Below are 54,523 nucleotides of genomic sequence, written 5' to 3' on the forward strand. Positions count from 1 at the left end.
CCTATCAATAAAAAGCCCGCAGGGGGAGCCTGCGGGCTTCGGGTCATCCATCTTTACGCTGCATAGCGAGGAGGGGAGGCCAGGCTAGGCGGTGGGACTGATGTCTCTCGACATGGAGTAACTATACTCGTGAGTATATTAATAAAATGTAATGCCATGCGGCTACGGCCGCCCGCCTCGGCCCGATTGCCAAGGCAGCTAGGTTCGGGCATCTGGTTAACCGTGATGTATAGGGATGAATTTGGACCTATTGGAGGGTCAGCATGGCGGTCATTCCGCAATCGCTGTTTTTAGCTTTCCTTCCTGGCGATCGCCGTTAGCGCAACGCAGGCGCAAGACGTGAAGTCGCGCTCTTCGCAAGGCAAATTCATTTGGTCGACCTTGTTACAGTCACTCGGCACCAAATCAAACTGGCGCTCGATGGCTTTGCAAGGCCCGGATGTCCACTGAATATGTAACGATGAAACCGATACTCAGGAAGGTTCGGCCCTGCGTTACCGCAACAACGGGAGCATCGTGCTTCTTCGACTTGAATCACGTCTTGCGCTCATCCTGCCGTAGCGACGAGCATTCCGACTCGCGCTGTTTGACCGGACAAATCGTGCGTCCTCATGTCGTTCGGCGGATAGTTCTCTAAAAGCCGCAAATCTTCGGCGCAGCTGTTCACCCCCGCTGCACGTACCCGCTGCAACATTAAATCCGGTGATCCGTCAGGCCAAGGCGTTGGAAATATGACTCCGGGAGCGGGCTGAATCTTGCATCACTTGGACTGGCGTCATGGCCACGCTGATCCTCCTCGCATCAGTGAAAGTGTATACGCACCTGGGCACTGGCTCGTTTGTCGTGCCTTTCAACTTTCATCGTGATGTTTGCGGCTGGTTGTATCTACGCACAGTTTTGCCCATACGCAGGGCATTTATCCTCGCTCTGCGGGTAGGCGATGAGCTCGGAGTCGGCCGGCTCGCAGCATGAAGTCCGGAAGACGATAAACGTTATCCACGGCACCCAGGTGACTCGGCAAGCGGGCATCCCTGGTTCAAGGAGGCACGCCATGTTCGCAACGTTACGCTGCAAACCACTTGTTCTGTCCCTTGGCCTGCTGCTGGCCTGTACAAGCGCAAAGGCGTGGGCAGTGCAGCCGACACCGGCCATCGATGCCGGCATGGCGCCCACAAGTGAGCCTGTGAACGTTACGCTGTTCCTGAAATTGCGTAACGAAGTTGCGCTGGATAATTACGTCAGGCAAACCGTTACGCCAGGTAGTGCGCACTACCTGCAGTTCCTGACCACCCGCCATTTTGCGCAGCAATATGGCGCTAACGACAGCGATATCGCGCGCGTGCAAGCATATCTGCAGAAGCAGGGTCTGCGCGGTGAAGTACTGCCCAACCATGTGGCAATTCGCGTCAGCGGAACGTTGGGCCAGTTCGGGCAACTGTTTCGGACGTCCATACACGACTACGTCGCAAGCGGAAGCGGGCGGCGCTTCCACAAGCCAATCCTGCCGTTGCGAATGCCTTCGGCCATCGCCGATGTGGTCGATGTTGCAACCGGGCTGAGTACGGAGCATGTATATCGCCCGCATCGTCTTTCAACGCAGGCTCTGGTTGAAAATATCCAGGCGCTGTCGCTGAACAAGCTTTCCGGCGGAAATTCCACGGCAACCGGTATCCCCGGGCAGTACACCGTGGGCGATGTCGCCAATCTTTACGACATCAATCCGCTTTATGAGCGTGGTGTAGTCGGCAGGGGTGCGACCGTGGGCATCGTGACCTTGTCCAATTTCTATCCCGGCGATGCGACTACCTATTGGTCGGACATCGGTCTGGCCACCCGGCAAAACCGCATCCGGCAGGTGCACGTGGACGGTGGCGGGGCGATCGATAGTGGTAGTGGCGAAACGGCCATCGCTGTGGAACAAGCGGGCGGTATTGCCCCCTGGGCCGACATCATCGTCTATGACGCTCCCAACACGGCGGAAGGCTATCTGGATGCGTTTGCGCAAGCCGTGTCGGACAATATCGCCGACAGCCTTTCCACCAGTTGGGGCGCGCCTGAGTTCTTCAGCTTTGCCGCGTGGGCGGGAGGCAACGCCAGTGATACTACCGACGTGGGTGATCTGCGCGCCTTCCACAAGTTATTCCTGGAGGCAGCCGCCCAAGGTCAATCAGTCTTCGCGGCAGCCGGCGATTCCGGGGCGTACGACGTCAACGCATACTTCGCAGATGCGGTAGGTTACAGCGTGCCGCTCAGCGTGGATTCGCCTGCTTCCGATCCGTACATCACCGCGGCGGGAGGCACGACGGTGCCCTACAGCTACGCCTTCGGTAATGGCCCGGAGGAATCCATCACCCAGGAAAGCGTATGGGGCTGGGATTACATCCAGAATTATTACGCAACCTACCTCAACCAGGGCGTGTCCTTGTTTTCAGAGGGCGGCGGTGGTGGCGTGAGTGTGTACTGGCCCACACCGTTCTATCAGCGTGCCACGGCCGGCATTCAAACCAGCCAGCCGGAGCAGGCGGTGGTCTTCTGCGATCTGCTCGGAAATTGCACCACGATTTTGAATATGCCTAGCGGTTTTGCGGGCCGCAATCTGCCGGATATTTCTCTGGATGCCGATCCTGAAACGGGCTATGTCTACGTTTCGACCACCGACGGCGGCCTCAAGAGCGGAGAAGGCGGAACCAGTTTCGTATCGGCACAGCTCAATGGCATCAATGCACTGTTGAGGCAGAGCGTGGGACATCGCATTGGATGGTGGAATCCGCAGATCTATGCGCTCCAGAATATCCTCGGCTATGGGAGGTTCTCGCCTTTTCGTAGTGTTCGTGCCGGAGACAATTGGTTTTACCAAGGGGCGACTCGGTACAACCCCGGGGCGGGTATCGGTTCGTTGGATGTGGCGAAGCTGGCAGCGTTCTTGCGCGTGGGGTTCAGCATGTCATATTAATTTCCGCAGCCGTCGTGGGTGGGCCGAAAGAAACGCCAATATCCAGTATTCGCTATGGGACGCGGACACCGCGTGGCTTGTATCTGTGCCATTCGCGTCGATGGTATTAAGCCCCGCCTATTCATCACCTTCCAGCTTAAGGCAACACTGATCAAGTATCGCCGTCGTCATGATGTCTGGAAGGCTCGCAGGGTGTGTTGCGTGGCGCCGGGAAGACTGGCCGTCTTGCCAAGCCGCGCGACGCAGCATGCGGGCCTTCCAGACATCACCCCCTCATTCAAATTCAACCTGTGGGGCCAGCCCTGTCTGTCCACATGCCGCAGGTACCCGTCTCGACAGACGGCCGTCTGCCTTCGCCGACGGCCCTGTGGCCTGCGAACAGACAGGGCTGGTGACGACGGCGATACTTGATCAGTGTTGCCTTAATAGTATGCAATGGCCGGCACCGGCCCGCGTCGCAACCGATGTAGACGCCATTCGAACCACAGGGTGCGATATATCCGGATTCGCCATGGGCTTTGACTGCGCCACATCCCATCTGAGTGGCAATGTTTTGCGCCAACGACAACATGGGCTGCTCCGTCACTACAGTGGTGGAGGTTGGCGGCACTGCGGTTGCAGTTGCGGGTGCGGCTACGGGAATCGGTGAGGCTGGCGTGGGTATGGTCGTGCCTTCAACGGCTGTACTCGCGCCAGGCGCTGTCGCGGCCGCCTGTGTGGCAGGTGCAGCCGATGTGGGCTGCACGGAAGCAATGACAACGCATGTTGGCGCAACCGCACCGCAGCGGTCCGGTTGAATGATTGATCGGGCTCCTTCCGCGTCACCACACGGCTTCGATGAGCCGGAACCTATGTCGATCAACAAGACCGTCAACTATTGGAAATCGGGCGGCATGTCGCTGCGCTAAGCCCAGGTCGATGGCGTTCCGTGCGGCAAGTCGCTGTTGCCGTGCCGTACGGCACCAACCAGTCACCCTATCGCACTTTGATAGAGGCGACAGGAAAGCCTCGCGGCACTGACCAGCAGGCAAAACCATCACGCCTGCCCGGGAAATTGCTGCTGCGCAGCTTCAATTTTCGCAAGCGTCTCTTGTGTTCTTCGCAATGCCGCAACCAGCGGCGAACGATAGAGTGCTGCAGCAGGAGCAACGCAGTAGCCAGATTCGCGATGCCTGACCGTTTTGCTCGTCATTCCGGCGAAGGCCGGCATCCAGTTCAAATAGTGCAGTGCGAAGCACTCAACATATGAATTGTTGTGTCCTTCGGATGCATATTTAGACTGGATGCCGGCCTTCGCCGGAATGACGACCCGCTTTGAAATAGCATTGACGTAACGACCTGAATTCGGGATTCGACGAGTCTGGGATCACCCATCACATTTCGGCCTACTATGAATAGCATTCGAGTTCTCGTCTATGTGCTGCTTCTATGGGCCCCGATCTGTGCCTGGGCGACCTCGCCAGACTCAGCAGTTACCCATACAAAAGACACCGCACAATCTTCGGCCAGCGCATCGGGAAACGCCCAAAGCGCCACTCTCCCGCCGCCTCCTTTCGGACTGGCCGAGGTGCGTAGAGGGCCTGATGCAGACCAGCGCGTCCATTGGTGGCGCGAAGCGCGATTCGGAATGTTTATCCATTTTGGGATCTATTCAGTGCTAGGCCACGGCGAATGGGCCATGTTCAACGAACGCATTCCTCATCGCCAATATGCAAAGCTCGCGGACGCATTCAAACCGGATCCCCATGCACCCGAAACGTGGGTGAAAGCGGCCCGGCGGGCCGGCATGAAGTACATGGTACTGACTGCGCGCCACCATGACGGTTTCTCATTGTTCGACTCGCATGCGAACGATTTCAATTCGATGCGTACGGCCGCGCATCAGGATATCGTCGGCGAGTACATGCGCGCAGCGCACGCGCAGGGGATGCGTGCAGGTCTGTATTACTCCCCCCTCGACTGGCGCTTTCCCGGGTATTTTTTCCCCGATCTTTACCTTGAATCCGCCGAGGCGATGCGCGAGCAGTATCACAAGGAAATCGAACAGCTGGCATCGGACTACGGCCAGCTTGATTTAATCTGGTTTGACGGCGGCGGTGAGCAATGGCTCGGCTTCGGCGGCATTGAATTCGACGGCTCAAGCTGGAAATCGCGTGCGCATGACAAACCCTATTCGGGGCAGTTCTCGTGGCAGGATGATCTTGTCAGCCGGCGTCTTCATCAGCTCCAGCCGCACATCCTGATCAATGATCGAACCTCGGCACCGGGAGACTGGCGAACACGGGAAGGTGCAGATCGACTCGGCGATTTTGACAATACACAGCCATGGGAGTTGTGCGTGACACTTGCCGGCACGTGGGGTTATCAACCCGGCGCAAAACCGCGATCGCTGCAAGAACTCGTGCTGCTGCTGACCAACACGGTGGTGCGCGACGGAAATCTTCTGCTGAACGTGGGGCCTGCACCGGACGGCCATATCCCGAACGATCAACTGCAACGCCTCGATGAGCTGGGCCGCTGGTTGCAAAGCCACGGCAAGGCCATCTACGGAACACGCGGCGGCCCGTTCCTGCCCTCCGCTACGGCTGGCTCCACGCGGTCAGGCAAGACGATTTTCTTGCACCTCTTACCGAGCAATGGCTCTGTGCCACCCACCAGCATGAGCATTCCTGCATTCACTGCAGGTCCAAGGCTATTACGCGCTCAAGTGTTAGGTGAAAAGACGGACCTGACGCTGCGTTCCGACCCAGGAGGCGGATTCAGCTTCTCACTTCCCAAAGCCTCCTCCGACTTACCGACCGTGATTGTGGAGCTTACTTACGACGGTTCAGTGATGGGGCTGCCGGTACAATCCCTTTGAGCAGATTCTGATTTATTTCGCGTGTCACGCAGGCTGGGGTGCAAACCGCGACACTGCCATGCATGCATAGATCGCGATGTTGGGGTTTGTACCCCAATCTACGCTCGCTTCGATCGGCGCATTCGAGTCTCGGCTCCACGCATGGCCGCGAAAACTGGGCGCATGTGGATTTACTCTCTATCTCCGCAATCGAGTGAAGCCGTCTGGGCTCCAGTCCTCGCTGCCGACCCCGTGATGCACGAAGAACAGGCCATCCGGGTCGTACTCGCGTTTCGCCGCGGCAAGACGGGGATAGTTGCTCCCCCAGAATCCCTGCTGCCAGTCACGCAGAAAGTAGTCGCTTTCCGAGACGTAGCAGCCCGCATTCGGCGCCACGGCACGCAACGCGGCCATCGTATGTTCGATGGCGGCCGCATCGCGCCGCGCCTTGGCCAGATCGGGCTTTGCGCCGGGCATGCCGGGAAAAGCAGGATCACCGCCGTTGGCGCTGATTGCGAGCGCAAAAGCGTCGAGCACCTGCGGATGCGTGGCAGTGTCGCGAGCCCGGTCGATCGAATCAACCGGTGCGCCGGCCAAGCCCTTGTTGAAATGCAACGAGACGCCCCAGTGCTGCGCGGCGGTGAACAGCGCATCGGCGAGTTTCGTTTGCTGATCTAGTTGCAACAAAGTGGCCGGAAGCCATGCCGATTGGTAGCCATGGATGAACGAGCCCGCCTGCTCCCGGTCGCCGGCCCACGCGAAGCGGTCGCGCGGCGCGTTTGGGCGGTCGTCCATGGCGATGGCGTCCGGCAGGTATTTGCGCAGGAATTCGGCGTCCCACAGGTGCTTGGCCAGCGCGGCTAGTGCCTCGAACGGCTTGGTGATTTGGCAGTCCTTGCGGGCCTGCACCCACTCGAGGAAGGGGGTCCAAATTTGTTCGGCCTGTTGCTTGGAGTGGCCCTGGAACATCATCGAGACCTCCAGAATGTTGCGGCCGTAGAGCTTCATCTGCTCACCCCAGTGCGGATTGAACAGCGCGCGCTGGTAGAAGCTCACCGCCTCGGCAATCAAGGCGCGATAGGCCGCGTCCGAGTCTGCCTTGATGGTGAAGTTCACCCCGCCGAAGAACTCGGGCAACTCGAAGGTGCGTAGGGTCAGTCGCGTGACCACGCCTAGGCTGCCACCACCGCCGCCCTTGAGACCCCAGAACAGTTCAGGGTTCGTGCGGGCATTGGCGATGCGCACTTGGCCGTCGGCGGTGACGACTTCCGCTTCCAGGAGGTTGGACGCTGCCGTGCCCCAGCGCTTCGAGAAGCTGCCGAAGCCACCACTCTGCACCAATCCGGCCACGCCCACCGTAGTGCAGCCACCGCCCTGCACGTAGCGAGCGCCGTGGGTGGTTACGGCGTTGTAGACGTCGATCCACATGGCTCCCGCCTCTACGTCCACTGCCGTCTGCGGCGCTATGTAGCCGGCGCAGCCTTGCGGCACGAAGGCGTCGTGCAGCCTCACTTGGTTCATGTGGCGCGTCCACACTAACAGTGAATCCGCCGAATCCGATGTGCCCTGGTAGCTGTGACCGCCGCCTTTCACCACCAATCGCAAATGGTGCTGGCGCGCGAAGTTGATGGCTGCGACCACGTCGGCGGCCCTTTTCGCCGCCACAGCGTAGGCGCTGGGCTGCGAGGTCCAGGCATCGGCCCACCCGCTGGTCTGGGTCAGTTCGGGGCTGTCGCCCACCGCGAACGGGTTGTCCAGCTGCTTGAGCATCTGTGCGCACGCGCTGTCCGTCTGCGACGCGCTGCAAGAGACGAATGGCGATTCCAGCTTCAGCAGCCGGCCGCCGACCCGCCGTTTCAGCCGGTCCCATTCCGTGGCTGCCGGCCAGCCCGGCTGGCCTGGACGTACCCGCGAGCGTAAGTTGATCGCCATCGTTCCGACGCCATGTGCCAAGGCCGTGCCGCTGCGCATCAGCAAGGGCGTTAGTGGAAGGGTGGCGGCAGCTTTCAGCAAGTCGCGTCTTTTCATCGTATCGCCTCGAACTGGAGTGACAGAGGCCAGCATGGACTTGCGTTACCGCCATTCCCAGTGCGTGGTGACGGATTGCGGGTGGTGAGGGATGAAACGACTACGGTGTGGGACGGGCCGCATGGGGATTGCGCCACGGCTACGTATAATCGTCGGGATGAACGAGCAGGCGGATGTTGGATACAGGGATTTTCAGCGTTGGCGCCCATCGATCGAGGCTGCCTTCTGGATCGCCTTGTATACCCTCAATACGCTGTTTAATGGCATCGTTGCGCGGATCGACCATGCACGCACGGCGGCCTGGGAGCCGTGGGTTTGGGAATCAAGCAGTTCGCTGCTGATTCTGCTGCTGATCCCATTCGTGAAGGCGGTGGAGCGGCGCTGGCCGTTCCGTTTCGATACGTGGCGCCACAGCCTGCCGCGGCATCTGCTGACAAGTGTGGCGTTCAGCCTGATGCACGTGATTGGGATGGTCGGACTGCGCAAGATGGTTTATGGGATGACTGGCGGGCACTACCGTTTTGGTGCTTGGTGGCCGAACTTCGGCTACGAGTATTTGAAGGACATCCGAAGCTACTTCGTCATCGTCGCAATGATTTGCCTGTCGCGGTTGTGGTTGCTGCGCCAGCAGGGCGAGGCAAAGCTGTTGGCCGAACCGGACGAAGGGCCGCCGGTAGAGCCGGTAGAGCGGCCGGAGCGTTTCCTGGTGCGTAAGTTGGGCAAAGATTTCCTGGTTAACGCCAGCGAGATCGAGTGGTTGCAGGCTGCGGGCAACTACGTGAACCTGCATGTGCGCGGACACGACTACCCATTGCGCAGTACGATGGCTGGCATTGAGGCGCGGCTGGACCCGGCACGCTTCCTGCGAGTGCATCGCGGCTATTTCGTCAACCTCGACTATCTTGTGGAGATCGAGCCGCTGGAAACCGGCGATGCGCGCCTGGGCATGCGCAATGGTGCCAGTGTGCCGTGTAGTCGCCGTTACCGAGGTCAGTTGCGCGAACGTCTTGGTGACATGCCGGCCGGCACGTAATCGAGAGCGAAAGACCGACGTCAGTTGTGTGGCGCTTCGACGCGCGAATACGATCACGGGCGAAGAATATGTATGGCCGAATGATTTGAGCTGATCGTATGTGCTGAAACTGTTGTAAGCCAGCACATACAAGCTCATTTCGGTGGCGACCTTTGGCAAGGTTCGCATGAGGAAATGCGCCGACCCCATCCATGCCTTGAGCATTCCAAAAACATGTTCAACAGTTTGGCGGCGCACCCGTATGGCTCGGCTACGCGCGCCGGGGAGCTGGTGACCACAAGGGGCTAGCGAGAGGTGGCTCGCGGCATGTAATTCAAATGGATTACAGCTTTGATGAGCGCGTGCCAACGCAGGACATATTTCAGGTCGATAGCGATAGCGACTTCAAACAGAAGCTAATTGCATTGCAATCACCGATCACAAAGAGTCCCCCTCCTTTATGGGTGCCATCAGATGAGGGTGCGGCGCATCGCGACTTCTCATATATGGAATCGCTCAACCATTGATCAGGCGCCCGCCGTCGACGACGAGTTCCGATCCAATCGTCCACTTCGATTCATCGGAGGCGAGGTACACCACTGCTTTGGCGATTTCGCCCGGCGTGCCGAAACGACCAAGCGGGATGCTTGCGGCAATGTCTTTGTTGACCTGGTCGCGATAGGCATCGGGAATGCCAAGCTTGTCGTACAACGGCGTCTCGACGGGGCCAGGACTTACAGCGTTGATACGAATGCCGCGTTCAAGCAGTTCGCTTGAAAGGGTTTTTGTCATGCTCAAGAACGCGGCCTTGGTCGCCGCATACACCGACGATTGGGCGGCTCCCACGTGCGCGCTAACCGACGTATTGAACACCACCGACGCAGGGCTGGCGAATACGGGGAGCAGTGCCTTCATGAGGAAGAACGGGCCTTTTACATTGATGTTGAACGACGCATCGAATGCTTGTTCGGTCCATTGCTCGATCGGTGCCCAGGCCGCGACGCCCGCGTTGAGGAACGCGATATCGAGCTGGCCATAATGTTCTTTTACCGCCTGCGCCAGATCTTGCTGCGCGGCGACGCTGGCCGAATCAGCACGTAACACAAGCACCTGCTCGCCAAGCGCGACCTTGGCCTTGGCAATGGAGTCCGGGTTCACTCCGGTTACGATGACGCGCGCGCCCTCGGCCAGAAACTGCCGTGCGGTTTCCAAGCCAATACCGCTGGTGCCACCGGTGATGAGGGTACGTTTGCCTGCTAGGCGTGCCATGGGCTGCTCCTGTCGTTGATGCCGGGTCTGCCGCGCCGGCAGTCCTTCGGTATCAGCTAGCATGAGTCCATGCTGGATTTGCCATAAGACCCCTTTCCTGCATAGCATTTATGCAATCCAGGCATGAATGTAGGCGGGAAGATTGGACCGGTTCTTGGTAATGACCTGTTTTGCCCGTGCCGTAGAGACCGGAAGCTTTTCTGCCGCAGCGCGTGACATAGGCATTGGGCAACCCAACGTCAGCCGCTATGTGGCTGCGCTGGAAGAACATCTGCAGACTCGGCTGCTTAACCGCTCAACGCGTAAGCTCGTCTTGACGCCTGAGGGTGAGCGTTACTACGCCGAGGTTCGCCGCATACTCGATGCGGTAGCCGAATCGGAAATGTCGCTGCGAGAGAACGTCAAGCCATCGGGACTTCTCCGAGTGGCCTGCCCAACGGCGCTGTCGCACATGTATGTGATGCCTCTCGTGCCTGCCTTTCTGCAGCGCTATCCGGAGATGGAGCTGGACCTGCAGATCGGCGATCGCTTCGTCAACCTGCTCGACGAAGGGGCTGAGCTGGCCATTCGTATAGGCCATCTGGAGAACAGTGCGCTTCGCGCGAGGCGTATTGGATCCTTCAGGCGCGTTTGCGTGGCGAGCAAAGAATATCTGGCAAAACGCGGTATGCCGCGAATCCCAGGCGACCTGACAGATCACGATTGCGTGATCTATACATTGCTGGCATCGGGAGCAACGTGGCGCTTCAAGGATGCGGAGGTTCCGGTGTCCGGCCGGATCAGGGTCAATTCTCCTGAAGCTGCACGCGCATTGGTCAATGCGGGCCTTGGCATCGGTCAGGGACCGGCATGGCTGTTCGAAGAAGGACTCAAATCCGGCCGTCTGCAAATCATTCTGAACGAGTTCGCCGCCCCGCCGGTGCCGATGCAAATCGTCTATGCGGCGAACAGGCTAGTGCCGAAAAGGGCCATCGTATTCATGGACTTCATCGCCGAGGAATTTTCGAAGATTCCCCAGCTCAATACATGGGGTGCGCGAAGTAAGCGGAGTTCACCGTAATCGCTGCTGGGCGCAATTTAGCGGGACGCCGTGGCAATAGGTGGTTTGCTACGGTCGGAGTTTCCGTTGGTGAAGCCTGGGCGAACAAACGACGCTGCGCATATAGGCCGAAGCACGAGGCTGGTCAGCTGCTGCAGTCAGCCCGCTTGTTCGAAGAGCCCCACACGCCAGCGCTCCAGAGTTAAGGATGCTCTGATCTATTCCACGCACTATCCGGCATTGTTCAACAAGAGGTCGACGGTCACCGACCTCGCGTCGAGACTGCATTTCAAGCGGCTGGCCGCGCCCGGCGAGGCAAGATCGATCGCCTCGACCAGCACGTCCACCCCGTATTTGCTGCGGAGATCGGAGGCGCCGAGTCGATCGATGCTCGCCCGGGGATTCGAATCTGCCCAAGGCCGTTCGAATGTCTTTCAAGATCGCGTCTTGGGTCTTCTGATCGATCTACACGGAATGGAATCTGTGTTCTCAAACCAGCATCGACTGCTGGGCGAAGATACCGGCCATCGCGCCTTGCCATGATGCCGTGGTGACCGAGGGTATGAGGGGGTTGGCGAGGTCGCCGGCGGCGTAGATGCCGGGCGTGCTGGTTTCGCGGCGCTCGTCGACCTTGAGAACAATGCCTAGGGGCGTATTGACTGTGGCCAGGCCCAGTGATTCATGCAGGCTTGCGGACGGCTGGTTGCGCGGATGCGCGAACAAGATGTCGACCGCGACATGGGGGCCGGCATCGAGATTGACGGTGGCGCTATGGCCCCCGTGATGGGCGATCGTGGTGATCCGGCCATCGACGACAGGTATGTTGCGGCGCGCTAGATCGGCCCGGATATCAGGCGGAATGTCGTGACCATCGGCGAAGAGGGTCAACCTGTCGGTCCAATCGTGGAACAGCCTGACCTGGTTGTGCGACTGCGGACCGGACCACACGAGGCCCCAATGCTTGCCGGCGACTTCAAAGCCGTCGCAATAGGGGCAGGGCACGATGGAGGTTCCCCAGCCTTCGGCAAAGCCCGGAACGTCAGGCATCTGATCGGCGACGCCATAGCTAAGGATCAGGCGGCGCGCTTTAAGGCTTCCACCATCGGCAGTGACGACAGAGAAATCGTCGATGGCGCCGGAGATGCTCTCGGCCCGGGCATTGACCAGCCTGATCGTGGGATAGCGCGCCAGCTGCTGTCGCGCCTCCGCCAGGATGTCCAGCGGCGGCTTGTGATCGTGGCCGAGCAGCCCATGCGAATGGCCAGCAAAGCGGTTGCGCGGCAGGCCGGTATCGAGAACGGTAACCTTGCGGCGGGCACGGCCGAGCTGCAGAGCCGCGGCAAGACCGGCAAAGCTGCCGCCGATGATGATGACGTCATCCATGGTGATGGACTCCGTATGTGGATGAGGGAGGTTGGGTTGGGGCTGGCTTGCAGATTTAGATACTGAATGGTATCGTAATTCAAGATTTAGGATACCGTCAAGGACCGTAATTGTCGTGACCGAAAACAGCCAGGGCCGGCGCGGTCGGCCCCCCAACGAGGCCCTTGGCCAAACGATCGTCGACGCCGCGCGCGAACTCTTCGTGGAGTTGGGTTTTCAAGCGACGACATTGGACAAGGTCGCCCAGCGAGCGAAGATCTCCAAGCTCAGCATCTATCGGCACTTCGAGAACAAGGAGGCGCTGTTCAGTGCGGCCATCGCGGCCGGCTGCCATCAGTTTTTTGCACCACAATCCCTTCTTGAAGGCGTCGACGGTTCGGTCGAAGATCGGCTGATGGCGGTGGGAGCATTACTGCTTCGCACGCTGTTGAGATCAGACGTCCGCAGTGTTGAAGCCATGGTCATGGCCGACAGGACGAATCAAAGCTCGTTAAGCAAGCTCCATTACGAAGCCGGCCCCGCCCATGTCATCGCTCAAATCGAGGCACTGTTGCGTCAGTTGCACGCAAAGGCGCTTCTGAGCGTGCCCGACCCTCTCCAGTCTGCCCGCTTGTTTGCCGCGCTTTTCAAAGGATCCGATCTTCTGCTTATCGCGCGCTTCGATCAGGCAAGAGCAGAGGACAACAACGAAATCGAATCCTATTGCCGGTCGGCTGTTGCCATGTTCATCGCAGCGCACGGTGGCAACGACCACGCGGGGAGATGGCGTTGACGTCAACGAGTACGATCAAGAGATCATTGCCGCCGCTGTTGACCCTGCCGGGGCAATCGCCTACGTCGCCTGCACCGCCAAAGAACTGGCCGAGTACGTGGACGTCTCATTTGAATTTCGGTTGCACGGAGGGTTCTGCAGACGAGGTGGCCTCAGAAATCGAGAGCTACAACCCTTACTTTGGTTGCGATGTGCGATTCGGCGCACCTGCAGCCCTTCCCCCTGATACAGCCGCTCCACGCGCTTGTAGTTCACGGACTAACCGTTGCGCTACTCAAAAGCGGGGGGACGTCGCCCGCCATCCAAGACGCATACATCGAATCGTTTAACGGCCGCTTGTGCGTTGGATGCTCAAAAGAGTGTTCTTTAACCACATGGCCGTAATCGCGGAGATCGGAAGCTGATACTTTGCGTAGTACGCCCGCCCATCAAACGCGATCGGCACGCCCGGTAGGTATGCGCCCAAATTATCTGTGACCTGCTCTGGGCGACTGGCGCTCACATTGGCGAGATTTCCATTCTTAGAGGCGGATCGGAGCGTTATGGCTCAAGGTCATTGAAACCAGGCGCTCCCTTTTTTGCGCTGAGCTGGACGGGCAATGTCTCGATCAGCTTGCGTGACCGGATCATGGTCTGCGTTGTGGAAACGTATTTCCTGAAGTGCGGCGATTGGATATGCGCTCGATAAGCCGCCTCGCTCGCATAGATCTCGAAGAAGTGCATCGTGGAGGGGTGGTCCTTTTCCGCCACCGCATAGATGGCCAGGACACCGGGCTCGCTTTGCACTGCGGCTTGCATTTCCTCCTTGACCGCCGCCTTGTACGCATCCAGCTGCGACGGATCGATGACCAGCTCGGCAATGCGTACCACGGGTTCGGTCTGCGCCTGCGCATGCAATGCGCTCCCGGCGAGCCCGCAGAATGCAAGGGCGATGCGAAACCACAAGCCTCGTTTGCTTTGCCTTGTCATATCACTCTCGCTTGCTCGGACAGAGGGGTGTACGTGGTCCCGAGGAACGTAGAAGGGCTGCACCTGCTTTTCAGTCGTCCAGGCACTTCGGAAGCTCGGCGGCGAGCGTATCGATGGCGAGGCGGGATCGGAGCGGCAGGTACTGGGCGGCAGGCCATACGGCATAGCATTCCATGACCGCGGTCGGCCGATGGCCCCAGACTTCCACCAGTACGCCCCGTCGCAGTCGCTCACGGATCAACCAGTACGGCAGCCAGGCTAGACCCATGCCGTCGGCTGCGGTGTCGGCGATGACCTCCAGGTCGTCGAATCTCAAACGAGAAGTTGGCTGGATAGTTACCAATGCATCAGTGGCATCCGGGAGTTGCCAAGCCATTCCATGCTCGTTGCGCCAGTACGGCAGCAGGTCGTGATGGACGAAGTCCTCAAGAGAACGGGGCTCACCCTTTCTTGCCAGATAGGCGGGGGACGCGCATAGAACCTTACGCTGGTTCACCAAGCGGCGGGCTCGCAGAGCGGAGCCATTGCCTGGGGCGCCATTGCGAACCGCCAGGTCGAAGCCTTCGGCGATCAGGTCGACTTGACGATCACTGAAATTGAGCTCGAGCTCGAGCCTGGGATGCTGCCGTGCATAGGCTCGCAGAATCGGAGCGACGCAGTAGCGGCCAAACAGCGTGGGGAGCGTAACCCGCAGCTTTCCGACCACTTCGCGCCGCCCATCTTCCAGCATCGCTTCGGCGGCGCGTAATTCTTCGATCGCACGCAGGCACCGCTCGTAGTACTGCTGTCCGTCCTCCGTAAGATTCTGGGATCGGGTCGTCCGCTGAAACAACTGCACGCCGAGCCGCTCTTCCAGCCGGGCGATCGCCTTGCCGACCGCAGAGCGTGTGAGCGAGAGCCGCTCACCGGCCCTCGCAAAACCGCCGGCCTCGACGACTTCCACGAACAGCTGCACGCCATCGAACCGATCGCGCATGCGCGCATCCTCACTCGAACCATTGTAGAAATTTTGGAAGCATTGAGTGGAATTTTTTCCACCCGTGCTTCTGCAAATTCTACTTTATAGTCCCTGGGCAGCAAATTTTCATACGCCGCCCTTGAGATACACGCCGCCGACGTTGGCCGAGCAAAAACGAGCCATTCAGTCAGAAACACGAGGATCCTGGATGTTGATTTCAATCGTCTACGACAGCGGCTATGGCCATACCGCGCGAGTCGCCGAGGCAGTCGCCGAAGGAGCCCGGCAGGTCTCGGGCGCGGATGTCAGGGTTTTCGCTGTCGCAGATGGCATCGATTGGTCGACGCTGGAGCAAAGCGACGCAATCATTTTCGGCTCGCCGACCTACAACGGCATGATCAGCGCCAGGCTCAAACAGTTCTTCGAGGACTCCACCAAAGCCGCCTGGACGGAACTCAAGTGGCGCAACAAGCTCGCCGCCGGTTTCACCAACTCCGGAGCGCAGCACGGAGACAAGCTCAATTCGCTTGTCTCCATGGCTCTGTTCGCCGCACAGCACGGAATGATCTGGGTCGGTCTCGACCTGATGCCCGGCAATAACAGCAGCACCTCCAGCCCCGATGACTTGAATCGGTTGGGAAGCTGGCTGGGCGTCATGACCCACGCCAACGTAGACCAGCCACCCGAAGCAGCGCCCCCGGCCAGTGATCTGTCGACGGCCCAGTATCTCGGACGCCGTGTCGTCCAGACCGCCCGCCGGTTTCAGCCCGCGTGAATCCTATCTCTCACCACCTAAGGAATCAGACCATGAAGCTGCTCTGCCTCGATGTGCCTCAGCCGGGAGCGAGCCCGGAAAAGTATCAGCCCCATATGCAGGACGAGGTACGCCATAGCTGGCAGATGTACAAGGGCGGCTTGATCCGCGACATCTACTTCCGCCAGAACCGGCCAGGCGTTGCCATCATCGCGGAAGCCGAGTCTGTCGAAGCCGCGAAGAAGGCCCTCGCCGAATTCCCGCTGGCCCGGGCCGGCTTGATCGGCTGGGAGGTGATTCCGTTGGGTCCGTTCGCCAACTGGGAAGCCCTGTTTGCTTCGACTGGCGCCTGAGAGACCGGCCCTGATCGCCGACCCGCGCTTCTTGTCATGCGCAGGAAGGCCCACGCACATAACACACGACTAGGTTCCTCACTCATGCATGCAACGGGCTTCGCGGCTTTATCGGCCACGGCTCCGCTCGAGCGCTTCGCTTTCGAGCGCCGCGCGCCGCGGCCGGACGACGTGGTGATCGACATCCTTTACTGCGGTGTCTGCCACACCGATCTGCATATGGCGCGCAACCATGGCGGCTTCACCACGTATCCGATCGTGCCCGGCCACGAGATCATCGGACGCGTGCGGCAGGTCGGCGCGGCTGTGACGCGCTTCAAGGCAGGCGACGTGGTCGGCGTCGGCTGTATGGTGGATTCCTGCCAGCACTGCCAGCCTTGCCTCAAGGGCTGGGAGCAGGACTGTCTGGAGGGCGCGACCTTCTCGTACGGCAGCACCGACCGGCAGGACGGCAGCCCCACTTACGGCGGCTATGCCGACGCCATCGTCGTGCGCGATAGGTTCGTGCTGTCGGTGCCCGACGGGCTCGATCCGGCCGGCGCGGCGCCGCTGCTCTGCGCCGGCATCACGACCTGGTCGCCGCTGCGGCGCTGGCATGTCGGCAAGGGCAGCAGAGTGGCCGTCGTTGGCCTGGGTGGCCTCGGCCACATGGCGTTGAAGCTGACGAAGGCGCTCGGCGCCGACGTCACGCTATTCACGCGCTCGGCCGGCAAGGAAGACGATGCGTTCCGGCTCGGCGCCGACCATGTCGTGCTGTCCAGCGAGCCGGAACAGATGAAAGCCGTCGCGGGCCGCTTCGACCTGATCGTCGACACGGTGCCCTACGACCACGACATCAATCCCTACATGCCGACCCTGGCCATCGAAGGCGTGCTCGTGCTGGTCGGTTACATGGGGCCTTTGAGCCATCCGGTGAACGCCGGCGCCGCCGTGCGCGGGCGCCGGGCAATCTCCGGATCCTTCATCGGCGGGATGCGCGAAACCCAGGAGATGCTCGACTTCTGCGCGGCGCACCGCATCGTCGCGGACATCGAGACCATCCCTATCCAGAACATCAACGAAGCCTACGAGCGCATGTTGAAGAGCGACGTGAAGTACCGCTTCGTGATCGACATGGCCTCCCTGACAGCCTGAGGAACCTGGATAATGCCCGCTGCTATCAAGCCCATACTGTGCGTGGTCACCAGCCATCCGATCCGCGGCGATTCCGGTGAGCCGACCGGCTTCGCGATGGTCGAGCTGACCCATCCGCTGGATGTATTCGAAAAGGCCGGCATCCCGGTGGAGATCGCTTCGATCCGGGGCGGCCATCCGCCGATCGATTTCTTCGACCTCTCCGATCCGGTCAATGCCCGCTTCTGGAAGGACAAGACCTTTCGCGAAATGCTCGCTCATTCCCGGGTGCTCGGCGAGCTCGACCCGTCCGGCTATTCGGCGGTCTTCTTCGCCGGTGGCCACGGCACCATGTGGGATTTCGCCGATAGCGAGGCCGTGCAGAACGTTATCCGCAAAATCTGGGAAGCCGGCGGCATCGTCTCGGCGGTGTGCCACGGTCCGGCCGCGCTGGTGAACGCCACGCTTTCCGATGGCAAGCACCTCGTGGCCGGCAAGCGCATCGCCTGCTTCACCGACGAGGAAGAGGCCGAGGTCAAGTACACCCACGTGGTGCCTTATCTATTAGCCACGACGCTAAAGCAGCGCGGAGCGCTGCATCAGCCTGCACCCAACTGGAGCGAAAACGTCGTGGTCGACGGCCGCCTTGTAACGGGGCAGAACCCGGCTTCGGCGCATGGCGTCGGCGAGGCCGTGGTTGCGCGACTCAAAACCGGCGTTAGCCACTGAGCTGGCCGTGAAAGGTGGCTTCGATTCGCATCGCGCCGCGTGACGCCAAGACAGGAACTACGACATGATCAAGCGCAAACTTGGCCAGGGTCTTGAAGTATCGGCGTTGTCGCTCGGGGCCATGGGCTACGGCAAGGCGCGGAACCTGCCTGATCGAAACGAGATGATTCGCCTTATCCGTACTGCCGTCGAACGCGGCATGGACTTCTTTGATACCGCCGAAGTCTATGGCCCCTGGACGAACGAAGAGATGGTGGGCGATGCACTCGCGCCAGTGCGGGACAAGGTCAAGATCGCGACCAAGTTCGGTTGGGACATCGATCAGGAAACAGGCGAGCACCGGGGTGGCGTGAACAGCAAACCTGCGCAGATCCGCCGCTCCATCGAAGGAAGCCTGCGCCGGCTTCGCACTGATCATATCGATCTCTACTACCAGCACCGCGTTGACCCCGACGTGCCAATGGAAGATGTCGCCGGCACGGTCAAAGATTTGATCGCGGAGGGCAAGGTGCGATGGTTCGGCATGTCCGAGGCGAGTGTGGGTTCGATCCGTCGCGCGCACGCCGTGCAGCCGCTCGCGGCCTTGCAGAGCGAGTATTCGCTATGGACGCGAGAGCCGGAAGCGGAAGTTATTCCGACGCTTGAGGAGCTGGGCGTTGGCCTAGTGCCGTATAGCCCACTCGGCAAGGGATTCCTGACGGGGACGATCGATGCCAGCACGGTATTCGACACGTCGGATATCCGCGCGCAGACGCCGCGCTTTTCGGAAGAAGCACGCATCGCCAATCAAAAGCTGGTCGATCTCATCCGCAAGATGGGTGAAAAACATCGGGCAACGCCGGCGCAGGTGGCGCTAGCTTGGCTGTTGGCACAGAAGCCGTGGATCGTGCCGTTGTTTGGGACGCGAAAGCTTCAGCGCTTCGAAGAGAACATCGGCGCGCTCAACGTGACGCTCGATCAGGCGGATCTCGATGAGATCGAGCAGGCCAATATTGTCGTTCAGGGTGCTCGGTATCCGGACGCTATGCTGCGCTTTTCCGGGCATTAGAGGGGCGCGAAACATGTCTTGCACTTCCTCCAGCATTGGCATCACCCAGCACAGTTTCATGATCCGATTGCCCGTAAGGCCAATCGGCGATATCGATCAGTGCAGTCAGTCGCGCAACGTTTCCCACGATCATGACTACAGCGCACCAGCACACGCAGTTCCGGTGAAAACGACTCAGTCGCCTTAGAGAGCCTGACCATGAAGATGGTGGGAATCGAAGAACATGTGCTACCGGGTGAGATCAGGCAAGCGTGGACAACGCTTCCTGGTGCTGATGACGGCACGCTAATGCTCAATGCCCCCGCCATTGCCGAACGTTTGGCCGACCTCGGCGAAAAGCGCCTGGCGCTGATGGATGAAACGGGCATCGATATGCAGGTGCTATTGCTGACGACACCTGGGCTGAACAATCTCGGTGAACATGGCGTCGATCTGGCGAGGCGTGTCAATGATCGCCTCGCAGAGGTCGTGCAACGCCATCCATCGCGCTTCCGAGCGCTTGCCTCGCTGCCTTTCGCCAGCGCTGATGCAGCGGCACGTGAGTTGAGTCGAGCGGTGACCGAGCTGGGTGCCTTGGGTGCCATTCTCTACGGACGAGTCGGTAACAAGCATCTCGATGATGAGATGTTCGAAGCGACGTTTGCGTGTGCGGCCGAACTCAATGTACCTCTGCTTACATCCACAGATTCCACAGATGGCGGGACGCCAGCCTTACTACGCGGGCTTTTCGCCGACTATTGACCTGGCGTTCTCGACGTTTGGCCTAGGTTGGCAGTTGTCTTGTCAGCTTCGTGGTGACACATAGCTTATTGACCCCGCATGGTTTGATCTTTCTGCCACATCCCATCACATCTACGAATTTCATCATGACTGCCGAAACCACCCTTTCCCCGAAACAGAAGGCTCTCGTGCCCATCGCCGCATTCACTGCGGTGGGCGACTTAGAGCGTTTGAATGACGCCCTCAGACAGGGTCTTGATGCGGGCTTATCCGTCAGTGACTGCAAGGAAGTCCTCGTGCAGCTCTACGCGTATACAGGGTTTCCGCGCAGCATCAATGCGCTGACCCAGTTGATGAAGCTGCTTCAGGCGCGCAAGGATGCGGGCGTCACCGACGCGCCGGGCCGCGAGCCAAATCCCGTTGTTCAAGGCGCTGCCTTGCTGGAAATCGGCACCGCAAACCAGACAAAGCTTTCCGGCGCACCTGTAACAGGCGCATTGTTCGAGTTTGCGCCGGCCGTTGACCTCTTTTTGAAGACCCATCTCTTCGGCGACATCTTTGCGCGAGACAACCTCGATTGGCAGAGTCGGGAACTGGCCACGGTTGCAGCTCTGGCCACTTTGCCCGGTGTGGCGCCTCAGCTGCAGGCACATATACGTATCAGTATGAACGTGGGCATTAGTGCTGCTCAGCTGCAGCAAGTTGTCGAAGTGCTTGCGGCTCATGCCGGTCCGGATGCAGGCCACCGCGCGCGAGCCGCGCTAGATGCTCAGCTATCGACTCGACTCTAGGCCTGATTTGGCTTATATGGGTTCCGATCTGGAGATTTTTCGTGCAGTGCGACCAGCGGTACTGAGATGGCAATAGATGCATCGCGTATGCGGATTGAATTGCGATTGAGGCATTTCCGCGCTTTGGCGAGCGTGAAAGATCAGCCGACCACCGAACACAAGCGTCGTTGCTCCGCTACGCGGTTTTTTGATATGAGCGATTACGCCGACTGTTTGCTCAGTTCGACTGCAGAGCACGCACGCCTCCAAGGCAGGAAGCAAAACTTACAGACGTGCGACGACCTGATCGACTACGGACCGCCACTGATCGCCTGTGACGGACTGCACCGCGTTTCTTCGCACGGAGGCGCTCGAAATGACAACGTCAGGACGAACCTCGCGGAGTTTCATCAGGCTCTCGCCCAAAGCCTTCTTTCGCCCCCCAGCAGACCATTGGACGAGCGTTCCCCAGCCGTCATCTTCGGGAAAGATGAGGTCGCCAGTGAAGAGATATCGCAGACCGTAGGGTGACTGGAAGACAAAGCAGGTACTGCCTGCGGTGTGGCCCGGTGTTGGAATGACTTCAACGTTGTCCGGCTCCAGACTTTGGTCATCAAACACGACGTCGATCTTGCTGTACTTGCCAATAGCCTTCACTTCCAAGGCATGGCAGCAGAGCTGGCTTTCGAACATCTCTTTGATAGTGGCCAACGGCGGCCCCGCCTCATCGCGATGGCTTAGGTATTGCCGAGAAATTCCTCCCAGGCGCTGGATCTCATTCAGTTCTTCGCGGATGCCCGTGCTGTAGAAGAGTGCGTTACCGCCATCCTGAGTCAGAAGGTAGGCATGCGTGGTGACGCCGTGGAATGGATGCTCTTCTCGCGTTTCCCACAAGTCGGGAAAAAGTTGTTTCATCGAAGCACTCCTCGGTGTACTCGAAAAGTGAACTGGGCTAAACGAGCCAGCCGCACGCTGACTCGCTCGCTCATGATTGAATCAAGCCTCTGAGGTCAGCAACACAGCGCCACGCCTTGGCGTTTCCTGAGCCGCGGATAGGGCTTTGACAGCATCCGTGAGCGGAACCATCCGATAGTCAGCAAGGCTCGATGCATTGGCGCGAACCATGTCGAAGATGTCATTGAGATCATCCACGCGTTGGTCGGCAGAGAGATCTGCGACAGCAACCGGCGTGTTGATGCCCTTTATGGTCAATCCACGCACCGTCAATGCAATGCTCGACACTGTTGACGGGGAATGGTCCATGCCCCCATAGGTCAGGAGCGTGCCACGGTCCGCTAGAACGTCGAGAAGATCGGCAATCATTGCGCCGCCGATAGGGTCAATGGCGACGCTCGGTGCAGCGCCGTAGACAGCCCTCGCTCGCTCTTTCCAATCGCTGTCCGACGTATCGATCACCGTAATACCGGGAAAAGTTGCCGAGAGCACATCGGCGGATGGTTTGCTGCGGACCGTTGCGATGATCTTAAGCCCACGCATTTTGGCAAGCGCGATCAGGTTGCGACCGACGCTGGACCCGGCCGCCGTCACCAGGAGCGGAGCCCCTTCACCGGCAGCACCTCGCGAGGCGGCGGCTTCGCGCAGCAGCGTAGCGGCGGTGATGCCATTGATCATCACCTGGCAAGCGGCTTCGTCACTCACGTCATCGGGGATGGGAATGAGATCCGCTGCAGGAACGATGACGCGTTCCGACCACGTGCCGTGCGCATCGAACAATCCGACCCGCGCGCCCACCGCGATGCCTGAAGAGAGCTTCACCCCCGGGCCCACGGCCTCGATCGTTCCGACGCCATCCCCTCCCGGCACCAGGCCAGACTCCGGAATGGGGAGGGGAATGATCCCACGGATCATGAGGTCGTCGATTGGATGCACCATGCGTCGACGCACTTTTACTAAAACTTCTCCAGATCCAGGTGCCGGGATCTCGCGCGAATCGTGCAACGCCAGCACGTTGCTGGGCTCGCCGTGGTGGCGGTAAATCATCGCTTTCATTTCTTTTCCTCAGAGGGGTGGTGGCGCCCAATCAGGCATGGACACCTGCTTGCACAATCGAGCCAATGTTCGACGCGATGGCCACGCGGTCCGTGGTGCGATTGCTGGGGTGATCCGCTGGGGAGAATTGCCCGCCAAGGTCACCCAATCGTTCGCTCGCTTGCATGTGTGGCTACCTGTCGCCGTGTTGTGGACGCACATCTTGGTAGCTACGATTGCACGGTTAAATACCGTCAATCCGGACGGCCCGTACGGGAGGCCGAACAATGCGCCCTGACTTAACGGAGCTCAATGCCTTCATCGCGGTGGCGGAGGCCGGCGGCTTTCGGGACGCTGCGCGCGAGGCCGGCGTCAGCGCCTCAACGCTTAGCGATGCAGTGAAACGCCTCGAAGGGCGATTGGGCCTGCGGCTTCTCCACCGCACCACCCGCAGCGTCACGCCTACTGAAGTAGGTGCTCTTTTGCTCACACGCCTCAGGCCGGCGCTCGGTGAAGTCGACGCCGCGCTTCAAATGTTGGAAGGCCTGAGCGGGCACCCCATGGGCACACTGCGGTTGAACGTGCCGGTCAGTGCGGCACGGCTGATCCTGCCAGCCATCCTGCCCGGGTTCATGGCGGCCTATCCCGATGTACGTGTGGAGATCGATGCCGACGACCATCTGGTTGACGTGCTCGCACTGGGCAATGACGCAGGCATTCGCCACGACGAACGACTCGAGCAGGACATGATCGCCGTGCCGATTGGTCCTCGAGTGCAGCGTTATGCGACCGCCGCGGCGCCGGGATATTTGGATAAGCACGGTCGACCGACGCATCCGCGCGAGCTGCTCGGGCACGCGTGCATTGTCGGTCGCTACGTCGGCGGCGCGCTCGCGACGCCATGGGAATATGAGCGAAATGACGAAGTGTTCCGGGTCGACCCACAAAGCCGGCTTGTCGTGAGGGTCGGGGGCGCCACCGACCTTGGCGTGGAGGCCGCGATCGCGGGCATTGGAATAATCCATTTGTTCGAGGACTGGCTTCGTCCTCACTTTGAAAGCGGACGTTTGGAGCCGGTGCTTTCAGACTGGTGGCAGTCGTTTTCGGGGCCGTTTCTTTACTACTCCGGGCGCCGCCTGGTTCCTCCTGCGTTGCGCGCATTCATCGACTACATAAAGACAGTCCCGGCTTAAGGCGGAACTGATCGATTCGCGGCGGCTCTAAAACTTGGCGGGCTGAAATCTCTATTGGATGTCCGATAGGCGCAGATCAAGACATGTTTGCGCTGTCGAACCTGTGGATGGTTAGGCGCCAGCTGATGGCCATGACGCCTGCTCGTGCATGAAGAAAGATCTTCAGAGATTCCTTAGAGCGACCGCTTTGGGTCGAAATCGGACCTCACGGCCTTTCCACGTTCCAGCCCAAGAACTGTTCCAGATCATCAGCCGCCGCATCTGCTTGTCACGCACATGTGAGTCAGGATCTGCCAGCCCTCGCACGACCAGGTCATAGACCGGATCGCGCGGAATTTCCCCAAACCGCCGAGCCAGATGGCCAAAGCTTAGCAAGGCGTTTCCACGAACGAGTGGATCAGACGAGTGAGTAGCCGTCAACGCGACTTCAAGCGCCGGCGCTAACGTCGACGAGTGAAGCGCCAATCTGTCGGGATCAGGTAACCGTGTCGCCGCCCTGAAGTTAATGAAAATCATGCGTTTGGCGGGGTCACTGCCCCTGGAATATGTAGGCTCGCGACAGGGTCAGATGCTTTTGTTGGCAAACGACACGGTTAGCTGAGGCTTTTGCCGTTTGGCGACAGGATTGCCAAACACACTTGTTTTGATCTGATCAGCCGTCCATGGTGACCCAAACTGGCTGCAGATGGTGGTACTGGGTTTAACTATCGCTGTCGCTGTTAAATGCTGTCGAGTATTCTGTTTTAGGCTGTCACCAATTCTGGTGCTGTCGTCGCTTCTGTTCCCGTCGCTGGTTCTGCAAGGCTATTCGTTGACAGCCCACTCGGCATCCTGAAGCAAAAACGTAAGTGCGCCCACTGCCAACCCCGCATCCTGGCGAGAGACGGGGCGGGTACCATAACTGGCGGCCGCATTGGCTTTCGCGCGGCTATGCAGCGAATTGATCAGATCACCGGCATCGGCAAGTGCTCGTTTGTCTTCGCGACCGAGGTATTTCACCAACTTACCAAGATCTTGTTTACCCTCCGGGTTCGAATCGGGAAACTTGGCGCTGATCACATAAGAAGCAGCAATTCGGCAGGCATCGATCACGGCCTGAGGGGCCAGCACCGAGGCTGCCTCCACAACAGCATCCAGCGAACCCATGACATCATGCCTATTGGAATCTGGAATCCTGTCAGGAATAAGTTCGGGAAGGACTCCGAACAGCGTCTTGGACTTAAGCGTGAGGCATTGCTCATGGAGGTCGATGCGTTCCGAAAGAACAACTATCCATCGGGAACCGCTTCCCTGATCACCCAGCTCGATTTCCACTCCTGACTTAAGCTGGATGCCGGCGGCCCTGTACGCGCGATTCACATCGAAGCGATTGGCCGCATTCTTCAAATCGCGATGAGGGAAACGAGCGACGCAATTTGCCTCCCAGGAGTTCCGTGTATTGTCTTTCTTGAATACTCGGCCACGCCGAATCCGCGTTGCCGAGTTGAAATAATCCTCGTGAAATAACAATTCCCCGGTGCGCGCTTCGCCCACCACTGACAGAGAAAGAATCATAGGGTTGCCTTGGACCCGGCGCAGCCACGAACCGCTACCCTCATACCAAAGCCCCTGCGCCTCAGCAATGTACTGAATCATACGGCTCGCTCTCGTCAACTATTCGGATGATATCCAACCTAATTGTTATCATCGTCACTATCGGGCTGATCATCATATTTCATGTCACGCAGCCGTTTATCAGACTCTGCTCGACGTTCTTCGTCAGTGATCATACGGGTGAGAGTGGCGATTTCTCGCTCGGCGAACGCAACCACTGCTTGGCGTGAATCCTTCAGCCAATCATCAAGCAAATTCCGTCTAGCCCTCCAAGCATCTGCCACGCCGTGCTCCCCATGAGCTATGCCAAAGCTTTCGATGCAGGCCCGTACTGCACTATGCAGTGCCCTGTTCTTTGGAAACAGGAAAACAATCTCTTTTAAAACACTGTGGGTAAAAGCCTCGCCGTGATAATTTCGAAGAATGGCTAGGGCGAATTTAACCTCGGTCTCGCCGCCGGTCTTGACCAGATTAGCTAAGGCCACAAAAAAGTCGTTGGCATCACGTGGAAAGGCTGCGCTCAGCAGTCGGCCGCCGCGAAACTCAAATAGTCCTGCATCGCGCTGAAACCATGCCAACCCTCTAGCCAACGCAAGCGCCGGATCTTTGGCGAGTGCCTTCTCCAAACCGAATAATTGGAACGGCACAGCCTCAAAACTCTTGGCATCGTCGCCATCGCGATCTTGATGCTGGAGACGCTCGCCAAAGTAATCCCAGACCGCTTCGAGGTGGTGTTTCGCCAGTTGAGTCAATATTTGCTCAACTTGGTGGTTGATTTTGGGCAGGTACGCCATGTTCTCCAGCATCTGGGTGGCGAGACCTGAGGGGACCTTGTCGTAAAACGATGATTCGCGACCGGCAGAGAACCAGGCCTGATATACCCATCTAGCGTCCTTCCGTTCAGTCAGATAACTCAAAGCATCCCGCATATATATGTCTGGCGCGGCCACCCTGTCCGTACCCCAATGCCGCATAGCGAGAAGCAAGCATTCCATAACCGACCACGAATCTTGAATAGCTATGGACCGATCTAGGAGCGATCGCGCGGCGCTGGGGTTACGAGCGTTGCCATATCGGAGATGGCGCGCCACAGCAGGCAAGTTATCTCCAGAATCCAATTCCTCGGCTAATGTTTTCTCGTAGATGTCCTGCTGACTACTGGCAAACAACCCGTTGAGAAACGCGGCTAGGAATCCGCGAAGGTCTCGGCCTGCTTTGTTCAAAAATCTCTGCGCGACGTCAGGCTTGCGCTGGGCCAACTGAACAAGAAAATCCGTAAAAGTAGGAAATGTGGCTAGGTCGTTGGATTTGGTCTCTGCGCAGCGCGTGATCAGTGCGAACCACTCTTCCTCGGTTTCAGCGTTAATCTCGTCCAGATAGCGACTGCACTCGGTCTTGCGATATTCCTCAGACGTGTTGAAGTCAAAGTTGAGGTCATCCCACTGCACTGGATAGACCGACTCAAACCCCACAAGCACTTTGTATCGGACAAATCGCTCATCGCCATTGATGCAGTCGCGGAATCTCAAGATCGCCGTGGCTAGCTCTTCCGCAAGCTTGCGTTGGGTATGGGATCCCTCTTCGCCTAGGTGTTTTGCCCAGTGGTAGTCTCGGACGCGAGCTTGCTCCAAGTGCTGACGCAACTCATAACTCATTCCTGTGGCGCGCTGAGTTAAGAACTCAACAATGCGAATCGTGTCTTGAAGCGAGGTGGCCAATAGCGCATCGCTCCGTTCCGCGGGACCGTGCGCACGCGTTGCTTCTTCCAGTGCCGACAGAACCAGCCGTCTTTGATCGTCGTCGGTTGACCGGTCGAAAGCTGCGAATAACGCATGAATAGCCTTTGTTCGCACTTCCCTGAGCTGATCTGACGCGGGCACGGTGCCGGAACGAAGGATCATAGAGTCGGCCTTCCATGTCTGGCTCGTAATTTCTGGCTTAAGGGCTTCTGACCAAATGGCCAGAGCTACAGAACGGGCGCGATCAATTTCGGCAGTGGTCATGGCGTCAATGTGATCAATCAGAGCCAATTGCAAACTGGGGCCGACTTGGTTGTAAATGTTGATGTTGTACTCGCCAAGATGCCTGGCGACACTGGTTATTTCTTCTTTAATGCGTTCGCTCGGCTCGCTCGCGTACATCTCGAATAGAAGGATCAGCGTGCCGACGGCGTCCTGATAGCGCAAGACGCTGATAATATCGATTGCGAGCTTGGTGACATCTTCGGCGCGCATCCCTCTCATGGCTCCAAAGGTGGTTTCAATGGGTACGACTTCGTCGGCACGAGCTGCGCGAACCGTATCTAAAAGTGGCCCTTTCAAGCTCGCATATGCAGCCGGAAGATCATCGTAGTGAGGGATTGCATAGTCCTTTAATCCAGAGAGGATGTCGTAACGCTCGTTGTTGTTTTTTGCGTTCTTAAGCAACGTGACGAGATCACTATCGAACAGCTGCTTGCCACGGAGCACTCTTTCGTAGTCTTGCTGCGCCTTTTGGATCTCGTAACCCGCTGGAATCAGGTATTTATCCATGATCCGCTCGAACCGCCGCGTGATACCCTCGATGGCCTTTTTACCGAAGCCATCGCCCAAACGATTTTTGTAAATAATGTCGTGTGAGGTTTCGGACCAAGCGTGATTGAGAATGGTCTGTATCTGGATCTCGCAGCGCAGTTCCGCAAAGCGGGCATATTCGGGCAGTTGGAGGCGATCATCACGTAACCGAATCGTGTAGTGAATGCCGCGGTAGCGAACACCATCATTTTCGGGTGTGGGGTGATGAACCTTGAGCGAGTCTTCCTCTATCTCGAAATTGTCGCGTATCAACACTGAGGCAAGAAACCGATCGACATCATTATTGGTATAGAAAATGATCCTGGCGCCGGCTAGATCACGCCGATCCTGCTCAAGCGTGTGTGAATCCAGCTTCCCTTCATCATCAAGCCGCTTGCGCAAGCTTTCTACGGATTTTGCGCGAGATTGGATGGACTGCGGCTGGGGAAGTTGTGGGTCAGCAGCTAGGGCGACCTTGAGAATGAACTGCACCGTAGCGGCGAACGCCTCGTATACCGGAAAATACTGCCTCTCGTAGTCATCTATGTTCATGCGCAGTGTCCGTATGCCTGCCTGACGGATCTGATCGTTCGTACCACATCGCCATAATTTAGAGGGCCTTAGTTGTGGACGCCGCGCCGTAACGCAAGCCATCGAGAAACAGACCTACCAACTTTCGGGCATCGGGTGGGTCTTCTGCATACTCAAGCGGGGCGCAGAGCGCTCCCACCGCGCACAATAGCTCCTGCGGGCGAACTCCTTTCCGAATCTCGCCCGACGCCATCGCCGCGTCGAGCAGCTCGTGAACGACAGGGAGGAGTCGCTGCTGAAAATACGTTGGCAGAGCCTTGAAGGCGGGATCACCTGAGCCGAGCGCGGCGGCGAGCCCGCGCCTTTTTGTCACGAACTCCACATAGCGTTCGACCCATTTTTCTAGGGCCACGCCCGCCTTATCCGTGGCCGCAAGCTCCGTCCCGGCATCCGCGCAGGCGTCTACTTCACTACGCAGCGCGGCCACTACAAGGTCAGAACGCTGTGGAAAGTGGCGATAAATCGTGCCGACGCCCACCCCGGCCTTCCGTGCAATCTCGCGCACTGGCGCGTCAACTCCCGATTCATCGAAAACGGCCAATGCCGTCCGCAGCAAGGTATCGATGTTCCGTAGCGCGTCTGCGCGCACAGGACGGGCTACTTTTTTGCTGGTGGATTGCTTAGTCGCCTTGCTCACTACACACCTCTTGTAAAGCGGAACAGTGTTCCGTATATTCCATAACCGGATCGACGTTCCGGTTAATCTTAATCTAGCGCATCGGTTCTGCCCACCACTTTCAACGGAGAAAACCATGCGCAGCACACCTGACGCACGCGTCACTGGTGCGAATAGAAGCATCGGTCTTAGAAAAGCAGCCCTCATGTTCCTCGTCGCCGCGCTTTCCGCGTGTGCGCAATCGACCCATCAATCTGTTCCCTCTCACCTCGGAAAGCCAATCAGCTCGTCGGCAATGGAGGTTTTGATCGATCAACCCGGGCCGATTGAACTCAAAACGGTCGCCAGCGCGGATTGGGTTGCCGATCTTTCTGGACTGATCAATCTGAAAGATCCAAAGGCCGTCCAGGCCGGCCTCCAAGATCACGAGGAGCCGATCCAAATCTATACGCATCTCCTGCGGCATCCCACGCAGGGATTTTTTATGGTCGACACAGGGGTTTCAAAGCAACTGGTGGATGATCCAGCGGGAGTAGGGGTCGGCTGGGTGGTAAGACACTTTGCAAAAATACAGAAGATGCAGATTCGGGAAGATGCCCTGTCGGCCATCAAATCGGAAGGCGTTCCTCTCAAAGGAGTCTTCATGACCCACCTCCATCTCGACCATATCTCCGGCATGCCTGACATTCCGAAAGATGTTCCGTTCTACACAGGTCCCGGCGAAGCTGAGGAGAAGAAGGCTGAGAACTTTTTCGTCACAGGGATGGAAGATCAGTTCCTTGAAGGCCGGCCAGCCATCCAGGAGTTTCAGTTCACGAAAGATCCGGATGGAAAATTTGACGGGATAATCGATGTTTTCGGCGACGGCTCCCTATTTGCCATTCTGACACCGGGACATACCGCGGGTCATGTCTCCTATCTCGCACGCACACCAGAAGGCCCTGTGCTGCTCACAGGCGACGCTTGCCACACGCGCTGGGGCTGGGAGCATGGAGTTGAACCGGGAAGCTATACGTTCGACCGGGATAGCGAACGAAAGAGTTTGCTCGCGTTGAAGGCCTTAAGCGAACGCCATCCGAAGATGATCATCAGATTGGGGCATCAGCCCTGAGACGCTTCGACTTGCGGCGCGCCGGCGATCGACGGCGCGCCGCAAGTGCATCGTCATCCTTCGACCGAGCGCGCTACGTACAGGCTCATGCACGAGCACGGATCTAGCGTTCAGCGCGCTTATCTAAGGAAACCCAATCTAGGCGATTCTCCTTAGATCGCACCAGATTTTGTTAGATTTGAAAGCCTTCGGGACATCCCGGGCCATTTAAGGCTTAGCGCGCTGAATCAGCGCCATGAGTCGCCGCTTTCGCGTCAGCGATAGCCGGTGGAAAGTCATGATCAGATCCGCCAAGTCATCGTCACTCGCGAAAAAATAAGCAACAGGCACGTCAAGGACCTGCCCAAGCTTGGTCAGCGTACTGGTGTCCGGCGTGTGCTTGCCGCGCTCGTATTGATTGATGCGGGGGGATGCAACCGAGGGATCAAGGCCCGCACGCACGCCCGGCCACCGTCAATGGGCCTCAATACGGCAATCGGTGACGCCCATGCGACACAACCGGCCAGCTTCCTTGTGCCATCAAGCAATTTGCACCAAGCCAGCGCTTTGTCCATGATGGTGCAATGAACGAGCAGTCCCGAAGCTGGGTGGAGCAGATGTCGACCGGGTTGGCGGTGGTCGATGGGGGCTTGCGGGTGCAGTGGATCAATTCGGCGCTGGCGGAGTTGCTGGGGCTGGGGTTGCGGCATGCGCAGGGGCAGTCGCTGCTGGGTTTGTTGCAGGATCCGCGGCTGGTGGCGCAGGCCGAGCGCAGCCTGGCGGAGCAGCGTTCGGTGCAGTGCCGGGGCTTGCTGCTGCCGGGGGTGCAAAGCGGGCAGCGGGTGGATGTGGCCTTGCAGCCGCTGGAAGGGGGCGATCTGCTGGTCGAGGTGCACACGGTGGCGGAGCTGCCGTCCACCGTGTCGCCGTTGTCGGCGACGCTGCGCGGTTTTGCGCACGAAGTGAAGAATCCGCTGGCCGGTTTGCGCGGCGCTGCGCAGTTGCTGCAGCGCCGGCTGGAGGATCCGGACATGCAAGCGCTGGCCGGCATGGTGATCAAGGAGGCGGACCGGCTTACCGTGCTGGCCAATCGCCTGCTGCATCACGATGGCGCGCCCCATTTGGCGCTGGTGAATCTGCACCAGCTGATGGAACGAGTCGGCGGACTGATTCGCGCGGAGCCTTCGCCGCCGCGTCTGCGCCAGGATTACGACCCGAGCTTGCCAGACGTGGAAGGCGACGCCGATCGCTTGCAGCAGGTGTTGCTGAATCTTGCGCGTAACGCGATCGAAGCTGGCGCTAAAACGCTCACTTTGCGCAGCCGCGTCGAGCATGGCGTGCGGCTGGGCGATCGCATGTTTCGCAGCGCCTTGCGGCTGGACGTGATGGACGACGGCCCCGGCGTGCCGGCGGCGTTGCGCGACACCTTGTTCGAACCGCTGGTGTCCGGACGCGCCGATGGCACCGGCCTGGGGTTGGCCTTGTCGCGCGAAATCGCGCACGAACATGGCGGCGAATTGCGCTACGCGAGCCGCCCGGGCGAAACCGTGTTTTCGCTTTATCTACCCTTGCCGCCACGTGTGGGCGCGGCAGCCTCGACGGGACGTGCCCATGGCTAAATCCGATAACCGCGCGGGCATCTGGATCGTCGACGATGATCGCGGCGTGCGCTTTGTACTGGCCGAAGCGCTGCGTGATGCCGGCATGGACGTGCGCGAGTTCGAAGAGACAAGCAGCGTGCGCAAGGCATTGCAGGAAGCGACGCCGGCGCTGGTGATCACCGATGTGCGCATGCCGGGCGATGGCGGGCTGGCCTTGCTGGATGAATTGCGCGCGCAGGGCATCGGGCCGGTGATCGTGATGAGCGCGTACACGGATGTAGCCACCACCGCGGCGGCCTATCGCGCGGGCGCGGTGGATTACCTCGCCAAGCCATTCGACCTGGACCAGGCGCTCGCGTCGGTGCAGCGCGCATTGGCCGAAGTGCCGAATGCGGAAGCTGCGTCTGCCGTAACGCTAGCTCCCGCGAACGCGCTGCTGGGCGAGAGCGCGCCGATGCGCGAAGTGTTCCGGCTGATCGGCCGCGTGGCCGCCAGCGATCTCAACGTGCTCATTACCGGCGAAACCGGTACCGGCAAGGAACTGGTCGCGCGCGCCTTGCATGAGGAGAGTGCACGGCGCGGCAAGCCTTTCGTGGCCTTGAACACCGCGGCAATTCCCAGCGAGTTGCTGGAAAGCGAATTGTTCGGCCATGAAGCCGGCGCGTTCACCGGCGCCACGCGTCGCGTGGCCGGGCGTTTCGAGCAGGCCGAAGGCGGCACGCTGTTTCTGGATGAAATCGGTGACATGCCGTTGATCCTGCAGACGCGCTTGTTGCGCGTGTTGGCAGGTGGCGAGTTCTATCGTGTCGGCGGGCGAGAGCTGATCCGCTGCAATGTGCGCATCGTGGCGGCCACGCATCAGGACTTGGATGCGCGCGTCGTCGCGGGGCAGTTCCGCGCCGATCTCAAGCATCGACTCGATGTGGTGCGCATCGAGCTGCCGCCGTTGCGGCAGCGGCGCAGCGATATCCCGATGCTGGCGCAGCACTTTCTGGCCACCGCGATACAGGAGCTGAAGCTTCCGGCCAAGCGCTTTTCCAAGGCGGCGCTGAAGGCCATCGCGCAGCGGGATTTTCCCGGCAACGTGCGCGAGCTGGAAAACTTGTGCAGGCGCCTGGCGGTGATTGCCGCGGGGACGGAAATCCTGCCGGCTGACCTGGGCAAATCCACCGATGCGCAACGCGGCGATTGGACAGACGCCTTGCGCGACTGGGCCGATCGCGCGCTGGAACGCGGCGAGGCGGATATCCACGCACGCGCACGCGAAACGCTCGATCGCGTACTGATGGAAGCGGCCCTGGCCGCCAACGAAGGGCATCGCCAGCATGCGGCGGTAGCGCTGGGTGTGGGCCGCAATACGCTCACGCGCAAGCTGGGCGCCTCGCGCGTGCGGCGCAAGTCAGAATGAAAAAGGAGCATACGGTGTCGTCATTGAAGATCCGTCCGGCGCAACGCGAGGACATCGCTGCCATTGCGGCATGGAACGTGGCGATGGCGTGGGAAACCGAACAGAAGCGACTGGATCCGCAGGTGTTGCTGCGTGGCGTAACGGCAGTGCTCGATGAACCGCGGCGCGGGTTTTATCTGATGGCCGAGCGCGATGGCCAGGCCGTAGGTTGCCTGCTGGTGACGTATGAGTGGAGCGACTGGCGCAACGGCGATTTCTGGTGGATCCAGAGCGTGTACGTGGCGCCGGAGGCACGGCGAGGTGGCGTGTTCCGTACGTTGTATGGCGACGTGGCGCAGCGTGCGAAGCAGGCGGGTGCGGTGGGTTTGCGCTTGTATGTGGAAACGGAGAACGTGCGGGCGCAGCAGACGTATCGCGAGCTTGGCATGGCGCAATGCCATTATTTTATGTATGAGCAGATGCTGTAGGTTGGGGTGCGAGCCCTGATGTATTCCCACGTTTTTGCTCGGCTTTCGCCGGAATGACGTCATGATTCTTTTGATTTAATCGGTCAGCACGCAGCCGCCTGATTTTTCTGAGATTCCAAGGCAAAACGTGGGGATATATCAAGGTGCGAACCCAACGTCGCCATGCCATCAAGATCACGGTGTTAGGGTTTGCACCCCAACCTACAAGTTACAGCACGCCTTTTACGCCGGCGCCGAACGCGGTAATCAACCGCGTGTAAATCAACTTGGTTGAAATCGCCACGTCGGGGAAATCGCCCACGGCCGTGTAGCAGCGGCTGAAATCAGGATTGTCCGGCTGCATCGGCGGGCAATCGGTGCCGGGTTTCATGTCGTAGCTGGTGGCGTAGCGGAACGGCCAGATATCGAACAGCGGCAGCTTGGCGGAGATGTCGCCGATGAACTGGCTGATCTGGCCGAGCACGGGGATCACCGGTTTGCGCGGTGCAATCACCCAGGCGTTTTGGGGCTCGGTGGCTTCGAGCACGGAATCGCGCAATTGCGCGGCGAAGCGCTGGTCGTACACGATCACGCCCGATTCGGTGTTGTAGTGGTCGGAGCGCGGATCGAAATTGTGCGAACCGACCATGCCTAAGTCATCATCGATGATCAATGACTTGGCATGCAGGCCGAAGCGCCGGCCTGGACTGATGAGCGGTGCGGGACGATTGCGGCTGCCTTGGCTGCCGAAGAAGCCGGGGTGTCGTTCGGTGCCCGGAAAGCGTTTGCGCCGCGAACCGGATGCGCCGGCGACGAGCGGCGCACCGCCGTCTTCATCCTCGACATTGGCTTGCATGTAGGCGTCATTGGCCAGCTCGGCGCGCGGCTTCAGCTCGTAAATGTTGAAACCGTAGCGAGTGAGATAGGTCTTGCGGTGCTTGTAGGACACCGCATACACCGCAAACGCGTCGGTGGAGGCCAGCGAATTGGTGGATACGATGATTTGCGGCGAAGGATCTTCCCGATGCAGGTTCTTGAAAATCTTTTCCGCGCGCCGGCTCATCACCAGGTACGGCGTTTGCAGCACCACTTCCCTCTTCGCGTTGCTGACCATGCGCATCAAGTGCGCGGTGTACTCGCGCGCTTCGCGCCGCGTGGGTTGCTCGGTCTTGGCTGGCAGGTCGCTGAAATACTCCACCTTGCTGGTATAGAGACTGTTGCTGGCGACGTGCTCGGCCAGCCACGCCTGGTTTTCCGCTTCCTCCTGCGCCGCGGCGACGCGCGCGGGATACACGTAGCGCGGTGCCGGCCACGGCGGCGGCGATGGGGTGCGCAGGATCAGGCGATTGACGTCGCGCAGATGCGTGAGCGGTACCGCGCGCTTGTGGTTCCAGAACCGATTGAAGGCCTTGGCCATCTCGCGTGCGGCGGGGCCGCCGACCATGATGTCGCGGTCGACGTAGTCGAAATCGTTGTCCCAGTTGAAATAGCGATCCTGGTAGTTGCGCCCGCCGGTGATGCCGATGGTGTCGTCGACCACCAGCACCTTGTTGTGCATGCGCTGGTTGAACTTCATGAAGCAGCACAGCACGCCGGCGGCGAACTCCAGCGGCGGCGTGTGCGCGGCGTGGAAGGTGGGGTTGTACAGGCGCACTTCCAGGTTGGGGCTGGTCCGCGCCAGTTGCGCGAGCATGGCCGGGTCCTGGAACGAGAACAGCTGGTCGGCAAGGATGCGCACATGCACGCCGCGCCGCGCCGCGGCGATGAGTTCGTTGAGCGCGAGCTGGCCGAGGTCATCTTCGTCCCAGATGTAGCTCTGCACGTCGATCGACGTTTTCGCAGCGCGGATCAGGCTGATGCGCGCGGCCAGCGAGGCTTCGCTGTCGTCGAGCAGGGTAACGACGTGCACCGGCCTGGCGGGCGTGGATTCGGCCAGCACTTTCTGCGCGGTATCGAGCAGCGGCGATGGTGTTGGGCAATGGTCGGCGGTGGCGCAGGTGCTCTGGCGATCGATGCTAGCGGCGACCACCGCATCGGCGTGGCGGATCTGCGCGCGGCTCAGCGCGCAACCCTGCAGCAGGGAGGCCAGCAGCAAGATCAGCAAAAGTTTGCAGCGCGCGTGCATGGCCGATCCGTTCAACGCATGTGCGCCGCCCGCGCGGACGCATCACGCGCGTCGTCGAACGTGTGGGCGCATCCCGCCGCCGTACGCTTATGTTTCCACATGGCTTTCACTTTCCTGATCCACGCAAACCCGCAGGCAGCAGCCGATCGAGCGGCGCCATCATAGCCGCTGATCAGCGTGTTTCGCGTTGAAGCGTGATGCTGAGGTTCAGGTCGACGCGGTCGGAGAGGGCGACGCGATTGCTGGTCATGCCGAAGGTGCTGCGCTGCAGGTTGCCGCGCAGCTGAATCCTGCATGGTGCGGACGACAACTGCGCGCAACGTTCCGGTTCCATCGCGAACTGGATTGGCGCGGTAACGCCGCGCAGCGTGAGATAACCGGTCAAGGTGCCGCCGCCAATCAGTTCGGATTGGGCGACGGGATCGGACACGAAGTGAATGACCGGATGATGCTCGGCGTCGAAGAACGAGGGCGCCAGCACCATTTTGCGCATGCGCGGTGACGTCATCGCCACGCTGTCCACCGGTATGGTGGCGTTCACGATCCAGCTTTCCGGATGCGGCCCGGGTGCGAGGTCGCCATTGACGTGCGTGAAATGGCCGTTGACGTTGTCCAGCCAGAACAGGCGAACCTGGAACGTGGCTTGGGAAGCCTCAGGATTGATGCGGTAGCCGGTTGCGCCGGCCGCCGCAAACAGCGGTGATGGCAACAGCAGCACAAGAGCCAGCAGTCGCCATCCGTATCTCACGCGTCGGGCAACGTGGCCCGCGGACCTTCTGAACATCGTTTCGCCTACGCAGGTTGGACCAGGGCGTCCTTCATCATGGCGACCAGAACGCATCCAGTCGCGCGTTGCCCGGCTCCAGCGGACCATCGTCCAGATGCAGCACGGCCAGGCCGGCCGGCGGCATGCCGCGGAATTCGTCGGAGCGCCCTTCCACCAGCAGGGCGACCAGCCGCTCGATGCCGGGGTTGTGGCCCACCAGCATGACGGTGTTCGCATCGGCGTGCTGGTCGAGCAAGGCCAGCAGCTCGCCGGGTGTGGCGTTGTAGATTTCCGAGGCGGTTTTCATCTCTGGCGCGCGTTCCAGTTTGGACAGCGCAAGGTTCGCGGTGGCGCAGGTGCGTTCCGATGGAGAACACAGCACGCGATCGGGCCGTTTGCCGTGCTTCCTCAGCCATGTACCGGCGTCGCGGGCTTCCTGTTCGCCGCGGCCACTGAGACGACGCACCACATCTTCGCCGCCGGGCGGGGCGGGTTGGGCTTCGGCGTGTCGCAACAGAATCAGTTCGTGCATGGCAGTGAGTGCTCCAGGTGCAGGTTTGGGTTCAGCGTGGCGGCGGTCGGTCAATGCTGGCGTTTTATCCAGCGCAGCAGGGGGTTCCAGTCCTGCTGGTGCCCGCGCACTTGCTCGGAACCGTAATCGAAAATGCCCTTGCCCAGCGAGGTCAGCAGCACGTAGGCCTGGGTGTCGCGCAATTGTGCTACCACCGGAAAGGGCGATTGCTCGGCCAGTTGCGTGATGGCGTCCTGGCTGGCGTGCGTCCACGGCTTGAGGCGATTGCCCACCAGCGCCACCGGCAATTTGCCGCGCTTGATCCGGCCGATGCTGCGCAGGTGCTGCAAGAAATTCAGCGTGGCGTGCAGATCGAAGGACGACGGCAGCACTGGCACCAGCACCACATTGGCCTGCTCGAGGTAGGGTTCCAGTTCCTTCTCGTGCGAGCCGGCCGCGGTGTCGACCAGCACGCGGTCGGTGTCTTCGGGAAGTTTTTCCAGCGCGCGGCGTCCGCCTTCCACCGCCAGCACGCCGGGAACATGCTCCGGACGCAGGCTTGCCCAGCGATAGCTGGAGCCTTGCGGGTCGCTATCGACGATGGCGGTGCGCTTGCCGTCCTGCGCCCAATGCGAGGCGAGCTGGGTCACCAGCGTGCTCTTGCCGCAGCCGCCTTTGCTGCTTGCTACCAGTACCGTAAGCATCAGCTACCCCTGTTGGCTTGAGGTGGGGTCAAGGGTAGCTGGCTGGTTGGGAGCCGTAAATCGTCAATTGGAAATCGGGATTCGCCAGAGCGAAGCGGGGCAAGGCAGCGAGTGAGCGCGCTTTACCTATTTGCGATTGACGATTCCCGATTGACGGCCGATCAGGAGCCCGGCTTCCAATCGGCCGGCGCATCGGTCGCGATGCCGGCGTCATGCAGGGCGGCCAGCACCAGGCTCATCTGGGTGCCACCGTTGCGAGCCAGGGCCAGCAAGTGCTGCGCCTGGGCTTTGTCGGTCTGCGCGCGCAAGGACAGCTGGGCGAAGTTCTGCACCTGCCACACCAGGTTGCGGCGGGCGTTCTGCGCATCCTGTTGCTGGGCGGGGTCGGTGTTGAGCACTTCGCGCAGGTGCAGGCCGAGCGAACGGGCCAGCGGGCTGGAACCCCATTCCAGGAGCTGGCCCAGCTTCAGGCAATCGTCCTTGACGGTGCTGTCTTTCGGCGCTTGCGCCTCGCAATAGGTAGCAGTGTCGCGCAGGGCCGGCTGTGGCATGCCGGCGGCGGAGCCGTATGCGATCAGCACCTGCACGCCATTGGCGCCGGCGTCGGAATTGGGATCGAGCGTGGCGGCCGGCGGCGGCAGCATGGTGGCGGCGTTGGCCAATGCTTTCAGCGCGACGCCGCTGTAGTCGTCATAGAGCTTGGCGGATGCGGCCTTGGCCAGATCCTGGCGGGCGTCGTCTTTCTTCAGCGTGCCGACGTCCTGGCTGAGCTTCACCAGCCACACGGCCGCGTTGTCCGGCGCCTGCTGGGTGAGCTGGGTTACCGCGTCACTGTTGGGGCAGGACTGGGTGTCGGCGTTGCAATCGGCCAGTCGCGCCCAGGTGATGGCGGGGCCGGCGCCGTCGGCGCGGCTGGCGCGCTCGATCAGGGCGTGAAAGTTGTTCAGCTTGCTCGGGTTCGGCAGCGGGCGGGCCAGCAGGGCGGCGGCCAGCAAGCGGTCCGGATCGCCGCTGGGCACCAGCACATTAATAAGGTCGGTCTGAAACGCGATCAGCGCTGCCTGACGCGATGAAGCCGCCGCCTTGGCGGTGTTGTGGTGGCCGGCCTGAGGTGTGGCGGCCGCAGCCGTCGCGCTCAACGCGCCGGCCAGGATGAGGGCAATAAGGCGCGGTCCGCGCATGGGCATTGCTCCGTGAAGTCATAAAAGCCGCCAGCATAACTGCGTGGGTTTGAGAGGGTTCTGAACGGCAGACGCCGGGCTTCTTCGCTGAATGTGTGCGTTGGGCATGCTGCGCAAGCTCCTGTAGCATGCAGGACCGCCGCCCACGAGGAACGCAGGAGATAGCTGTGGAGTCGTTTTCGATGTTGACCCAGGCGAACGCCCCGTGGTTTGTGGGATGGGGCACCCTGGCCTTGATCAATGCCGGTCTTGCGCAGGGCAAGAACCGCAGCGGCCTGCTGTGGTTCCTGCTGTCGTTGCTGTTCGGTCCGCTGGCGACGCTGGTGATCGTGGTGCTGCCGAAGGTGCGCAGCCGTTTGTTCTAGGCGGGAATCGAAAATCGAGAATCGGGAATCGCAAGAGCGCACGGTTAATGGCCATTTACGATTCCCGATTGACGATTCCCGTTACTCCCCAAGCGCCTCGCGCATGAATTCCGGCACCGCCAGCGCACCCTTGTGCACTTCGGCGTTGTAGTAGCGGGTAGGGAAATTCTTGCTGAGCGCGCCGCGCTCGCGGAAGCCGGCCAGGTCGCCGCCCTTGCGCGACATGGTGCAGCTCCACCAGCCGGTGGGATAGCACGGTTGCGGGAACGGCAGCGTCTTCACCGCGCTGAAGCCGGCCGTCCGCATCGCGGCGCGCATCGATTTGATCAGCTCCAGGTGCGCCAGCGGCGATTCGCTCTGCTGCACCAGGATGCCGCCGTGACGCAGCGCTTTGTAGCAGCTGGTGTAGAAGGCCGCGTTGAACAGGCCTTCGGCCGGACCGACCGGATCGGTGGAGTCGACGATGATCAGGTCCAGCGATTCGGGCTCCGCCTCGGCCATGTACTTGATGCCGTCGATGAACAACAGTTCCGCGCGCGGGTCGTTGTTGGATTCGCACAGCTCTGGGAAATACTGCTCGGCCAGGCGCGTGACGCGCTCGTCGATCTCCACCTGCGCAGCGTGCTCAACTTCTTCGTGCTTGAGCACTTCGCGCAGCGTGCCGCAGTCGCCGCCGCCGATGATCACCACGCGCTTGGCGCGCGCATGGGTGAACAGCGCCGGGTGGGTCATCATCTCGTGATAGAGGAAGTTGTCGCGGCTGGTCAGCATCACACAGCCATCGATCACCATCAGGTTGCCCCAGTCGGTGGTCTGGTAGATCTCGATGGTCTGGAACGGCGTTTTCTCGGCATGCAGCAGCTTTTCAACGCGATAACCGATGGAGGAACCGGAAGCCTGGTGTGCTTCGGTGAACCAGCTGGGCTGCGACATGACGGGTAAGTCCTATGGAACGTGGTTAAAGAAAGGTAATTGTAGCGGTAACGGTAGTGGACGTGCCGCGTGCTACGGCGCCCTCTCCCCTTCGGGAAGAGGGCGCCTTAAGGCCTGCACTGACCTCAAATTGTCGCAGCGCGCCGTTACAATACGCGTTCGGCTGCCGTGCGCAGCCATCAGGTCCACCCGGCCCCGCGGCGTGCGAGGCTTCCGGCCGGCGGGCTTAGTGTTCGTCAAGGCTCGCCGCTGCGACGACGTCGTCCCCAGGATGCTCTGGTCGATTCTGCGTAGGAGCCACAGGCGCTGTGTGTTCGCAGATCAAGGGGCCATCGGCGAAGGCAGACTGGCCGTCTGTCGAGACGGTGGACCGAAGAAATGCGGACACACAGGGTCTGTGGTGCCTGTGCAGGGCCGACCAGAGCATCCTTAGCAAGGAGATTCCGTCATGGCGAATGCCTGGACCATCAATGCCGCCCGCCACACCTACGCCGTACCCTACTGGGGCGATGGCTACGTCGACGTCAACGATGCCGGCCACATCGTGATCCGTCCGCATGGCCCGAACGGCCCCGGCTTTTCCCTTCCTGACATCGTCGAGCGCGCCCGCGCCGAAGGCCTGCGCCTGCCGTTGCTGGTGCGCTTTCCGGACATCCTGGCCGACCGGCTTGCGCGCCTGCAGGGTGCGTTTGCCAAGGCCATCGGCGAGTGGCACTACGCGGGCGGCTATACAGCGGTCTATCCCATCAAGGTGAACCAGCAGCGTGGCGTAGTGGCGGAACTGGTGGCGGCCGGCGCACACGGCTTCGGCCTGGAAGCCGGTTCCAAGCCGGAGCTGATGGCGGTGCTGGCGATGGCGCGTCCCGGTTCCATCGTGATCTGCAATGGTTACAAGGATCGCGAATACATTCGTCTTGCCCTGATCGGGCGCAAGCTCGGCCTGCGCATCCATATCGTGATCGAAAAGCCGTCCGAACTCGATCACGTGATCACCGAAGCCCAAGCGCTGAACGTGGAACCGCTGCTCGGCGTGCGCGTGCGCCTGGCTTCCATCGGCGCGGGCAAATGGCAGAACACCGGCGGCGACAAAGGCAAGTTCGGCCTGTCGCCAGCGCAGGTGCTGAGCCTGGTGACGCGCCTGGAGCAGGCCGGCCTGAAGCACACACTGAAGCTGCAGCATTTCCATATGGGCTCGCAGATTTCCAACGTGCGCGACATCGCCAACGGCATGCGCGAGGCCACGCGTTATTTTGTGGAACTCACCCGCATGGGCGTGCCGCTGGACGTCGTCGACGTCGGTGGCGGCCTGGGCGTGGATTACGAAGGCTCGCGCTCGCGCAGCCACAACTCCATCAATTACTCGATCGAGCAATACGCCGCCACCATCGTGCAGTCGCTGGCCGAAGCGGTGGAGGCAGAAGGATTGCAGGCGCCGCATATCATCACCGAGGCGGGCCGCGCGATGACCGCGCACCACGCTGTGATGGTGGTGAACGTGAGCGAAGTGGAAACCGTGCCGGTGGGCAGCCTGTCCGCCGCTGACCACGACGAACCGGCCGTGCTGCGCCATCTGCGCGAAGTGCACGACGAACTCGATACGCGCCCGCCGCTGGAACTGTTCCACGAAGCGCAGCATCACCTGCAGGAAGGCCAGACGCTGTACGCGCTTGGCCAGTTGTCGCTGGCAGCACGCGCGCGGCTGGATGAACTCTATTACGCCATCGCCAATGCAGTGCGCGCGCGCCTGTTGCCGGCGGAGCGTTCGCATCGCCAGGCGCTGGACGAGCTGGAAGAGAAACTGGTCGACAAATACTTCGTCAATTTCTCGGTGTTCGAGTCCATTCCGGACGTGTGGGCAATCGACCAGATCTTCCCCATTGCGCCGATCGCGCGCTTGCACGAACAGCCCACGCGCCGCGGCGTGCTGGTCGACCTTACCTGCGATTCGGACGGCCGTATCGATCATTACGTGGATGCCGAAGGCGTGGATGTGAGTCTGCCGTTGCATCCGCTCAAGGGCGGCGAGGCGTACCGGTTGGGCATCTTCATGGTCGGCGCGTATCAGGAAACGCTGGGCGACATCCACAATCTGTTCGGCGACACTGACGCGGTGAACGTGCGCGTGGATGGCGGCAACTATGTGTTTGCGCACAAGCGCCGCGGCGATACCACCGACCTGATGCTCGACTACGTCGGCTATGACCTGGAAGCGCTGCGACGCAGTTATCGCGAACGGATTGCCGCGGCAGGTATCGATGGCGAGCAGGCGGAGCGCCTGTTTGTAACATTGAATGAAGGTCTCACCGGCTATACCTATCTTTCCGAGGACGTGCGCTAGCGATGAGCCTTAGGGATGTTTCGAATGCGTTTCGAAACATCCTGCGGTGATTCCATGTGCCGCCCCGCTTTTTTTTATCCATCCGAAGGAGTGGCACATGGCAAGTCTCGACGGCAAGGTTGCATTGATCACGGGTGCGGCCAGCGGCCTGGGCAAGGCGATCGCCGAGCTCTATGCAAAAAGCGGTGCGGCGGTGGCGATCGCCGACATCAACCAGCAGGCTGCGGATGCGGCGGCGGCGGAGATCAAGGCAGCCGGCGGAAAGGCGATCGGCATCGCCATGGACGTGACCAACGAAGAGGCGGTGAACGCCGGTACGGACAAGGCGGTGGAGGCATTCGGCAGCCTGGACGTACTGATTTCCAACGCCGGCGTGCAGATCATCAACCCGATCGATCAATTCGCCTTCGCCGACTGGAAGAAAATGCTGGCGATCCATCTTGATGGTGGCTTCCTCACCACCAAGGCCGCATTGAAGTACATGTACAAGGGCAACCGTGGTGGCACGGTGATCTACATGGGTTCGGTGCATTCGCACGAAGCGTCGAAGCTGAAATCCGCGTATGTCACGGCCAAGCATGGTCTGCTCGGTCTGGCCCGCACGCTGGCGAAGGAAGGCGCGGCGCATAACGTGCGCTCGCATGTGATCTGTCCCGGCTTCGTGCGCACGCCGCTGGTGGAAAAGCAGATCCCCGAGCAGGCCAAAGAGCTGGGCATCAGCGAAGAAGAAGTGATCAAGAATGTGATGCTGAAGGATACGGTGGATGGCGTGTTCACCACCGTCGAGGACATTGCGCAGACGGCGCTGTTCCTGGCGGCGTTCCCGAGTGCGGCGTTGACGGGTCAGAGCGTGGTGGTGAGCCACGGTTGGTATATGCAGTAACGCTGCGCCTCAGCCTGCTCCCTCCCCTACTGCACGTAGGGGAGGGAGCAGGCTTCCGGACATATTCAACAGGACGTGCTTATGAAAATCGCCGACGTCAAAGCCAACGCTTTCGCCATGCCGCTAACCAGCCCTGCGTTCCCCAAGGGCCCCTATCGCTTCATCAATCGAGAATTCCTCGTCATCACCTATCGCACCGATATGGACGCACTGCGCGCCGTGGTGCCTGAGCCGCTGGAAGTCACCGAGCCGCTGGTGAAGTACGAATTCATCCGCATGCCCGATTCCACCGGCTTCGGCGACTACACCGAATCGGGACAGGTCATCCCGGTGAATTTCCGTGGCCAGCACGGCGGCTACGTGCATGCGATGTATCTCAACGACCATCCGCCGATCGCCGGTGGCCGTGAGCTGTGGGGCTTCCCGAAGAAGCTCGCCACGCCGGTGCTGGATACCGAGATCGACACGCTGGTCGGCACGCTCGATTACGGCAAGGTGCGCGTGGCTAAGGCGACGATGGGCTTCAAGCATCGCGCGGCCGATGCGGATGCGATCCTGGCCGGCTTGGCCGCACCGAATTTCCTGTTGAAGATCATTCCGCACGTGGACGGCACGGCGCGCATCTGCGAGCTGGTGCGCTACTACACGAGCAACGTCACCTTGAAGGGTGCATGGACCGGTCCGGCATCACTGGAGCTGCACCCGCATGCGCTTGCGCCAGTTGCCGAACTGCCGGTGCTCAAGGTGGAATCGGCCGTGCACTACATCACCGATCTCACGCTCGATCTGGGCACGGTGGTTTACGACTATCTCGCCGAAAACAACGCGTAGGGAGCTTTATGGCCGCAACCAAGATCCCGTCCAAGGCGCTACCGCATCATCCTGCGCAGGATGCCTACAAGGTCACCGCGCTGGTACTGCAAGGCGGTGGCGCATTAGGTTCGTACCAGGCCGGCGTCTACCAGGCGCTGGCCGAAGCCGGCCTGCATCCGAACTGGATCGCCGGCATCTCAATCGGTGCGTTGAATGCGGCCATCATTGCCGGCAATGCGCCGGAACATCGGGTGGAACGGCTGACCGAATTCTGGGAAACCATCTGCAGGTCGGCCTTGCTACCCCATGCGCCGGGTTTTCCGTGGATGGAAGGCGTAAATATGCCCTCGGTGCTGCGCGAAGGCATCAACATGTTCGCCGCATGGCGCGCGATCACCGAAGGACAGTTGGGCTTCTTCCAGCCGCGCATGCCGCCGCCGGTACTGCAATGGCACGGCACGCCGGCCACGTCCAGCTGGTACGACACCGCGCCACTGCGCGAAACCCTGGAGCGGCTGGCTGATTTCGATCGCATCAATGACGCGCGTACCTTGCGTGTGTCAGTCGGTGCAGTGAATGTGCGGACCGGCAACTTCGCTTATTTCGACAATCGGCAGGAAAAGCTTCGGCCCGAGCATTTCATGGCGTCCGGCGCACTGCCGCCCGGTTTTCCGGCGGTGGAGATCGATGGCGAGTACTACTGGGATGGCGGCATGGTTTCCAATACGCCGCTGTACAAGGTGCTGACGGAACGGCCGCACCGTGACGCGCTGGTTTTCCAGGTCGATCTGTGGAGCGCCGTCGGCGCCTTGCCGCGCGACATGGGCAGCGTGGCCGAGCGCTCGAAGGACATCCAGTATTCCAGCCGCACGCGCCTGGTCACCGAATACATGCACCAGAGCCGCGAGCAGCAGCGCCTGTTGCACCAGCTGATGGAGCTGGTGCCGGAAGACAAGCGCGACGATCCGGCCTATCGCCGCGCCGAGCGCTACGCCAACGGCGCGCTGACCAACCTCATCCATCTGATCTACCGCGACAAGCCGTACGAAGGCCATTACAAGGATTACGAGTTCAGCGCCGTGACCATGCACGAGCACTGGCAGAGTGGACTGACCGATATGCGGCATACTTTGAGCCATCCGCACTGGCTCGAACCGCCCACGCCGGACAATCCCTTCGTTACCCACGATGTGCATCGCGCGCTCAATTTGAATCAGGACCACGCATGACCATCAAGGCAGCTTTCATTGGCCTGGGCGCCATGGGCGAACCCATGGCCGGACATCTCAAGCAACACGGTTTGCTGCATGCGGTGGCCAACCGCACGCACAGCAAGGCCGAAGCCCTGGCGCGCACGCTCGGCGTGACCGCTCCCGCCACGCTGGCCGAGCTTGCCGCGCAGTGCGATGTGATCGCGCTATGCGTCACCGCCGATGCGGATGTGCTCAGCACGGTCGATGCACTCGCCCCGCACGTCAAGCCCGGCACCATCGTGATCGACCATTCCACCGTCGCGCCCGATACCGCCAAGCAGGCCGCGGCGCGCCTTGCCGCGGTCGGCGCGCATTTCCTGGATGCACCGGTTTCCGGCGGTGTGGAAGGCGCGAAGAACGGCAAGCTATCGATCATGGTTGGCGGCGACGCCGACGTGCTGGAACGCGCGCGGCCGGTGCTGGAAGCGTATGCGCTGCGCATTACGCATCTCGGCGATGTCGGTGCCGGGCAGGCCACCAAGGCGATCAACCAGGTGCTGGTGGCGGGTATTGCGCAGGCGGTGTGCGAAGGTCTTGCATTAGGCGAGGCGTTGGGACTGGATCCGGAGCGTCTGATTCCCACGTTGGGCGCGGGCGCAGCCGGCAACTGGTTCCTGGAAAAGCGTGGCGCGACGATGTTGAAGAATCAGTTCAGCGTGGGCTTCAAGCTGGCATTGCTGCACAAGGATCTGCAGATCGTGCGTGGAATTGCGGAGAAGGCCGGTACGTCACGCAAGGTGATCGAGCAGGCGCTCAGCGATTACGCCGAGTTGATGCAGCAAGGGCATGGGGATGACGATATTTCCGGGTTGATCCGGTTGAAGCGCCAACGCTCGTAGGTTGGGGTGCGAACCCTAACAATTGGTCTCACATGCATGGCGATGTTGGGGTTTGCACCCCAACCTACGTCAGCCGCCGGCCTTTAATGCAATGGCCGAGATGCCTGCCGCGGACAAGCGCTGCTTGGTCGATTCCAAATCGGTGGCCGACCGGAACGGTCCCAGGCGCACGCGATGGTAGGTCTGCCCGCCGACATTCACCGACTGCACGTTGGCGACGAAACCCTGCAGCGCCAGCTTCGCTTTCAGCGTTTCCGCATCGGCGGCGCTCGGGAACGCGCCTACCTGCAACAGGTAACCGCTGGGACCGGTCGAGGGCGGTGGCGCCACGGCCGAAGGCGGCGCGGCGGTGATGTTCTGCGTGACGGCCGCCGGCGCGTTGGGCGGCAGCTTCGGCGGGGGCGGCGTGGCGGCCTGTTGCGCCTGCTGCTGTTTCTGCTGCGCCAGTTGCTGCTGCTGTTCGGCCTTGGCCTGCGCGCTGATTTCCGAATCCGGAATGCGTACTTCCTTCTCCGACAGCACGGAATAGAAGTCGTACTGCGGCTTCTTGGGCGCGGTGTTGGTGGCGGCCGGAGTCAGGCCCTCGTCGCTGCCCGGTTGCGCGGTGGCCTCGGGGTTGGGTTGCGGGCCCTTGGGCGTCATCGGCACCAGCGAGTGGCGCATCAGCACCACCACCACCAGGGCGCCGATCAGGATGCCGACGAGAATGCCCGCCCAGGCCGGGAATCCGCCGCCACTGTTGCGAACGGCCTGTCGGCCTTTGCCCTTGCGTGCTGCCATTTACATCTTCTCCGGGGCGCTGAGACCCAGTAAATCCAAACCGTTGCGTATCACCTGGCGGGTGGCGACGGCGAGGGTGATACGCGCGTTGCGCAGCTCGGCATCGTCCACGATCCACTTGTGCTCGTGATAGTAGCTGTGAAGCGCGCCGGCGAGTTCGCGCAGGTATTGCGCGATCAGGTGCGGTTCCAGATTGGCGGCCGCCGCCTCCACCACTTCCGGGTAGCGCGACAGTTCGTTCAGCAGGATTTGCTCGTGCTCGGTGTCCAGGCGGACCATCTGTGCAATGCCTGCCACAGCATCGACCGGTGGCAGCCCGCGTTCGGCCAGTTCTTCCAGCACGCGGCATACGCGGGCATGGGCGTACTGGATGTAGTAGACCGGGTTGTCGTTGCTTTGCGAGCGGGCCAGGTCGATGTCGAAGACGAGTTGCGAATCGCCTTTGCGGGCAATCAGGAAGTAACGCGTGGCGTCGCGGCCGGCTTCGTCGATCAGATCACGCAGCGTGACGTAGCTGCCCGCGCGCTTGGAGATTTTCACTTCCTCGCCGCCGCGCATCACGGTGATCATCTGGTACAGCACGTAATGCGGCCAATCCTTCGGGATACCGCAATCGAGCGCCTGCAGGCCGGCCTTAACGCGCGCCAGCGTGCCGTGGTGATCGGAGCCCAGCACGGTGACGGCGTTTTCGTAGCCGCGCAGCCATTTGCTGCGGTGGTACGCCACGTCCGGCACGAAGTAGGTGTAGGTGCTATCGGACTTGCGCATCACGCGGTCTTTGTCGTCGCCGAAGTCGGTAGTGCGCAGCCAGAGCGCGCCGCCTTCCTCATAGGTGTGGCCGTGGGCGATCAACTCGCGCACGGTTTCTTCCACCTTCGCGTCGGTGTAGAGCGAGGATTCCAGGAAATACACATCGAAGCTGACGCCGAAGGCCTGCAGGTCCAGATCCTGCTCGCGGCGCAGATAGGCCACGGCGAAATGACGGATCGCTTCCAGATCGTCCGCGTCCTTGGCGCCGACCACGGCATGGCCATCGGCAATGACCGTGTCTCCGGCAAGATAGCTGCGCGCGAGGTCCGCAATGTAGTCGCCGCGATAGCCGTCTTCCGGCCAGCCCGGATCGCCCAGCGCGATGCCGCGCGCGCGCGCCTGCACCGAAATGGCGAGGTTGTGGATCTGCACGCCGGCGTCGTTGTAGTAGAACTCGCGCTTCACGTTCCAGCCGGTAGCTTCGAACAGGCGCGCAATGCAGTCGCCCAGCGCGGCGTTGCGGCCGTGACCTACGTGCAGCGGCCCGGTCGGATTGGCCGACACGAATTCCACACCCACCGTATGCCCGGCGCCACTGCGGCTGCGGCCATAGGCATTGCCTTCGGACAGGATGCGGCCGGCCTCGGCGTGATAGGCCTGCGCGGCCAGGAAGAAATTGATGAAGCCGGGCCCGGCGATCTCCACCTTGCCCACCAGTGCGTTGGCGGGCAGGGCGGCAACCAGCTTTTCGGCCAGGTCCCGCGGCTTGGCGCGCGCCGGCTTGGCCAGCAGCATGGCGGCGTTGGTGGCGAAGTCGCCATGGTCGCGGCTGCGCGCGCGCTCGATCACAAAGTTGGGCAGGTCGATGTCGGCGGGCAGGGCACCGGTGCCCTGAAGGGTCCGCATAGCCGTGAGGACCAGTTCGCGCAGCGCTTCTTTCACAGGAGAGGATCGAATCGGGATGGAACCGCGCATCGTAACAGACCGCCGCGCCGGAGCCTTCTGCCTCTGCCGAACGGCCGTCGCCCAGGGGCTTGCGCCGCTGCTGCAGCGCAGTGGACGAACTTGTGGATAAGTCTGTGGGGAAAGTGAAGGGGGCGTGTTCAAGGGCGCGTGAAGGCGCACCCGAAACCTGTTTGTCACGCAATTAGTTCTTTTGAATCAAAGGATTAAAATGTGAACTTGATGTGCTTTTCGGTGATATGGCCCTAAGTGGCCTTCGGGGCGCCGTGTGCATAAGTCTTGCCAGCCGCTGTCGGGCCGGCTTGGACAGGCGGACGGGGCGGGCAGGGAGCCGCACATGTCACACGCCAGTCATGACGCAACGCGACAATAGCTGGGTATCTCCGGCGTCTCCCCCGCTGGCTCGATACGGGACTGCCGCATCCCTCTACCCTCCCCTCATGCGGCTCCCGGCGCGCACCCTCCCGGTCGCGCCGTTTTTTTTGGCCGTGGCGACACTGTGAATCGAGAATCGTGAAAGCGGTTTCCGAAGCCTGCCAATCAGAGCAACCCGCGCGCCGCCATCGACACTGGCGAGGCATGGCCGATCACCAGGTGATCCAGCACCCTCACGCCGATCAACCGCAGCGCCTGGCCGAGCTCGCGGGTGATCGCTTGGTCGGCGGAACTGGGTTCGGCCACGCCGCTCGGGTGATTGTGGGCGAAGATCACGGCGGCGGCGTTGTGCTTCAAACAGGCGCGCACCACTTCGCGCGGATGCACGCTGGCCCCGTCCACGGTACCGCGGAACAGTTCTTCGAAGGCGAGCACGCGGTGGCGGTTGTCCAGATAGAGGCAGGCGAATACCTCGTAGGGCAGGTGCCGCAGGCGGGCGCTGAGGTAGTCGCCGCTATCGTGCGGATTGCGCAGCGAGGGCTGTTCGACAAGCTGCTCGGCCAGGCTGCGGCGCGCCAGCTCCAGCGCGGCGGCCAGGCGTGCGCGCTTGGCTGGCCCTAGGCCAACGGCGCGGATATCCCCGTCCTGACTGGCGAGCAGGGCGTTCAAGCCGCCGGCTTGCATCAGCAATTCGCGGCCGAGGGTGATGGCGTCCTTGCCACGCACGCCGCTGCCGAGCAGCACCGCCAGCAACTCGGCGTCCGAGAGATGGGCGCTGCCGCGCGCCAGCAATTTTTCGCGCGGTCGTTCGCTTTCTGGCCACTGTCGGATACTCATGTGACCAGCATCCCGTTCGAGGTGCTTTCCGGACAGCGGTTGGTTTATGTGAATCCGGTAAGCTAGCCGTCTATTCGTACGTCGGGCCCCGCTTACGCAAAATGGATCAGAGCATCTCGATGAGTCTTGCTGAACGTCGCATCTTGCTGGGAGTGTCAGGTGGCATTGCCGCCTACAAGTCCTGCGAGCTGGTCCGCCGCCTGCGCGATCTGGGTGCGCGCGTGCGCGTGGTGATGACCGAGAATGCGACCCACTTCGTCACGCCCACCACGTTCCAGGCACTGTCCGGCGAACCGGTGCGGGTGAGCCTGTGGGACGAATCGGCCGAAGCGGCGATGGGCCATATCGAGCTGGCGCGCTGGGCCGAACGCGTGCTGATCGCGCCGGCCAGTGCCGACCTGATCGCGCGCTTGGCGCACGGCCATGCCGACGATCTGCTGACCACGCTATGTCTGGCCACCGCCGCACCGCTGTACGTGGCGCCGGCCATGAACCAGCAGATGTGGGCGCATGCCGCCGTGCAGGCGAATGTTGCCACGTTGCGTGCGCGCGGCGTGCATATCCTGGGGCCGGCCTCCGGCGACCAGGCCTGCGGCGAAATCGGCTCGGGCCGCATGCTGGAACCGCACGAGTTGCGCTCGGCGATCGTCGCCTCGTTCGCCGAGCAGGTGCTGCGCGGCAAGAAGGTGGTGGTGAGCGCAGGGCCCACCTACGAAGACATCGATCCGGTGCGCTTCATCGGCAACCGCAGTTCCGGGCGCATGGGTTTTGCCGTCGCCGAAGCGGCGGCGCAGGCCGGTGCGCAGGTGGTGCTGGTGGCAGGTCCGGTCAGCCTGGCCACGCCCGCGGGGGTAGCCAAACGCGTGGATGTGCGCAGCGCCGCGCAGATGCATGCCGCCGTGACGGACGCCGTGCAAGGCGCGGATATCTACATCGGCTCGGCCGCGGTGGGCGATTACCGTCCCAACGCGGTGGCCGCGCACAAGCTCAAGAAACATGACGGCGCCGATCTCACGCTGCAATTGGCGGAGAACCCGGACATCCTCGCCAGCTTGTCGGCGAAGCAGCCGCACCCGTTCCTGGTGGGTTTCGCCGCCGAAACGCAGAACGTGGAAATCTATGCGCGCGACAAACTGCACCGCAAAGGCCTGGACATGATCGCCGCCAACCAGGTGGGCGAAGGCCTCGGCTTCGAAACCGCCGACAACGCCATCACGCTGTACTGGGCCGACGGCTCGCTGGAGCTGCCGCGCGCCGACAAGTGCGCGCTCGCGCGCCAGCTGATCGAATGCGTCGCCAGCCGCTACAAGGCGGTGCGCGGATGATCGATGTCGAAGTGAAGATTCTCGACTCGCGCCTGGGCGACAGTATTCCGCTACCGCAGGCGGCCACCGTCGGCAGCGCCGGCATGGACCTGCGCGCCGCCGTGGCCGAACCGCTCACGCTGCAGCCCGGCGAAAGCGCGCTGGTGCCCAGCGGCATGGCGATTCACATCGGCGATCCGGGCTGGTGCGCGCTGATCGTGCCGCGCTCGGGCCTGGGCCATAAGCACGGGCTGGTGATGGGCAACCTGGTCGGCGTGATCGACGCCGACTATCAGGGACCCTTGATGATCTCGTGCTGGAACCGGGGTACGCAGCCCTACACCATTGCGGTGGGCGAGCGTATCGCGCAATTGCTGCTGGTGCCGGTGGGGCAGGCACGGCTGAAGCTGGTCGAGGAATTCGTACCTTCCGAACGGGGTGAAGGCGGATTCGGATCGACCGGAAAACATTGAGACTGCGGGGAAACGGGGCATGGCAGTGAGCAGCGCACGAGCGCGTTTGCCGGATGTGCAATGGGGGCGGTTGCTGATGTTGGCCGGCGGCACCTTGCTGCTGGCGTTGGGGATATTCAGCGCCTGGCAGACCTGGCTGATCGCCAACCAAGGCAGCGCGGTGGAGCACGTGCACGCGGCGCAGGACAAAGCCGTGCAAGTGCTGGCCGAAGAAATCGTGCGGCAGCACCAGCTGGTGAACCGGGCCGTGGCCGGCATCGATGCGAGCGGCTTGCCGGCGAGCGGCCCGCAAGTGATCGCGGCGCTCAAGCAGCGCCTGCCCGAAGCCCTGAACATCGAGCTGTACAGCGGCGGACTGGACGAAGTGCTGCACGCCAATTATCGCGAGTTCGGCTACGCAAAGGCGGCGCAATTGATGTCGGCGCCGGATGCCGAAGGCGGGCCGCCGGTGGAAGCCGCCCTCAGGGGTGCGGGCGATCGTCGCCTCACCTTGGTCGCGCCAGTGGGAACGACGCAGAAGCCGCAGGCCTGGGCATGGATCGAGCTGCCCTTCGCCCCGATGGCCGATCGCTTCGACAGTGTGGCCGTCAGCAGCGGCCGGCTACGGCTGAACCAGAGCACCGATCGTGGCGACAACCTTGAGTTGCTGGCCAACGGCAGCGTCAGCGCGGTGGATGTGGAGCCCGCCGGCAAGCCGGTGCCGGGCAGCACGTTCAATGTCGTGGCGGTGCTGCCGGGTGCCTATATCGTGCTGCCGCCATCGTGGCCGCTGGCCGCCTTGCTTACCTTGGTGGGCCTGGGCGGCGGCGCCGGTTTGTTTTGGTTATTGACGCGCGCCGGCAAACAAAGCCGTGCGCCTACGCTCGAGGAACAGACGTTGTCGGATATCGTGGAGGCTCAACCCAAACCGGAACCTGTCAAAGCCGCCCCGGCGCCCGCCGCCAAATCGGCGCCAGCGACGCCCACGCAGATCAATGTCGACCCAGCGATCTTCCGCGCCTACGACGTGCGCGGTGTGGTGGGCAAGAGCCTTACGCCCGGCGTGGCCAAACTGCTCGGCCAGTCGATCGGCACGGTGATGCGCGAGAAGGGCCTGCGCGAAATCGTGGTCGGCCGTGATGGCCGCCTGTCTGGTCCGGAACTGGCGGGTGCGCTGGCCGATGGCCTGCGCCTGGCGGGCGTCGACGTGATCGACGTGGGCGCAGTGCCGACGCCGGTGGTCTACTACGCCGCCTATCGCTTCAACACCGGCTGCGGCGTGGCGGTGACCGGCAGCCACAATCCGCCGGACTACAACGGCTTCAAGATCGTGGTCGGCGGCGAAACGCTGTCCGAAGGTGCGATCCAGGATCTCTACCAGCGCATCACCACCGGCGCGCTCGAATCCGACGGGGGCGGCACGCTGCGCCTGGTCGACGTGGTGCCCGACTACATCGAACGCATCACCGCGGACGTGCAGACCGAGCGCCCGCTGAAGATCGTGGTCGACTGCGGCAACGGCATCCCGGGCGCGGTGGCGCCGCAGGTGCTGGAAGGCATCGGCTGCGAAGTGATTCCGCTGTATTGCGAAGTGGATGGCAGCTTCCCCAATCATCATCCCGATCCGTCCGATCCGCACAACTTGGAAGACCTGATTCTTTCGGTGAAGCAGACCGGCGCCGATCTCGGCCTCGCGTTCGACGGCGACGGCGATCGTCTCGGCGTGGTCACGCGCAGCGGCGAGATCATCTTCCCCGACCGCACGCTGATGCTGTTTGCGCGCGACGTGCTGTCGCGCCAGCCTGGCGCGACGATCATCTACGACGTCAAATGCACTGGCCACCTGAAAGGCCAGATCCTCGATGCCGGCGGCAGTCCGCTGATGTGGCGCACCGGCCATTCGCTGATCAAGGCGAAGATGCGCGAAACCGGCGCGGAACTGGCTGGCGAAATGAGCGGCCATTTCTTCTTCAAGGAGCGCTGGTACGGATTCGACGACGGCATCTACGCCGGCGCGCGCCTGCTGGAAATCCTCGCCGGCGACATCGAAGGCCGCACGCCGGAAGACATCTTCGCCACCTGCCCTAAGGGCGTTTCCACGCCGGAGCTCAAGGTGGAAATGGCCGAGGGCGAACATTACCGCTTTATCGAAAAATTCCGCGAAAAGGCGAATTTCGGCGACGCCACGCTGGTGACCATCGATGGCGTCCGCGCCGACTGGCCGGACGGCTGGGGCCTGGTGCGTCCGTCCAACACCACGCCAATCCTGGTCTTGCGCTTTGATGCGGACAACGAGCAGGCGCTCAAGCGCATCCAGGATGTATTCCGGGCGCAATTGCTTGCGGTGGATCCGTCGTTGAAGCTGCCGTTCTAACGTAGGTTGGGGTGTAAACCCCAACATTTGATCTCTCAGGCATGGCGGCGTTGGGGTTTGCACCCCAACCTATGTATGGACTCGCCCCCTACGTCAACCGCTTTTTTCATTCCCCGAAGGCCGGCTGCATCTATGTATAAGGCCTCATCAAGGTGGCAACACGTGCCACGGGCACACCATCGTTTGAGC

47 protein-coding genes and 1 pseudogene are annotated in these 54,523 nt (G+C 61.1%); 26 read left to right on the forward strand and 22 right to left on the reverse strand.

Annotated elements, in window-relative coordinates; all coding sequences use genetic code 11:
* Positions 1-1,051 precede the first annotated feature (1,051 nt).
* Complete coding sequence (locus ACTHNE_RS05125) at positions 1,052-2,953, forward strand: S53 family peptidase (RefSeq protein ID WP_440268679.1); 1,902 nt, start codon at positions 1,052-1,054, stop codon at positions 2,951-2,953.
* Between the two features lie 1,036 nt (positions 2,954-3,989).
* On the opposite strand, the gene ACTHNE_RS05130 is transcribed toward ACTHNE_RS05125, so the two are convergent.
* Entirely contained in the window at positions 3,990-4,172 is a 183-nt protein-coding gene (locus ACTHNE_RS05130; RefSeq protein WP_440268680.1) for a hypothetical protein, read from the reverse strand.
* A 171-nt stretch (positions 4,173-4,343) separates the two neighbouring features.
* Between ACTHNE_RS05130 and ACTHNE_RS05135 the strand changes: the two genes are divergently transcribed.
* Positions 4,344-5,813, forward strand: a complete 1,470-nt coding sequence (locus ACTHNE_RS05135; protein WP_440268681.1) for an alpha-L-fucosidase — start codon at positions 4,344-4,346, stop codon at positions 5,811-5,813.
* A gap of 177 nt (positions 5,814-5,990) precedes the next feature.
* Here ACTHNE_RS05135 and ACTHNE_RS05140 read toward each other — a convergent pair whose 3' ends face one another.
* Positions 5,991-7,820: an FAD-binding oxidoreductase gene (locus ACTHNE_RS05140; protein WP_440268682.1), complete on the reverse strand. Its 1,830-nt coding sequence runs from the start codon at positions 7,818-7,820 to the stop codon at positions 5,991-5,993.
* 157 nt (positions 7,821-7,977) lie between these two features.
* Here ACTHNE_RS05140 and ACTHNE_RS05145 point away from each other — a divergent pair, with 157 nt between their 5' ends.
* Positions 7,978-8,853, forward strand: coding sequence for a LytTR family DNA-binding domain-containing protein (locus ACTHNE_RS05145; protein WP_324937260.1), 876 nt, complete (start codon positions 7,978-7,980; stop codon positions 8,851-8,853).
* A gap of 111 nt (positions 8,854-8,964) precedes the next feature.
* On the opposite strand, the pseudogene ACTHNE_RS05150 reads toward ACTHNE_RS05145, so the two are convergent.
* Positions 8,965-9,096, reverse strand: a pseudogene (locus ACTHNE_RS05150) (transposase); the annotation flags it as partial.
* A 252-nt stretch (positions 9,097-9,348) separates the two neighbouring features.
* Positions 9,349-10,101 carry an SDR family oxidoreductase gene (locus ACTHNE_RS05155; RefSeq protein WP_324937262.1) on the reverse strand — a complete coding sequence of 251 codons (753 nt, stop codon included), beginning with the start codon at positions 10,099-10,101 and terminating at the stop codon, positions 9,349-9,351.
* A 160-nt stretch (positions 10,102-10,261) separates the two neighbouring features.
* Between ACTHNE_RS05155 and ACTHNE_RS05160 the strand changes: the two genes are divergently transcribed.
* A complete protein-coding gene (locus ACTHNE_RS05160) occupies positions 10,262-11,161 on the forward strand; it encodes a LysR family transcriptional regulator (protein ID WP_324937264.1) in 900 nt (299 codons plus the stop codon).
* A 468-nt stretch (positions 11,162-11,629) separates the two neighbouring features.
* Here ACTHNE_RS05160 and ACTHNE_RS05165 read toward each other — a convergent pair whose 3' ends face one another.
* Positions 11,630-12,523, reverse strand: a complete 894-nt coding sequence (locus tag ACTHNE_RS05165; RefSeq protein ID WP_440268683.1) for an NAD(P)/FAD-dependent oxidoreductase — start codon at positions 12,521-12,523, stop codon at positions 11,630-11,632.
* A gap of 115 nt (positions 12,524-12,638) precedes the next feature.
* Between ACTHNE_RS05165 and ACTHNE_RS05170 the strand changes: the two genes are divergently transcribed.
* The gene (locus tag ACTHNE_RS05170; protein ID WP_440268684.1) at positions 12,639-13,295 is read left to right on the forward strand and encodes a TetR/AcrR family transcriptional regulator; all 657 of its coding nucleotides are present in this window, start codon (positions 12,639-12,641) and stop codon (positions 13,293-13,295) included.
* Between the two features lie 540 nt (positions 13,296-13,835).
* Here ACTHNE_RS05170 and ACTHNE_RS05175 read toward each other — a convergent pair.
* Positions 13,836-14,240 (reverse strand): putative quinol monooxygenase, encoded by a 405-nt coding sequence (locus tag ACTHNE_RS05175; protein ID WP_324937271.1) that lies wholly within the window; start codon positions 14,238-14,240, stop codon positions 13,836-13,838.
* Between the two features lie 94 nt (positions 14,241-14,334).
* Entirely contained in the window at positions 14,335-15,240 is a 906-nt protein-coding gene (locus ACTHNE_RS05180) for a LysR family transcriptional regulator (RefSeq protein ID WP_440268685.1), read from the reverse strand.
* A gap of 190 nt (positions 15,241-15,430) precedes the next feature.
* Between ACTHNE_RS05180 and ACTHNE_RS05185 the strand changes: the two genes are divergently transcribed.
* From ACTHNE_RS05185 to ACTHNE_RS05215, 7 genes are all read left to right on the forward strand, one after another.
* Complete coding sequence (locus ACTHNE_RS05185) at positions 15,431-15,997, forward strand: flavodoxin family protein (protein ID WP_440268686.1); 567 nt, start codon at positions 15,431-15,433, stop codon at positions 15,995-15,997.
* A gap of 32 nt (positions 15,998-16,029) precedes the next feature.
* Positions 16,030-16,329: a superoxide dismutase gene (locus ACTHNE_RS05190; protein WP_440268687.1), complete on the forward strand. Its 300-nt coding sequence runs from the start codon at positions 16,030-16,032 to the stop codon at positions 16,327-16,329.
* 84 nt (positions 16,330-16,413) lie between these two features.
* The gene (locus tag ACTHNE_RS05195) at positions 16,414-17,463 is read left to right on the forward strand and encodes an NAD(P)-dependent alcohol dehydrogenase (protein ID WP_440268688.1); all 1,050 of its coding nucleotides are present in this window, start codon (positions 16,414-16,416) and stop codon (positions 17,461-17,463) included.
* 42 nt (positions 17,464-17,505) lie between these two features.
* The gene (locus ACTHNE_RS05200; RefSeq protein WP_440268689.1) at positions 17,506-18,171 is read left to right on the forward strand and encodes a type 1 glutamine amidotransferase domain-containing protein; all 666 of its coding nucleotides are present in this window, start codon (positions 17,506-17,508) and stop codon (positions 18,169-18,171) included.
* A 64-nt stretch (positions 18,172-18,235) separates the two neighbouring features.
* Entirely contained in the window at positions 18,236-19,219 is a 984-nt protein-coding gene (locus tag ACTHNE_RS05205; RefSeq protein ID WP_324946422.1) for an aldo/keto reductase, read from the forward strand.
* 198 nt (positions 19,220-19,417) lie between these two features.
* Complete coding sequence (locus ACTHNE_RS05210) at positions 19,418-19,960, forward strand: amidohydrolase family protein (protein WP_324946424.1); 543 nt, start codon at positions 19,418-19,420, stop codon at positions 19,958-19,960.
* Between the two features lie 53 nt (positions 19,961-20,013).
* The gene (locus tag ACTHNE_RS05215) at positions 20,014-20,730 is read left to right on the forward strand and encodes a carboxymuconolactone decarboxylase family protein (RefSeq protein WP_440268712.1); all 717 of its coding nucleotides are present in this window, start codon (positions 20,014-20,016) and stop codon (positions 20,728-20,730) included.
* A 264-nt stretch (positions 20,731-20,994) separates the two neighbouring features.
* Here ACTHNE_RS05215 and ACTHNE_RS05220 read toward each other — a convergent pair whose 3' ends face one another.
* Together ACTHNE_RS05220 and ACTHNE_RS05225 are read right to left on the reverse strand one after the other, a co-directional pair.
* Positions 20,995-21,624, reverse strand: coding sequence for an MBL fold metallo-hydrolase (locus ACTHNE_RS05220; protein WP_440268690.1), 630 nt, complete (start codon positions 21,622-21,624; stop codon positions 20,995-20,997).
* Positions 21,625-21,705: 81 nt separating this feature from the next.
* On the reverse strand, positions 21,706-22,719 hold the full coding sequence (locus ACTHNE_RS05225) for a zinc-binding dehydrogenase (RefSeq protein ID WP_440268691.1): 1,014 nt from the start codon (positions 22,717-22,719) through the stop codon (positions 21,706-21,708).
* A gap of 266 nt (positions 22,720-22,985) precedes the next feature.
* Between ACTHNE_RS05225 and ACTHNE_RS05230 the strand changes: the two genes are divergently transcribed.
* Positions 22,986-23,891, forward strand: coding sequence for a LysR substrate-binding domain-containing protein (locus ACTHNE_RS05230; protein WP_440268692.1), 906 nt, complete (start codon positions 22,986-22,988; stop codon positions 23,889-23,891).
* A gap of 804 nt (positions 23,892-24,695) precedes the next feature.
* Here ACTHNE_RS05230 and ACTHNE_RS05235 read toward each other — a convergent pair.
* The 3 genes from ACTHNE_RS05235 to ACTHNE_RS05245 are packed head-to-tail and all read right to left on the reverse strand — an operon-like array spanning position 24,696 to position 29,264.
* Positions 24,696-25,526: a hypothetical protein gene (locus ACTHNE_RS05235; RefSeq protein ID WP_440268693.1), complete on the reverse strand. Its 831-nt coding sequence runs from the start codon at positions 25,524-25,526 to the stop codon at positions 24,696-24,698.
* Positions 25,527-25,564: 38 nt separating this feature from the next.
* Positions 25,565-28,588 carry a GTP pyrophosphokinase gene (locus ACTHNE_RS05240; protein WP_440268694.1) on the reverse strand — a complete coding sequence of 1,008 codons (3,024 nt, stop codon included), beginning with the start codon at positions 28,586-28,588 and terminating at the stop codon, positions 25,565-25,567.
* A 58-nt stretch (positions 28,589-28,646) separates the two neighbouring features.
* Complete coding sequence (locus tag ACTHNE_RS05245) at positions 28,647-29,264, reverse strand: TetR/AcrR family transcriptional regulator (protein WP_440268695.1); 618 nt, start codon at positions 29,262-29,264, stop codon at positions 28,647-28,649.
* 115 nt (positions 29,265-29,379) lie between these two features.
* On the opposite strand from ACTHNE_RS05245, the gene ACTHNE_RS05250 reads away from it, so the two are divergent.
* Positions 29,380-30,354 (forward strand): MBL fold metallo-hydrolase, encoded by a 975-nt coding sequence (locus tag ACTHNE_RS05250; RefSeq protein WP_440268696.1) that lies wholly within the window; start codon positions 29,380-29,382, stop codon positions 30,352-30,354.
* A gap of 207 nt (positions 30,355-30,561) precedes the next feature.
* Here the strand turns inward: ACTHNE_RS05250 and ACTHNE_RS05255 are convergent, their stop codons facing one another.
* Positions 30,562-30,795 (reverse strand): helix-turn-helix domain-containing protein, encoded by a 234-nt coding sequence (locus ACTHNE_RS05255; protein ID WP_440268697.1) that lies wholly within the window; start codon positions 30,793-30,795, stop codon positions 30,562-30,564.
* Positions 30,796-30,917: 122 nt separating this feature from the next.
* Here ACTHNE_RS05255 and ACTHNE_RS05260 point away from each other — a divergent pair, with 122 nt between their 5' ends.
* From ACTHNE_RS05260 to ACTHNE_RS05270, 3 genes are read left to right on the forward strand one after another with little or no spacing between them, the layout of a single operon-like run.
* The gene (locus ACTHNE_RS05260; RefSeq protein ID WP_440268698.1) at positions 30,918-31,952 is read left to right on the forward strand and encodes a two-component system sensor histidine kinase NtrB; all 1,035 of its coding nucleotides are present in this window, start codon (positions 30,918-30,920) and stop codon (positions 31,950-31,952) included.
* The gene (gene ntrC / locus ACTHNE_RS05265; protein WP_440268699.1) at positions 31,945-33,342 is read left to right on the forward strand and encodes a nitrogen regulation protein NR(I); all 1,398 of its coding nucleotides are present in this window, start codon (positions 31,945-31,947) and stop codon (positions 33,340-33,342) included. Before ACTHNE_RS05260 ends, ntrC begins: the two co-directional genes overlap by 8 nt.
* Positions 33,343-33,356: 14 nt before the next feature.
* Positions 33,357-33,809 (forward strand): N-acetyltransferase family protein, encoded by a 453-nt coding sequence (locus ACTHNE_RS05270; protein ID WP_440268700.1) that lies wholly within the window; start codon positions 33,357-33,359, stop codon positions 33,807-33,809.
* A gap of 208 nt (positions 33,810-34,017) precedes the next feature.
* On the opposite strand, the gene ACTHNE_RS05275 is transcribed toward ACTHNE_RS05270, so the two are convergent.
* From ACTHNE_RS05275 to ACTHNE_RS05295, 5 genes are all read right to left on the reverse strand, one after another.
* Positions 34,018-35,913, reverse strand: coding sequence for a phospholipase D-like domain-containing protein (locus ACTHNE_RS05275; RefSeq protein ID WP_440268701.1), 1,896 nt, complete (start codon positions 35,911-35,913; stop codon positions 34,018-34,020).
* Between the two features lie 172 nt (positions 35,914-36,085).
* Complete coding sequence (locus tag ACTHNE_RS05280) at positions 36,086-36,661, reverse strand: YceI family protein (RefSeq protein WP_324939275.1); 576 nt, start codon at positions 36,659-36,661, stop codon at positions 36,086-36,088.
* 73 nt (positions 36,662-36,734) lie between these two features.
* Positions 36,735-37,211: a SixA phosphatase family protein gene (locus ACTHNE_RS05285; RefSeq protein WP_324939272.1), complete on the reverse strand. Its 477-nt coding sequence runs from the start codon at positions 37,209-37,211 to the stop codon at positions 36,735-36,737.
* Between the two features lie 50 nt (positions 37,212-37,261).
* Positions 37,262-37,894 (reverse strand): nucleotide-binding protein, encoded by a 633-nt coding sequence (locus tag ACTHNE_RS05290; protein ID WP_324939269.1) that lies wholly within the window; start codon positions 37,892-37,894, stop codon positions 37,262-37,264.
* A 161-nt stretch (positions 37,895-38,055) separates the two neighbouring features.
* Positions 38,056-39,075, reverse strand: coding sequence for a hypothetical protein (locus tag ACTHNE_RS05295; RefSeq protein WP_440268702.1), 1,020 nt, complete (start codon positions 39,073-39,075; stop codon positions 38,056-38,058).
* Between the two features lie 182 nt (positions 39,076-39,257).
* Here ACTHNE_RS05295 and ACTHNE_RS05300 point away from each other — a divergent pair, with 182 nt between their 5' ends.
* Positions 39,258-39,440: an antitermination protein NusB gene (locus ACTHNE_RS05300; protein WP_324939263.1), complete on the forward strand. Its 183-nt coding sequence runs from the start codon at positions 39,258-39,260 to the stop codon at positions 39,438-39,440.
* Between the two features lie 81 nt (positions 39,441-39,521).
* On the opposite strand, the gene speE is transcribed toward ACTHNE_RS05300, so the two are convergent.
* Positions 39,522-40,373, reverse strand: coding sequence for a polyamine aminopropyltransferase (gene speE / locus ACTHNE_RS05305; protein ID WP_324939260.1), 852 nt, complete (start codon positions 40,371-40,373; stop codon positions 39,522-39,524).
* 448 nt (positions 40,374-40,821) lie between these two features.
* On the opposite strand from speE, the gene speA reads away from it, so the two are divergent.
* From speA to ACTHNE_RS05330, 5 genes are all read left to right on the forward strand, one after another.
* A complete protein-coding gene (gene speA, locus ACTHNE_RS05310) occupies positions 40,822-42,711 on the forward strand; it encodes a biosynthetic arginine decarboxylase (protein WP_440268703.1) in 1,890 nt (629 codons plus the stop codon).
* A 97-nt stretch (positions 42,712-42,808) separates the two neighbouring features.
* Positions 42,809-43,594, forward strand: coding sequence for a 3-hydroxybutyrate dehydrogenase (locus ACTHNE_RS05315; protein WP_440268704.1), 786 nt, complete (start codon positions 42,809-42,811; stop codon positions 43,592-43,594).
* An 81-nt stretch (positions 43,595-43,675) separates the two neighbouring features.
* The gene (locus ACTHNE_RS05320; RefSeq protein WP_440268705.1) at positions 43,676-44,425 is read left to right on the forward strand and encodes an acetoacetate decarboxylase; all 750 of its coding nucleotides are present in this window, start codon (positions 43,676-43,678) and stop codon (positions 44,423-44,425) included.
* An 8-nt stretch (positions 44,426-44,433) separates the two neighbouring features.
* Entirely contained in the window at positions 44,434-45,636 is a 1,203-nt protein-coding gene (locus tag ACTHNE_RS05325; RefSeq protein WP_440268706.1) for a DUF3734 domain-containing protein, read from the forward strand.
* Complete coding sequence (locus tag ACTHNE_RS05330) at positions 45,633-46,499, forward strand: NAD(P)-dependent oxidoreductase (RefSeq protein WP_324937826.1); 867 nt, start codon at positions 45,633-45,635, stop codon at positions 46,497-46,499. Before ACTHNE_RS05325 ends, ACTHNE_RS05330 begins: the two co-directional genes overlap by 4 nt.
* A gap of 69 nt (positions 46,500-46,568) precedes the next feature.
* Here ACTHNE_RS05330 and ACTHNE_RS05335 read toward each other — a convergent pair whose 3' ends face one another.
* The 3 genes from ACTHNE_RS05335 to radC all read right to left on the reverse strand — a co-directional run bounded on the left by ACTHNE_RS05335 (position 46,569) and on the right by radC (position 50,204).
* On the reverse strand, positions 46,569-47,279 hold the full coding sequence (locus ACTHNE_RS05335; RefSeq protein WP_324937824.1) for an SPOR domain-containing protein: 711 nt from the start codon (positions 47,277-47,279) through the stop codon (positions 46,569-46,571).
* Positions 47,280-48,971: an arginine--tRNA ligase gene (gene argS, locus ACTHNE_RS05340; RefSeq protein ID WP_440268707.1), complete on the reverse strand. Its 1,692-nt coding sequence runs from the start codon at positions 48,969-48,971 to the stop codon at positions 47,280-47,282. It abuts the gene before it with no gap.
* 561 nt (positions 48,972-49,532) lie between these two features.
* Positions 49,533-50,204 carry a RadC family protein gene (gene radC, locus ACTHNE_RS05345; RefSeq protein WP_440268708.1) on the reverse strand — a complete coding sequence of 224 codons (672 nt, stop codon included), beginning with the start codon at positions 50,202-50,204 and terminating at the stop codon, positions 49,533-49,535.
* A gap of 119 nt (positions 50,205-50,323) precedes the next feature.
* Between radC and coaBC the strand changes: the two genes are divergently transcribed.
* From coaBC to ACTHNE_RS05360, 3 genes are read left to right on the forward strand one after another with little or no spacing between them, the layout of a single operon-like run.
* Complete coding sequence (coaBC, locus tag ACTHNE_RS05350) at positions 50,324-51,529, forward strand: bifunctional phosphopantothenoylcysteine decarboxylase/phosphopantothenate--cysteine ligase CoaBC (protein ID WP_440268709.1); 1,206 nt, start codon at positions 50,324-50,326, stop codon at positions 51,527-51,529.
* Positions 51,526-51,981 carry a dUTP diphosphatase gene (dut, locus tag ACTHNE_RS05355; protein WP_440268710.1) on the forward strand — a complete coding sequence of 152 codons (456 nt, stop codon included), beginning with the start codon at positions 51,526-51,528 and terminating at the stop codon, positions 51,979-51,981. Before coaBC ends, dut begins: the two co-directional genes overlap by 4 nt.
* A 19-nt stretch (positions 51,982-52,000) precedes the next feature.
* Entirely contained in the window at positions 52,001-54,334 is a 2,334-nt protein-coding gene (locus tag ACTHNE_RS05360; RefSeq protein WP_440268711.1) for a phosphomannomutase/phosphoglucomutase, read from the forward strand.
* Positions 54,335-54,523: the final 189 nt, after the last annotated feature.

It is taken from the genome of Dyella sp. (assembly GCF_051954575.1).
Lineage (GTDB): Bacteria > Pseudomonadota > Gammaproteobacteria > Xanthomonadales > Rhodanobacteraceae > Dyella_B.

Coding starts and splice junctions, on each gene's coding strand:
- ACTHNE_RS05125 (WP_440268679.1), top strand. CDS start 1,052: ATGTTCGCAACGTTACGCTGCAAACCACTTGTTCTGTCCCTTGGCCTG.
- ACTHNE_RS05135 (WP_440268681.1), top strand. CDS start 4,344: ATGAATAGCATTCGAGTTCTCGTCTATGTGCTGCTTCTATGGGCCCCG.
- ACTHNE_RS05140 (WP_440268682.1), bottom strand. CDS start 7,820: ATGAAAAGACGCGACTTGCTGAAAGCTGCCGCCACCCTTCCACTAACG.
- ACTHNE_RS05145 (WP_324937260.1), top strand. CDS start 7,978: ATGAACGAGCAGGCGGATGTTGGATACAGGGATTTTCAGCGTTGGCGC.
- ACTHNE_RS05155 (WP_324937262.1), bottom strand. CDS start 10,101: ATGGCACGCCTAGCAGGCAAACGTACCCTCATCACCGGTGGCACCAGC.
- ACTHNE_RS05160 (WP_324937264.1), top strand. CDS start 10,262: ATGACCTGTTTTGCCCGTGCCGTAGAGACCGGAAGCTTTTCTGCCGCA.
- ACTHNE_RS05165 (WP_440268683.1), bottom strand. CDS start 12,523: ATGGATGACGTCATCATCATCGGCGGCAGCTTTGCCGGTCTTGCCGCG.
- ACTHNE_RS05180 (WP_440268685.1), bottom strand. CDS start 15,240: ATGCGCGATCGGTTCGATGGCGTGCAGCTGTTCGTGGAAGTCGTCGAG.
- ACTHNE_RS05185 (WP_440268686.1), top strand. CDS start 15,431: ATGTTGATTTCAATCGTCTACGACAGCGGCTATGGCCATACCGCGCGA.
- ACTHNE_RS05190 (WP_440268687.1), top strand. CDS start 16,030: ATGAAGCTGCTCTGCCTCGATGTGCCTCAGCCGGGAGCGAGCCCGGAA.
- ACTHNE_RS05195 (WP_440268688.1), top strand. CDS start 16,414: ATGCATGCAACGGGCTTCGCGGCTTTATCGGCCACGGCTCCGCTCGAG.
- ACTHNE_RS05205 (WP_324946422.1), top strand. CDS start 18,236: ATGATCAAGCGCAAACTTGGCCAGGGTCTTGAAGTATCGGCGTTGTCG.
- ACTHNE_RS05210 (WP_324946424.1), top strand. CDS start 19,418: ATGAAGATGGTGGGAATCGAAGAACATGTGCTACCGGGTGAGATCAGG.
- ACTHNE_RS05220 (WP_440268690.1), bottom strand. CDS start 21,624: ATGAAACAACTTTTTCCCGACTTGTGGGAAACGCGAGAAGAGCATCCA.
- ACTHNE_RS05225 (WP_440268691.1), bottom strand. CDS start 22,719: ATGAAAGCGATGATTTACCGCCACCACGGCGAGCCCAGCAACGTGCTG.
- ACTHNE_RS05230 (WP_440268692.1), top strand. CDS start 22,986: ATGCGCCCTGACTTAACGGAGCTCAATGCCTTCATCGCGGTGGCGGAG.
- ACTHNE_RS05235 (WP_440268693.1), bottom strand. CDS start 25,526: ATGATTCAGTACATTGCTGAGGCGCAGGGGCTTTGGTATGAGGGTAGC.
- ACTHNE_RS05240 (WP_440268694.1), bottom strand. CDS start 28,588: ATGAACATAGATGACTACGAGAGGCAGTATTTTCCGGTATACGAGGCG.
- ACTHNE_RS05250 (WP_440268696.1), top strand. CDS start 29,380: ATGCGCAGCACACCTGACGCACGCGTCACTGGTGCGAATAGAAGCATC.
- ACTHNE_RS05260 (WP_440268698.1), top strand. CDS start 30,918: ATGAACGAGCAGTCCCGAAGCTGGGTGGAGCAGATGTCGACCGGGTTG.
- ntrC (WP_440268699.1), top strand. CDS start 31,945: ATGGCTAAATCCGATAACCGCGCGGGCATCTGGATCGTCGACGATGAT.
- ACTHNE_RS05275 (WP_440268701.1), bottom strand. CDS start 35,913: ATGCACGCGCGCTGCAAACTTTTGCTGATCTTGCTGCTGGCCTCCCTG.
- ACTHNE_RS05285 (WP_324939272.1), bottom strand. CDS start 37,211: ATGCACGAACTGATTCTGTTGCGACACGCCGAAGCCCAACCCGCCCCG.
- ACTHNE_RS05290 (WP_324939269.1), bottom strand. CDS start 37,894: ATGCTTACGGTACTGGTAGCAAGCAGCAAAGGCGGCTGCGGCAAGAGC.
- ACTHNE_RS05295 (WP_440268702.1), bottom strand. CDS start 39,075: ATGCGCGGACCGCGCCTTATTGCCCTCATCCTGGCCGGCGCGTTGAGC.
- ACTHNE_RS05300 (WP_324939263.1), top strand. CDS start 39,258: ATGTTGACCCAGGCGAACGCCCCGTGGTTTGTGGGATGGGGCACCCTG.
- speE (WP_324939260.1), bottom strand. CDS start 40,373: ATGTCGCAGCCCAGCTGGTTCACCGAAGCACACCAGGCTTCCGGTTCC.
- speA (WP_440268703.1), top strand. CDS start 40,822: ATGGCGAATGCCTGGACCATCAATGCCGCCCGCCACACCTACGCCGTA.
- ACTHNE_RS05315 (WP_440268704.1), top strand. CDS start 42,809: ATGGCAAGTCTCGACGGCAAGGTTGCATTGATCACGGGTGCGGCCAGC.
- ACTHNE_RS05320 (WP_440268705.1), top strand. CDS start 43,676: ATGAAAATCGCCGACGTCAAAGCCAACGCTTTCGCCATGCCGCTAACC.
- ACTHNE_RS05325 (WP_440268706.1), top strand. CDS start 44,434: ATGGCCGCAACCAAGATCCCGTCCAAGGCGCTACCGCATCATCCTGCG.
- ACTHNE_RS05330 (WP_324937826.1), top strand. CDS start 45,633: ATGACCATCAAGGCAGCTTTCATTGGCCTGGGCGCCATGGGCGAACCC.
- ACTHNE_RS05335 (WP_324937824.1), bottom strand. CDS start 47,279: ATGGCAGCACGCAAGGGCAAAGGCCGACAGGCCGTTCGCAACAGTGGC.
- radC (WP_440268708.1), bottom strand. CDS start 50,204: ATGAGTATCCGACAGTGGCCAGAAAGCGAACGACCGCGCGAAAAATTG.
- coaBC (WP_440268709.1), top strand. CDS start 50,324: ATGAGTCTTGCTGAACGTCGCATCTTGCTGGGAGTGTCAGGTGGCATT.
- dut (WP_440268710.1), top strand. CDS start 51,526: ATGATCGATGTCGAAGTGAAGATTCTCGACTCGCGCCTGGGCGACAGT.
- ACTHNE_RS05360 (WP_440268711.1), top strand. CDS start 52,001: ATGGCAGTGAGCAGCGCACGAGCGCGTTTGCCGGATGTGCAATGGGGG.